Here is a 55,712-nt window from a genome sequence, read left to right as displayed (position 1 = left end):
GACCGTTGCGACATCCCGTCGGTGCGCAAGATCTGCCAGGAAGCAGAGGTTCAACTGATCGAAACCTCGCTCTCCTAGATGGGACCGTTGATGGTGCCGTTGCGGCAACTCCCGCTGTTTATATTTCGTTTGACATTCGTTCCTATTTCGAAATAATCCCGACACGGTTTCGTAAAAACCTAAAAATGCTGCAATGCGAAATCCGGGAGGACTTTTTGTGAGCGCATCCCCGATCCATGACATCTTCGTCATCGGTGGCGGTATCAACGGCTGCGGCATTGCCCGCGATGCGGTTGGGCGCGGCTTCTCGGTGTTTCTTGCCGAGATGAACGATCTGGCCAGCGGCACGTCCTCGGGCTCGACCAAACTGATCCATGGCGGCTTGCGCTATCTGGAGTTCTATGAGTTCCGCCTGGTGCGCGAGGCGCTGATGGAGCGCGAGATCCTCTGGAAGAACGCGCCGCACATCATCTGGCCGATGCGCTTCGTGCTGCCCTATGCCAAGGGCCTGCGCCCGGCCTGGCTGATCAGGCTCGGCCTTTTCCTCTACGACCACATTGGCGGGCGCAAATTGCTGCCGGCGACCAAGACGCTGGACATGGCAAACGACCCAGCCGGCAAGCCGCTGAAGCCGTTGTTTCGCAGGGCCTTCGAATATTCCGACGGCTGGGTCAACGATGCGCGGCTGGTGGCGTTGAACGCCCGCGACGCCGCCGATCGCGGCGCAACGATACGAACCCGCACGAAAGTCGTCGGCGCACGCCGTGAAGGCGAGTTCTGGACGGTCAGGCTGCAAAACACGCAGACCGGCGACACCGAGGAGGTCAAGGCGCGGCTTTTGGTCAACGCCGCCGGCCCATGGGTCGACCACGTGCTGTCGGCTACCGTCGGCTTGAACGACGTGCACAATGTCCGGCTGGTACAGGGCAGCCATATCGTCATCAGCAAGAAATTCGACGATCCGCGCGCCTATTTCTTTCAGAACAAGGATGGCCGCATCATCTTTGCCATCCCCTATGAAGAAGAGTTCACGCTGATCGGCACCACCGACCAGGACTTTTCCGGCGACCCGCACGACGTGAAGATCAGCGACGCCGAGATCGATTATCTCTGTGCTGCGGCGAGCGAATATTTCGCGCAACCGGTCAAGCGTTCGGACATCGTCTGGACCTATTCCGCCGTGCGCCCGCTTTATGACGACGGCGCCTCGAAGGCGCAGGAAGCGACCCGCGATTATGTGCTGAAGACCGACGGCGGCGAAGGCACGGCGCCGATCGTCAACACCTTCGGCGGCAAGATCACCACCTATCGCCGGCTGTCGGAATCGATGCTCGAGAAAATCGAGGGTTTTCTCGGCAAGCGCGGCAAGCCGTGGACGGCAAACGCGCCGCTGCCGGGCGGCGATTTCCCGGCGAGCGGCTTCGACGCCGAAGTGGCGAAACTGAAAACGGCCTATCCGTTCCTCGATGCGCGTCTGGCGCGCCGCCTGACCCGGCTTTACGGGACTCGCGCAAGGATGCTGCTGGGCCTCGCCAGGTCGAATGCCGACCTTGGCCGCAACTTTGGCGCCGATCTCTACGAGGCCGAGGTACGCTACCTCGTTCAAAATGAATGGGCGATGACGGCCGAAGATGTATTGTGGCGCAGGACCAAGCGCGGCCTGCAACTGAGCCGCGAGCAGGCGGCAGCGCTCGACGAATTCATGCGCGGGATAAGCCGGCGCCATGTCGCGGCTGCCGAATAGTCATGCAGAAAGCCTGGGAGGAGGCATCATGCTGGAACTGAAAAACGTGTCGAAGACGGTCGGCGCGGCGGAGCACATACGCGACGTGTCGCTGACGCTTCAGCACGGCTCGCTCAACGTCCTGCTCGGGCCGACGCTTTCCGGCAAGACCAGTCTGATGCGGCTGATGGCCGGCCTTGACGTGCCGACATCCGGCTCGGTCTGGTTCGATGGCAAGGATGTCACCGGCATCCCGGTGCAGAAGCGCAACGTCGCCATGGTCTACCAGCAGTTCATCAACTATCCGGCTATGACCGTTTACGAGAATATCGCCTCGCCGCTGAGGGTGGCCGGTGCCGAGCGGGCAAAGATCGACAAGGAGGTACGCAATGCCGCAGCCCTTCTCAAGCTGACGCCCTTTCTCGACCGCACGCCGCTCAGCCTGTCCGGCGGCCAGCAGCAGCGCACCGCGCTGGCGCGCGCCATCGTCAAGAACGCCAGCCTCGTGCTGCTCGACGAGCCGCTCGCCAACCTCGACTACAAGCTGCGCGAGGAGTTGCGCGCGGAATTGCCGAAGATTTTTGCGGCAACCGGCACCATCTTCGTCTACGCCACGACCGAGCCGCACGAAGCCTTGCTGCTCGGCGGCAACACGGCGACGCTTTCCGAAGGCCGCATCACCCAATTCGGCCCGACGATCGACGTCTTCCGCAGGCCGAACGACCTCGTCACGGCCAGGACGTTCGCCGATCCGCCGCTCAACACGATCGTGCTGAAGAAGAGCGGTTCGAGCTTCCTTCTTGAAGGTGGGGTGAGCCTCCCGGTGCCGGCTGAACTCGTCGGTATTGCCGATACGAGTTACACGATCGGCTTCCAGCCCCACCATCTCTCCCTTGCCCGGCCGAGCCCGTCGGCGGTGGCGGTGAGAGCCAAGGTCTCGGTCACCGAGATCACCGGTTCTGAAAGTTTCGTGCATCTCGACTTCGCCGATGTCCGCTGGGTCATGCTTGAGCACGGCATCCTGGTGTTCGAGCCGGACCAGACCATCGAGGTGTTCATCGACCCGCGGCACATCATGGTGTTCGACGCGAACGGCCGCTCGGCCGCGCCGCCGCAGATGCTGGCGGCTTGAGGAGGAGGGCACATGGCGCGCATCGACTGCAATCACATCCGCCACGCCTACGGGCCGCATCCGAAGTCGGACAAGGACTATGCGCTGAAGGAGGTGCATCACGCCTTCGAGGACGGCGGCGCCTATGCGCTGCTGGGGCCGTCGGGCTGCGGCAAGACCACGCTGCTCAACATCATTTCCGGCCTGTTGTATCCGTCGCACGGCGAGCTTCTGTTCGACGGCAAGGACGTCACCAATCTGTCGACGCAGGAGCGCAACATAGCTCAGGTGTTCCAGTTCCCGGTCATCTACGACACCATGACCGTCTACGACAATCTGGCCTTCCCGCTGCGCAACCGCGGCGTTGCGGAACCCGACGTCGACCGCAAGGTGCGTGAAACCCTTGACATGACCGGTCTGGCCGACATGGCCAAGCGAAAGGCGAGGGGCCTGACCGCCGACCAGAAGCAGAAGATCTCGCTCGGACGCGGGCTGGTGCGCTCCGATGTCAACGCGATCCTGTTCGACGAGCCGCTGACCGTCATCGACCCGCATATGAAATGGGTGCTGCGTTCGCAGTTGAAGCAGTTGCACAGGCGCTTCGGCTTCACCATGGTCTATGTCACGCACGACCAGACCGAGGCGCTCACCTTCGCCGAAAACGTCGTCGTCATGTATGAGGGCGAGATCGTTCAGATCGGCTCGCCAGCCGAACTGTTCGAGCGCCCCAAGCATACATTCGTCGGCTATTTCATCGGCTCGCCGGGCATGAACGTCATGCCGGTCGCGGTCGAAGGCAGGAGCGCGCGGCTCGGCAGCCAGACGATCGAATTGCCGGGCGCGCCCAAGGCCGGGATCACCGGTGCGATCGAACTCGGCATCCGCCCCGAATATGTCAGGCTTGGCGCCAGCGGCATGCCGGTTTCAATCCGCAAGGTCGAGGATATCGGCCGCCACAAGGTGGTGCGCGCCAGTTTCGAAGGCCGCGACATCGCGGCGATTATCGGCGAGGACGAGGACATTCCCGCCGATCCGAAGATCGCTTTCGACCCGGCCGGCATCAACATCTATGCCGATTCCTGGCGCGTCGAGATGGGAGGCTGAGCATGGGAAGGACCTGGAACAACAAGGCCTGGTTCATGGTGCTGCCGGTGCTGTTGCTGGTGGCATTCTCGGCGATCATCCCGCTGATGACGGTCGTGAATTATTCGGTGCAGGACACTTTCGGCAACAACGTCTTCTTCTGGGCGGGCGCGGAATGGTTCGAGGAAATCCTGCATTCCGACCGGTTTTGGGAAGCGATGGGCCGCAACCTGGTCTTCTCGGCCATCATCCTGGTCATCGAGATTCCGCTCGGCATCTTCATTGCGCTCAACATGCCGAAGAAGGGCTGGGGCGTTCCGGTCTGCCTGGTGCTGATGGCGCTGCCGCTGCTCATCCCGTGGAACGTAGTCGGCACGATCTGGCAGGTGTTCGGCCGCGTCGATATCGGCCTGCTCGGATATACGCTGCGCGCGCTCGGCTTCGACTACAACTATGTCAACGACCCGTTCGACGCCTGGATCACCGTCATTGTCATGGACGTCTGGCACTGGACGAGCCTCGTCGTCCTGCTCTGCTACGCAGGATTGGTCTCGATCCCCGACGCCTATTACCAGGCGGCCAAGATCGACGGGGCGTCGCGCTGGGCGATCTTCCGCTACATCCAGCTGCCGAAGATGAACCGCGTGCTGCTGATCGCGGTTCTGCTGCGCTTCATGGACAGTTTCATGATCTATACCGAACCGTTCGTCGTGACCGGCGGCGGGCCCGGCAACACCACCACTTTCCTGTCGATCGATCTGGTGAAGCTGGCCATCGGCGAGTTCAACCTCGGTGAGGCGGCGGCCATGTCGATCATCTATTTCCTGATTGTCATGCTCCTGTCCTGGGTGTTCTACACCGTCATGACAGCCTACGATGCGGAGCGGTGAGATGGCGCGCCTCGACGAAACCACGGCCAACGAACGAACGCTGATGCGGCAGACCCCCGCTACAGCGGAAGCGCAGACGGCGAACGCCGCGCTGGCCCGCAAGATGCGGCGACGCGGCGAGGAGTCACGGTTCTGGTGGCTGGTGCCGACGATCTACATCATCTTCCTGATGCTGCCGATCTACTGGCTGGTCAATATGAGCTTCAAGACCAACCAGGAGATACTCGGCGCCTTCTCGCTTTGGCCGAGAAACCCGACGCTTGCCAATTACGCGGTCATTTTCAATGATCCGTCGTGGTACAGGGGCTACATCAACTCGATCGTCTATGTGGTTATGAACACGGTGATTTCCGTCGCCGTGGCGCTTCCGGCAGCCTATGCCTTCTCGCGCTACCGCTTCCTCGGTGACAAGCACCTGTTTTTCTGGCTGCTGACCAACCGCATGGCGCCGCCGGCGGTGTTCGCGCTGCCGTTCTTCCAGCTCTATTCGGCTTTCGGCCTGATCGACACCCATATCGCGGTGGCGCTGGCGCACTGCCTGTTCAACGTGCCGCTGGCGGTCTGGATCCTTGAAGGCTTCATGTCGGGCGTGCCGAAGGAAATCGACGAGACCGCCTATATCGACGGCTATTCCTTCCCGCGCTTCTTCCTCAGGATATTCATGCCGCTGATCGCGAGTGGTGTCGGCGTGGCCTGCTTCTTCTGCTTCATGTTCTCGTGGGTGGAGCTGCTGATCGCGCGGACGCTGACCACGACCGCGGCAAAACCGATAGCCGCGATCATGACGCGGACGGTTTCGGCCTCGGGCCTCGACTGGGGCGTGCTGGCCGCAGCCGGCGTGCTCACCATCATACCGGGTGCGCTCGTCATCTGGTTCGTGCGAAATTATATCGCGAAGGGCTTTGCCCTGGGGAGGGTGTGATCATGAGCTTCTCCTGGATGGCCTGGACCTGGCCGACCGCCGCCTTCTTCGGCACCATCTTCCTGCTGCTCTGCGGCATGGCGGTCTGGGAATACGCCTCGCCGGGCGGCAATCCGCGCATCGGCGTCTTACGCTTCGAGACGACGCGCGGCGACCGTCTCTTCCTATCGCTGCTTGGCAGCGCCTTTATCCATCTCGCTTGGCTGGGCCTTGTAGGACCCAACCTGTGGTGGGCTCTCGCTCTCTCCGTGGTCTACGCCATCGGCGTGTTCCGCTACGTATAGAGGGGGAAACTGTTGGAGCATGCCCGGGGGCTGCTCCAGATAGCACTTGGAACTGAACAGTGGAGGAAACACATGCGAAGGCAATTTCTGACGTCAACGACTGCTCTGGTCCTGCTCCTCGGAGCCGGCCAGGCCTATGCTGGAATGGACGAAGCCAAGGCGTTTCTCGACGCCGAGATCAAGGACATGTCGACGCTCGACCGCGCCGCCCAGGAAGCCGAGATGCAGTGGTTCATCGATGCTGCAAAACCCTTTGCGGGCATGGACATCAAGGTGGTCTCGGAAACCATCACGACGCACTCTTATGAATCGACGACGCTGGCCAAGGCGTTCGCCGACATCACCGGCATCAAAGTCACCCATGATCTGATCGGCGAAGGCGATGTTGTCGAAAAGCTGCAGACGCAAATGCAGTCGGGCGAAAACATCTACGACGCCTATGTCAACGACTCCGACCTGATCGGCACCCATTGGCGCTACCAGCAGGCACGCAGCCTGACCGACTGGATGGCGAACGAGGGCAAGGACGTCACCAACCCGAACCTCGACCTCGCCGACTTCATCGGCACCAAGTTCACGACGGCTCCGGACGGCGACCTTTACCAACTGCCCGACCAGCAGTTCGCCAACCTCTACTGGTTCCGCTACGACTGGTTCAACGACGAGAAGAACAAGGCGGACTTCAAGGCGAAGTACGGCTACGACCTCGGCGTTCCCGTCAACTGGTCGGCCTATGAGGACATCGCCGAATTCTTCACCGGCCGCGAGATCGACGGCAAGAAGGTCTACGGCCATATGGACTACGGCAAGAAGGACCCGTCGCTCGGCTGGCGCTTCACCGATGCCTGGCTTTCGATGGCCGGCAATGGTGACAAGGGGCTGCCGAATGGTCTTCCGGTTGACGAATGGGGCATTAAGGTCGACGAGAAGTCGCGGCCCGTCGGCTCCTGCGTGGCTCGCGGCGGCGACACCAACGGTCCGGCGTCGGTCTATGCCATCCAGAAATATCTCGACTGGATGAAGGCTTACGCTCCGGCCGCGGCCCAGGGCATGACCTTCTCGGAATCCGGACCGGTTCCGGCGCAGGGCGAAATTGCCCAGCAGATGTTCATGTACACGGCCTTCACCGCCAACATGGTGGAGGACGGCCTTCCCGTCGTGAACGAGGACGGTACGCCGAAATGGCGCTTCGCTCCGTCGCCGCATGGCGTCTACTGGAAGGACGGCATGAAGCTCGGCTACCAGGACGTGGGTTCCTGGACGCTGCTCAAGTCGACGCCTGACGACCGCGCCAAGGCAGCCTGGCTTTACGCGCAGTTCGTCACCTCGAAGACAGTCGACGTTAAGAAAGCCCATGTCGGCCTGACGCTGATCCGCGAGAGCACGATCCAGCACAAGAGCTTCACGGACCGCGCCCCGAAGCTCGGCGGCCTGATCGAGTTCTACCGCTCGCCGGCCCGCGTCCAGTGGTCGCCGACGGGTACGAACGTCCCTGACTATCCGAAGCTGGCACAGCTTTGGTGGCAGGCGATCGGCGACGCCTCGTCGGGTGCCAAAACTCCGCAGGAGGCGATGGACTCGCTCTGTGCCGAGCAGGAAGAGGTGCTTGAGCGCCTCGAGCGCGCCGGCGTGCAGGGCGACATCGGACCGAAACTCGCCGAGGAAAAGACCCTGGAGGAGTGGAACGCCGATGCCGTCGCCAAGGGCAATCTTGCGCCGCAGCTGAAGATCGAGCCGGAGAAGGACAAGCCGCAGACCATCAACTACGACGAGCTGGTCAAGAGCTGGAGCAACTGAGCATCGGTCCGGGCGTCCGCGCCCGCATCGCACCAATCGGGGGAGGCGGCAAATTGCCGTCTCCCCTGTTTGCGCCGAGGGAGTGGTGCCGAGGGAGTGAGAATGAGTGGCTTTATCCTAGCAATCGACCAGGGGACGACATCGAGCCGGGCGATCCTGTTCGACGGTGACATGATGGTCGTGGGCAGCGGCCAGAAGGAATTTACCCAGCATTATCCGGCCTCCGGCTGGGTAGAGCATGATCCGGAGGAAATCTGGTCGAGTGTCGTGGCGACGGCGAAGGCTGCGCTGAAGAGCGCCGGCCGCGATGCGTCGGATGTCGCGGCCATCGGAATCACCAACCAGCGCGAGACCGTCGTCATCTGGGACAGGGCGACCGGCAGGCCGATCCATAACGCGATCGTCTGGCAGGACCGCCGCACCGCGCCGCTGTGCCAGAAATTGAAGAAGCAGGGGTTGGAGAAGAAGTTCACCAGGAAGACCGGCCTGCTGCTCGATCCCTATTTCTCCGGCACCAAGATCGCCTGGATGCTGGACAAGGTGAAGGGCGCCAGAAAACGCGCCGAGAACGGCGAATTGCTGGCCGGCACCATCGACAGCTTTCTGATCTGGCGGCTGACCGGCGGCAAGGTTCACGCCACCGATGCCACCAACGCCTCGCGCACGCTGGTCTACAACATCGAAAAGAATGGATGGGACGACGAGCTCCTAGCCATTCTTGGTATACCGGCAAGAATGCTGCCGCAGGTGAGGGATTGCGCCGACGACTATGGAATCACAGAGAAAAGCCTGTTCGGCGCAGAGATAAAGATCCTCGGTGTGGCTGGCGACCAGCACGCGGCGACCATCGGCCAGGCCTGTTTCGAGCCGGGCATGATGAAATCGACCTATGGCACCGGCTGCTTCGCGCTGCTCAACACCGGCAGCGATCTGGTGCGCTCGAAGAACCGTCTGTTGACGACCATTGCCTACAGGCTGAACGGCAAGACCACCTATGCGCTGGAAGGGTCGATCTTCATCGCAGGTGCTGCCGTGCAATGGCTGCGCGACGGTATCAAGGTGATCGGCAAGGCCGAGCAGAGCGGCGTGCTGGCGGCAAGCGCCGACCCGACCCAACAAGTCTACCTGGTGCCGGCTTTCGTCGGGCTTGGCGCGCCGCACTGGGACGCCGAGGCGCGCGGCGCCATCTTCGGGCTGACCCGCAATTCGGGCCCGGCGGAATTTGCCCGTGCCGCACTCGAATCCGTCGCGTTCCAGACGCGCGACCTGCTCGATTCGATGCGCAGGGACTGGAAGAGCGCGTCAGCGAAGACCGTTCTCAGGGTCGACGGCGGCATGGTGGCGTCGGACTGGACGATGCAGCGGCTTGCCGACATCCTCGATGCGCCGGTCGACCGCCCGACCATCCTGGAGACGACGGCGCTCGGCGCGGCATGGCTGGCCGGCTCGAAGGCCGGCGTCTGGCCGAAGACAAGGGAATTCGCCAGGAGCTGGGCGCTGGAGCGACGGTTTCGACCGGACATGGATGCATCGGTCCGTTCCGCAAAGCTGGCGGGTTGGCGCCATGCTGTGCGACGAACACTGAGCACGCTGTAGATTCGCGCTCCGAAAAGAAAAGCCTGCGCCGTTGCCGGCGCAGGCTTTTCAACAAGCTTTATTCAACTCTGCCCCTGGCTTATCAATAGGGCGAGATGCACTGCCGGCGGGGGCCGTAGTAAGGCTTAAACGTGTTGTCGTAGGCCCGGTAAGATCTGTAGCGGCTGTAGCACCACTCCACGTGGGCATCGCCGCGATAGATGCGGCGGCTCTGGTTGTTGATGATCGCGCCGGTGATCAGCGCGCCGGTAGCGAAGGCCGCCAGCGGGAACCAGTAGTCGTTGTAGCGACGATAGCCAGGACGATAATAGCGATAGCCGCGATAGCCGCGATAGTACCTGAAATCGTCGTTACCGGCGAAACGACGAAAATCGCGGCGGGAGAAATCGCGACGGAACTCGCGGCGAGAAAAATCGCGAGGGAAATCACGGCGAGAGAAATCGCGACGGAAATCGCGACGCGAGAAATCCCGGTTCCTCCACCTCCACCGTTCATCCTGAACTGTCTGGACATCCGACGAGACGTTCTGACCCAGCGGCACGTAGATGGGCTGGGCGTTGACGGGCACGATCTGCGCTACAGCGAATGATGCTGACAGCACGGTCGCCAGCAAGCCCGACATGATCCTGTTCATGGCCTTCTCCTTGATAGCGTCGTCCCTTGTAGCGATAAAAACGGGCAGGTTGCGCAATTGTTCCGCGAAGAATAGCAAGCTGCTGATTCGTAATGCGTCTCGGCTTTTGTGCGAGACAGCCACTCCGGTCTTGTCGAGACGGTTTGCGAGGCGTCAGCAGACCGCGAAAAGTCCGGCTCGCGAGGCCTCTTTTTCCGGTTGACCGTTCGAGACACTCTCCCTATGTTCCGCGCAATTTCGAGGGCGGCATCCTGAGCCCGCGGGAGCGCGTAGCTCAGCCGGTAGAGCAACTGACTTTTAATCAGTAGGTCCAGGGTTCGAATCCCTGCGCGCTCACCATTTTTTCCCTGAAATCAACAGGTTAGCGTTCCTGTTCCCGGTCTAAAGCGAGATGCTTCATGACGCCTTGGGTTTTCCAGCGGCGTCGAGCCAAGTTCTCTCAAGAATCGTCTCGATCACACCAGCGAGACATTGCCGCCGGCGTGGCGCTCCAGCCGGCCGGCTAAGTCGAGTTCCAGCAGCACCATGAAAACCTGGGCGGGATGCAGGCCGGTGTGGCGGATGATTTCGTCGATCGCCACCGGCGTTGGGCCGAGCGCTTCGATGACGCGGGCGCGGTCGTCTTCGCCGGGTGGCGGTGTTGCCGAAAAGTCGGGCGGCTCTTCGAGCAGCGGCGTTCTTGGCGCCAGTTTGCCGACCAGCGGCGCGATCGCACCGGTAATGTCCGCTGCTTCGGTGACCAGGGTGGCGCCGTCCTTGAGCAAGGCGTTGGCGCCGGCGGCGCGCGGATCGAGCGGCGAGCCGGGGACGGCGAAGACCAGCCGGCCCATCTCGCCGGCAAGCCTGGCGCTGATCAGCGAGCCGGAGCGCAGCGCCGCCTCGACCACGACCAGCCCCAATGCCGCACCGGCGACAAGGCGGTTGCGGCGTGGAAAATCCTGGGCGCGCGGCTGCCAGCCGAACGGCATCTCCGAAATGATGGCACCGCCGCGCTCGGCAATCTCGTTGCACAATGCGGCATTCTCGGGCGGGTAGGGCAGGTCGAGGCCGCCGGCCAGCACACCGATCGTGCCTGACGCAAGGCTGCCCTGATGGGCTGCCGTGTCGATGCCGCGCGCCAGGCCGGAGACGATGCCGAAGCCGTCGCGGCCGAGTTCGGCGGCGAGCGTCCGCGCCATCTTGATGCCGGCCAGCGAGGCGTTTCGGGCGCCGACTATGGCGACCGCCGGCAGCCGGAACACCGCGCCTTCGCCCTTGACCGCGAGCAGCGGCGGCGGATGGTCCATGCTTTTCATCAGCGGCGGATAGTCGGCCTCGCCAATGCCGACGAAGCGGGCGCCGGCGCGCCGTGCGGTCTCCAGTTCCGCCTCGGCCTCGGCCACCGTCGGGATGCGGACGGCCTTTCTGGCGCCGCCCGAAACCATCAGCTCGGGCAGCATCTCGAGCGCCGTCTCGGCCGAGCCAAAACGGTTGATCAGGTCGCGAAAGGTGGCCGCACCGACATTCGGCGTGCGGATCAAACGAAGCCAGCTCAACCGCTGCCGGTCGCTGAGCCGCGTCCCGGCGGCGCGCTGGCTCACTCCCTGGCTCCGATCTTGTTCTCGGTGCCGGCCAGCAGCCGGGTAATGTTGGCCCGGTGTTTTATGATGACGATCAGGCTCATCAGCGCGAACAGCCCGGCAATGTCGGGCGTGCCGAGGACATAGAGCGCGATCGGCACGACGATTGCTGCCGTCAGCGCCGCCAGCGAGGAATAGCGGAACAGGAAAGCCATGGCCAGCCAGACGACGGCAAAGATCAGCGCCACCTGCCAGGCAAGAGCGATCAGCACGCCGAGATAGGTGGCGACCCCCTTGCCGCCCTTGAAACCGAGCCAGACCGGGAAGAGATGGCCGAAGAAGGCGCCTAAGCCGGCCCAGAGCCCGAGCTCCGGGGCAAAGTAACCGGCGATCAGCACTGCCGCCGTGCCTTTCAGCGCGTCGAGCAGCAGCGTGGCGGCAGCCAGGCCCTTGTTGCCGGTGCGCAGCACATTGGTGGCGCCGATATTGCCAGAGCCGATGTTGCGGACGTCGCCAAGGCCGGCGGCACGGGTGATCAGGAGGCCGAACGGGATCGAGCCGAGCAGATAGCCGAACCCCAGCGCCAAGACGATGCCGTAAGCCATTGTTCCCCCGGATATGCCCTAAAGCGCGTCGCGTTCGACCGGCCTTATGCGACGCGCTTTAGGTTGCTGTTTTATGCATGTCGTTATCGCAAAACCGCTGCGCACCCTCGGGTCAGGCCCGAGGGCATGCTTTTGCGCGACATGCATTAGGCCGAAAACACTGTGCGGCCCGCCACCATCGTTTGCAAGACCTTGCCCTGCAGCCGCGCGCCTTCGAAACAGGTGTTTTTCGAGCGCGAACGGATGCCGCTTTCGCTGACGATCCATGGCTCGTCGAGATCGACCAGCGCAAGGTCGGCGACCGCACCCGGCTTCAGCGTGCCGCCGGGCAGGCCGAACAGTCTTGCCGGCGCAGTGGACAACGTCTCAACCAACCTGAGCAGCGTCATATCGCCATTGTGGTAGAGCCGCAGCGCCGCGCCGAGCAGCGTTTCCAGTCCGATGGCACCGGCCGCGGCGTCGGCGAAAGGCAGCCGCTTGGTGTCGACGTCCTGCGGGTCGTGCGAGGATACGATGATGTCGATCGTGCCGTCCTTGACCGCCTCGATCATCGCCAGCCGGTCCTCCTCGGCGCGCAGCGGCGGCGTCAGCCGGAAGAAGGTGCGGTATTCGCCGACATCGTTCTCGTTGAGCGACAGATTGTGGATCGAGACGCCTGCTGTGACTTTGGCGCCGTCGGCCTTGGCCCTCGTTACCGCGTTTGCCGCCATCGCAGTCGAAATCTTGGCCGCGTGATAGGCGCCGCCAGTCAGCCGCGCCAGCGCAAGATCGCGCTCCAGCGGAATGGACTCGGCCTCGCGCGGAATGCCGGCAAGGCCGAGCCAGCTGGCATAGAGGCCTTCGTTCATGACGCCTGACGAAGCGAGGTCGGCGTCCTGGGTTTCATGCGCGATCACGCCGCCGAAATCGCGCGCATAGGTCAGCGCACGGCGCATCACCAGTGCGCTTGATATGGTGTGCCGGCCGTCAGTGAAGGCGATCGCGCCGGCCTCGCGCAGCAGGCCGAGTTCGGTCATCTCGCGGCCTTCGAGCCCCTTGGTGATCGCCGCCGCCGGAAAGATATTGACGACGGCAGTGTCCTTGGCGGTGCGCAGCACGAATTCGACCAGCGCGACATTGTCGATCACCGGGTCGGTGTCGGGCATCATGACGATGGAAGTCACGCCGCCGGCCGCCGCCGCCACGCTGGCCGAAGCGATGGTCTCACGGTGCTCGCCGCCCGGTTCGCCGATGAAGACGCGCGCATCGATCAGGCCGGGAATAATTGCCTTGCCGGCGCAGTCGATGACGTTAGCATCTTGCGCAGCGCCCTGGTTCAAGGCCGCCTTGCCGGCAGCGACGATCTTGCGGCCCTCGACAATGACGGTGCCGACCTCGTCAATGCCGCGCGACGGATCGATGATGCGGGCCCGGCTGAACACCGTTGTGCTCATGCGCCGCGGCCTTCATAATTGCGGCGGGGATCGAGCAGCGCTTCCATCACCGCCATGCGAACGGCAACACCCATCTCCACCTGTTCCTGGATGACGCTCTGCGGACCGTCGGCGATTTCCGAGGCGATCTCGACGCCGCGGTTCATCGGGCCGGGGTGCATGACCAGAGCGCCGTCCTTGGCCGCCTTCAGCTTCTCGGCGTCGAGGCCGAAATAGTGGAAATACTCACGCACCGAAGGCACGAAGGCGCCTTCCATGCGCTCGCGCTGCAGCCGCAGCATCATCACCACATCCGCGTCCTTGAGCCCTTCGGCCATCGAACGGGTGACGATCACGCCCATTTTCTCGATGCCGGCGGGCAAAAGCGTCGACGGCGCCACGACGCGCACCTGCGCGCCGAGCGCATTGAGCAGCATGATGTTGGAACGCGCCACGCGCGAATGCAGGATGTCGCCGCAGATCGCCACGATCAGCTTCGACAGCGGGCCCCTGGCGCGGCGGATGGTCAGCGCGTCGAGCAGCGCCTGCGTCGGGTGCTCATGGGCGCCGTCGCCGGCATTGATCACCGAGCAACCCACCTTTTGCGCCAGCAGCGCGGCGGCACCCGCCGACTGATGGCGGATGATCAGGATGTCGGGATGCATGGCGTTCAGCGTCATCGCCGTGTCGATCAGCGTCTCGCCCTTCTTCACCGAAGAACTGGCCACCGACATGTTCATGACGTCGGCGCCGAGCCGTTTTCCGGCCAGTTCGAACGACGATTGCGTACGGGTCGAAGCTTCGTAGAACAGGTTTATCTGGGTGCGGCCACGCAGCGTCGAGGCTTTCTTCTCCGACTGCCGCGAGATCGCGACCGACCGGTCCGCCCTGTCCAGCAAAAGCTCGATGTCGGCGGGGGAAAGATCGCGGATGCCCAGAAGATGGCGGTGGGGGTAGAGTGGCAGGGACGAAGCGTCGGTCATCTCAAGGCGCTGCTATAGGGTGGAGGACCTTTGGCTGCAAGCACCAGCTTTGGATTGCGGCCTTTCTCCCCGGTATTTTCGTCGCGCTCGTTGCGCGGCTTGGGCTATATCTAGCTGATGGCTTCGGATTCGTGGCCTTGTGATGATAAGGACAGTGTGTGACCGACGACGTGACGAACCAGCCGCCGCCGCTGGCCGGCGGCAACGCCTGGCGAGGCGATCCGTTGCTGATCCAGCTTGCCGAGCGTTTTTCCGATCCGGTGCGCAAGGATATCGATGGGCTTGGCCGTTTCGTGCTGACGCAGGAGGCGCAGGAACTGGCCCGCCTCGCCAATGTCGAGACGCCGAAGCTCAGGACCCATGACCGCCAGGGCAGGCGCATCGATCTGGTCGAGTTCCATCCAGCCTATCATGCGCTGATGCGCCGGTCGGTGGCGAACGGGCTGCATTCGTCGGTCTGGGAAAATGGCGATGCCGAGATCGGCCGCCGCCATCAGGTGCGCGCCGCCCGTTTCTACCTGACGGCGCAGCTCGAAACCGGGCATCTCTGTCCTATCACCATGACCAGCGCCTCGCTGGCAGCGCTGATGGCAAGCCCGAAACTGTTTCGCGAATGGGCGCCGCGGGTGACGACACGCAAATACGACCAGAGCCAGAAGCCGCCGGTCGAAAAAGCCGGGCTGACGCTCGGCATGGGCATGACCGAGAAGCAGGGCGGCACCGACGTCCGCGCCAACGTCACCAGGGCCGAGCGCGCCGGCAGCAGCTTTTATCGGCTGACCGGCCACAAATGGTTCATGTCGGCGCCGATGTCGGATGCGTTCCTGGTGCTTGGACAGGCGCCGGAAGGACTGTCGTGCTTTCTCGTTCCCCGCATCCTCGGCGATGGCTCGGGCAACGGCTTCCGCTTCCAGCGGCTGAAGGACAAGCTTGGCAACCGCTCCAACGCCTCGTCCGAAGTCGAGTTCGTCAATGCCATCGGCGAGATCGTCGGCGAACCCGGGGCAGGCGTCAAGACGATCATGGATATGGTGACGCTGACCCGGCTCGACTGCGCGATCGCCTCGTCGGCGATCATGCGAGCCGGGCTGGCCGAAGCCGTCCACCACACCCGTCATCGCCAGGTGTTTGGAACCAATCTGATCGAGCAGCCGCTGATGCAGCGCGTGCTGGCCGACATGGCGCTCGACGTCGCCGCCGCCACCGCGCTGTCATTCCGACTGGCGCGCTCTTTCGACGAGGCGGCCGGCGACCGCGGCGAGGCGGCTTTTGCGCGCGCCATGACGCCGGTCGTCAAATACTGGGTCTGCAAGATCGCACCGCCGCTGCTCTATGAGGCGATGGAGTGCCTCGGCGGCAATGGCTATGTCGAAGAGGCGCCGCTCGCCCGCTACTATCGCGAAGCTCCGGTCAACGCGATCTGGGAGGGATCCGGCAACGTCATGGCGCTCGACGTGCTGCGCGTGCTGGGGCGTGCACCCGGCCTGTTCGAGGAGGTGCTGGCCGGCATCGATCGCGATCTCGGCGCCGGCGGGCGCGGCACCGTCGGTGTGCTCAAGGCAGCAATGCAGGTCGCGGCAACCGATGAGGGCTCGGCGCGTCTGCTCACCGAGCAACTGGCGCTGTCGGCGGCGGCGGCGGAGCTTCGCAGGCTGGGGGCAGGGCGGATCGCCGACGCCTTCGTCGAGACGCGCCTCGCCGGCCAGTGGCGCAACACCTATGGCATGCTCGATTCACGCCATGACGCGCGCATGATCATCGACACGCTGTACCCACCGGTCACCTGAAGCGACTTCGGCAAGGTTTCTCGTCGTTTGTCGCGCCGCTAGATGATTGCGAGAGCACAGGGGCGCCGTTGATCGATGGTACGACTTCGAGCAAAAAACCACGGAAGAAGCGTTGAAGACCTGGTGCGCGGATAACGACATCAAGGTCAGCAGCTGAAGTTGAGGTATCAAGCGTCTGGTGGTGTCAGGATCGTTCCGATGACTGGCCCAGGGCCTATTGGGGAGCGGGCGAAATCCACGTCCAAGCCACGGTATCAGGCGAGATAACGCTCACCGCCGCTGTGGATGACCGTTAACCTTAACAAATGGTTTCCATTGCAGCGGCAGGCCGCAAAGCCCACTGTCCTGTCTACGGAAGCAGGAACGCTATGCGGCATATATTGAGCTCCTCGATGGCGAAGGCGGCGGCGCACAACTCGGCGCTCTCGCGCATTTCAGGCAGCCTGGACGCGACCTTGTGGCCGGACACGAACTTGAGGGACCGCTGATGCGCACCTTGTTCGCGCTATGGGCGACGCCGCTCGCCTTATTCTGGGGCTGGTTCTTCCTGTCGCTCAACGACATCAATTTCGGCTACGTCATGCTGAGCCGCCAATTGCATGACCTCGTCTTCCAGCTCTATGGCGAGATGCTTGGCATCGATCCGGCGCTCATTCCGGGCATGGTGGCAAAGGCCTGCATCCTCGACAGCCTGCTGCTCATGGCGTTTTGGGCGTTTCGCCGACGCCGGGTGATCGGTGGCTGGATCAGGATAATGCGCGACCGCTATTTCGACCAGGCGTCGACGCCGAGCGTCTGAAGCCGGTCGAGCGCGCCCTGCAGAATGAAGGCCGCCGCGGCCGAATCGATCTTGCCGGCGCGTTTGCGGCGCGAAAAATCCATCTCGATCAGCGTCCGCTCGGCCGCCACCGTCGACAGCCGCTCGTCCCACAAAACGAAGGGCAGGTCGGTCACACCAGCCATGTTACGGGCGAAGGCGCGGGATTTCTGGGCGCGCGGGCCTTCCGACCCGTCCATGTTGACCGGCAGGCCGAGCACCACGGCCCCGACATTCTCTTTCTCCAGCAAGGCGAGCAGCACTGCGGCATCCAGCGAGAATTTCCTGCGCATGATGACGGGACGCGGGTGGGCGAAGGCAAAGCCCCGGTCGGAAACCGCCACGCCAATCGTCTTGTCGCCAAGGTCGAGCCCGGCCAGCGTCTTGCCGCCGCCGAGCCGCGCCGGCAACTCCTCGATGGTGATGATGCTCAACGGCTTTCCTCGGACCATACGCCGCAAAGGACGCTGTGGGACTTTAATTTCACTGCCGGCGTTCTATCCTTTGGCGAAGCAAAAATCGAGGAAGGCATTCATGAAACTGACCTGGTACGGACATTCCGCGTTTCGCGTCGAAACCGCCGAGGCGAAAATCCTCATCGATCCCTACCTGATCGGCAATCCGTCATGGACGGGCGGCTGGGAAGAGCCGGCGGAAGGGGTCACGCATGTTCTGTTGACCCACGGCCACAGCGACCACATCAGCGGTGCGCTCGAAGTGCTCGGGAAAAGCGGCGCCATGCTGGTCGCCAATTTCGAGGTCTGCATGTACCTGGTCGGCAAGGGCGTCAGCGACAAGAAGATCAATCCGGGCAATATCGGCGGCACGATCGATTGCGGCGGCTTCACCACCACCTTCGTCCAGGCGCTGCATTCCTCGTCGTTCCCGGGCGATGAAGGCCAGAACACCTATCTCGGCAATCCCGGGGGCCTCGTGCTGCATTTCCAGGAAGACAAGACGCTCTATCATATGGGCGACACCGACATCTTTTCCGACATGGCGCTGATCAACGAACTGCACGAGCCGAAGATCGGCATCGTGCCGATCGGCGACCGCTTCACCATGGGCGGCGCGGTGGCAGCCCTTGCCTGTCGGCGCTTCTTTCAGTTCGAGACGGTCATTCCCAGTCACTTCGGCACGTTTCCGATCATCGACCAGACCGCCGACAAGTTTGTCGCGGGGCTGGAGGGTTCCGGCGTGAAGGTGGCGTTGCCGGAGATCGGCGGGACGATTAGCTTGTAGAAGACGCTAGGTATAAGGCGCCAAAATGGAGTGAAAACATGGTTTTGAGGGGCTTTCTTTTCATTTCTGTTCTTTCTGTGGCCTCCCCGGCTCCCGCCGCGGAGCACTTCATCAAAGGCGTGTATCTCCAGTCCGAGGAGCTTTGTACGCAGGCCAAGAAGTACACACTGGAGGCGCTGATCGACGCCGGCAACATCGTGCTCTCGGCGCGTGGCCTGCAAAGCGTCGAATACGATTGCGAGTTCCTTCAGATCAGCAAGGCGACGCTATCCCCGAGTTGGGCGTGACAGCCATATGTCAGGAGCCGGGACATGTCTTTCCGGACGTTCTCTCCGTAACGCAATTGAGCCCGAAGCAGATCGATCTGGTTTCGGTCCGACCTGCGGAAGACGAAAGCGAGGCGAGCGGCAACAGCGGCAGCTTTTTCCTCTGCGACGGTGTGGCCCTGCCATAGACCTTCTGGCTGAGTTCTCGGCACGATGCATGTTGCGCGGCACGCGCCGCGCCGCTATAGCGCGGACTGGTTTTCCCGAGGCACAAGCAAATATGTCCGTTGATCTGCAGACAGTGAAGCGCGTCGCGCGTCTCGCCCGCATTGCGGTGAGCGAGGCGGATGCCGAGCGCATGACCGGCGAGTTGAACACCATTCTCGGCTTTGTCGAGCAGTTGAACGAGGTCGACGTCGCCGGCGTCGAGCCGATGACGTCGGTCATTCCGATGGAGATGAAGAAGCGCCCGGACGTCGTCACCGACGGCAGCAAGGCGGCCGACATCGTCGCCAACGCACCGGCGACCGAAGAGAATTTCTTCCTCGTTCCGAAGGTCGTGGAGTAGCGGGCCGATGGCAATCGAGATCGCCATCGAAACGCCGCTGCAGGACGACGTGCGCGGGCTGGTCAAGGAGCTCAACGACACGCTGCTGGAACTGACGCCGCCGGAGCACTGCTCCCACATGACCGTCGAGCAGATGGCCGACAACGACACGACTGTCTTCATCGCTCGTGACAACGGCCTCGCCATCGGCTGCGGCGCGCTGAAACGCCATGACGGCGCCGTCGGCGAGGTCAAGCGCATGTTCACGCGGCCTTCGCATCGCGGGCAGAAGATCGGCGCCGGGATCGTCGAGCGAATCGAGGCGCTGGCGCGCAATGAAGGACTGAAGCGTCTGGTGCTGGAAACCGGCGACCGCCATCCGGCTGCGTGGACCGTCTATGAACGCGCCGGATTTTCGCGCTGCGGCCCGGTGCTGGACTATCCCGATTCCGGGTGGTCGGTGTTTTACGAAAAGAGCCTTGCCTGATGAGCGACCTGACCCACCTGACGATTTCGCAGGCCCGCGCCAAGCTGCGCGCCCGGGAAATCACCGCAACCGAGATCACCGAAGCCTATCTCCAGGCAATCGAGCGGGCCAATCCGGCGCTCAATGCCTATGTCGTCGTTACCGATGACAAGGCGCGCGACATGGCCAGGGCCGCGGACGCAAAGCTTGCGAAGGGCGAGGGCGGGTCGCTCGAAGGCATTCCGCTCGGCGTCAAGGACCTGTTCGGCACCGAAGGCATCCACACCCAAGCCTGCAGCCATGTGCTGGACGGCTTCAAGCCGCACTACGAATCGACCGTCACTGCCAATCTGTGGGCCGACGGCGCCGTCATGCTCGGCAAGCTCAACATGGACGAGTTCGCCATGGGCTCGTCCAATGAGAGCTCCTACTACGGCCCGGTCGTCAATCCATGGCGGCGTTCGCGCGTCGACACGATGGTGATGCCGACCACGCATCAGGGCGATGGCGGTTTTGTCTCGGCCGGCGGCACCAGGACCGCGCGTACGCTGGATAACGCCCAGCTCGTGCCGGGCGGCTCGTCGGGTGGCTCGGCCTCCGCCGTTTCGGCGTTCCTGTGTGCCGGCGCCACCGCCACCGACACCGGCGGCTCGATCCGCCAGCCCGCCGCCTTCACCGGCACGGTCGGCATCAAGCCGACCTACGGCCGCTGCTCGCGCTGGGGCATCGTCGCCTTCGCTTCGTCGCTCGACCAGGCCGGTCCGATCGCCCGCGACGTGCGTGACGCCGCGATTCTCTTGAAATCCATGGCCTCGGTCGATCCGAAGGACACCACCTCGGTCGACCGCCCGGTGCCGGATTACGAGGCGGCGATCGGCAAGCCGATCAAGGGGATGAAGGTCGGCATCCCGAGGGAATACCGCGTCGACGGCATGCCCGACGAGATCGAGGCGCTGTGGCAGAAGGGCATTGCCTGGCTGAAAGATGCCGGCGCCGAGATCGTCGACATTTCGCTTCCGCATACCAAGTATGCGCTGCCGGCCTATTATATCGTCGCGCCCGCCGAAGCCTCGTCGAACCTAGCCCGCTATGACGGCGTCCGCTACGGGTTGCGCGTGCCGGGCAAGGACATCGTCGACATGTACGAGAAGACCCGCGCCGCCGGCTTCGGCCGCGAGGTCAAGCGCCGCATCATGATCGGCACCTATGTGCTCTCCGCCGGCTACTACGACGCCTACTATCTGCAGGCGCAGAAGGTGCGCAACCTCATCAAGCGGGATTTCGAAAATGCATTCACTGCCGGCGTCGACGTCATCCTGACGCCGGCGACGCCGTCGGCGGCCTTCGGCATCGCCGACGAGGACATGGCCGCCGACCCGGTCAAGATGTACCTCAACGACATCTTCACGGTGACCGTGAACATGGCCGGACTGCCGGGCATCGCCGTGCCCGCAGGGCTCGACGCCAAGGGCCTGCCGCTCGGCCTGCAGCTCATCGGCCGGCCGTTCGACGAGGAAACCTTGTGCCAGACCGCCCATGTCATCGAACAGGCTGCGGGTACGTTCCAGCCGGAAAAGTGGTGGTAGTGTCGTCTCCCACCTGAAGGGGTGAGGGATGTTCTAACATCTTTCCAAGGTCTTCTGGCTCCTCGTCCAGCCGTTGAATCTGGCGATCCGCACCTCCGGCAAGGAAGGCATCGGCCTGTCTCGCGACGATCCCTTCGTTTCGCTGCAGCTACCAGCACGGCGGTCCGCGAATGGACCGGGCTCGTCGCCTACCGGCTGTCGGGCCGCATCGATCGGCTTTTTCCCGGACCGGGTGTCGGCTCGGGCGGCTGACCAATCACGGCTTGCCGCGCCGCCGAGAAGAACTGGCGACGCACCAGAACCGCCAGCAACAGCAGCGTCGACAGCACGAATACTTTTGGGTCGACGAACCAGCCGAGATAGCCGATCGAGAAGAACACGCCGCGCATGCCGGAATTGAAATGTTTTCCGGCCAGCATGTTCATGCGCGCCGCCCGCCATACCGCCGTCTCGCTGACCGGGTTGCGTGAAGCCTCGCCGTGCGGGATCGGCACCGCACCGATCAGAATCGAGCAATAGTTGAACAGCCGGTAGGCCCAGCCGAACTTGAAAAAGGAATAGGCAAGGATCAGCACCAATCCGAACACCTTCATCTGAAAGGCGGAGCGGGACGACGTCGCGCCGAGCGGCAGGTCGCTCAGCACCGAAACAACCTGATCGGAGGCGCCGAGCAGGGCAAAACAGCCGCCGATCGCAATCAGCGAACTGGAGGCGAAGAAGGCGGTTCCCTGTTGAAGGCCGGCCATGATGGCGGTGTCGACAATGCGGACCTCGCGTTCGGCCATGTTCCGCATCCAGGCTTGACGCTGGACGTTCATCGCCGTCGTCAGCGACATGCGCCTGACCAGCTTTCCGTCGGAGGCGAGCGTATGCAGCACCCACACGAAAACGAAGAAGGCAAGCGCAACGAGGTCTGCCGTCGACAAATGGAAGGAATCGCCCATGCAACCCTCTTACCACAAGCGGTGGCGGCGCTTCGATGGCGGAACGCAACGATGTCGCTGCCGGAGCAAACAAGGTCGGCAGGTGCAGCGCCGCAATCTTCGAAAGAGCGGAAACATCACAGGAATTCCTATATATAGATTCCAACAGGAGAGAGCGGCGCGTGTTCCTTTCGGTTTTCGACCTGTTCAAGATCGGCATTGGACCATCGAGTTCGCACACGATGGGACCGATGACGGCTGCGCGGCGTTTTCTCGACGAGGTCGCGGGAGATGACTGGCCACGCCCGGTCGGCGCCAAGGTCGACCGCATCGCCGCCAGCCTGCACGGCTCGCTTGCCTATACCGGCATCGGCCATGGTTCAGATCGCGCCGTCGTGCTCGGGCTTGCCGGCCAGACGCCGCAGACGGTAGACCCCGATCAGGCGGACGGCATCGTCGACCGCATCGCCGCCGAGAAGCGGATTTCGCCGCCCGGCCATCCGTCCTATCGCTTCGACCCGGCGACGGATCTGGTGCTGGATCGCAAGACGCCGCTTTCCGGCCACGCCAACGGCATGGCTTTCTCTGCCTATGATGCCGACGACCGCCTGCTGCTCAAGCGCATCTACTATTCGATCGGCGGCGGCTTCGTGGTTTCCGAAGAAGAGCTGCAGCGGATGAAGGCGAAGGGCTCGGTGACGACGGAAGGCAAAAACGTTCCATACCCCTTCAAGAACGCTGTCGAGATGCTGTCGATGGCCGCGAAAAGCGGTCTTTCCATCGCCGACATGAAGCGCGTCAACGAAGAGACGCAGATGTCGCGCGAAGAGCTCGACGCCGGCCTCGACGGCATCTGGAGCGCGATGAAGAGCTGCATCGAGCGCGGCCTGTCGCAGGACGGCATCATGCCGGGCGGCCTGAAGGTGCGCCGACGCGCGCGACAATTGCATGACAAGCTGCAGGAGCAGTGGCGGCAGAACCGGCCCAATCCGCTGCTCGCCAACGACTGGCTGTCGATCTATGCCATGGCGGTGAACGAGGAGAACGCCGCCGGCGGGCGCGTCGTCACCGCGCCGACCAATGGTGCTGCAGGCACGCTGCCGGCGGTGCTGCGCTACTGGCTGCATTTCCATCCCGAGGCCGACCAGCCGAGCATCCGCGATTTCCTGCTGACCGCAGCAGCGGTCGGCGGCATCATCAAGACCAACGCTTCGATCTCGGGCGCCGAGGTCGGCTGCCAGGGCGAGGTCGGTTCGGCCTCGGCGATGGCGGCAGCGGGGCTGTGCGCCGTGATGGGCGGCACGCCTGAGCAGGTCGAGAACGCCGCCGAGATCGCGCTTGAGCATCATCTCGGCATGACCTGCGATCCGGTCGGCGGGCTGGTGCAGGTGCCTTGCATCGAGCGCAACGCGCTCGGCGCCGTCAAGGCGGTGACTGCCGCGTCGCTGGCCATCAAGGGCGACGGCGTTCATTTCGTGCCGCTCGATGCCGCGATCGAGACCATGCGCCAGACCGGCCTCGACATGAACGAGAAATACAAGGAAACCAGCCTCGGCGGACTGGCCGTCAATATCGTGGAATGCTGAGCCAAACCTTGCACTGTGGATTGGCGCCGTGGAGAACAGCGGCACTGTGGAGAAAGTCGGCACTGTGGAGAAAGTCGATTGGGCCAGTTGACGCCTTCGCGCGCCGGACTAAACCTTGATCCATGTCCCTCAATCTCATAAAGCTCTGCGTTGGCTGCGACAGCGTCGAAGATCTCGAAGAGTGGATCGCGTTCCGCCTCGACGAACGGCGGCGCGCCGGTGAACCGGTCGAGCACTACCACACCACCCGCATGACGCCGACGCGCAGCGCCGAGGTCACCGATGGCGGTTCCCTCTACTGGGTAATCAAGGGCAACGTGCAGTGCCGCCAGTTGATCACCGAAATCCGTCCTTTCACCGATGACGAGGGTATCGGCCGCTGTCACCTGATCCTCGATCCCGCGGTCGTGCCGACTGAATGGCAGCCGCGCCGCGCCTTTCAAGGCTGGCGCTATTTGAAACCGTCGGACGCACCGGCCAATCTCTCCAAGGGCAAAGCGGGATTGGTCGAAATGCCGCCGAAACTCAGGCGCGAGCTTGCCGATCTCGGCCTTCTCTAGGAAGGCCCCAAAATTCAAAGCTGCGGTGATCGCCGGCCCTCCAGATAGCCTCATGCTGGGCTTGCAAGCTGTGCGACAACGCCACATCTTGAATGTCATGAGCGACAAGAAGCAGCCCGTGCCCGCAAAGGCCAATCCTGCGCCGGTCGAATCCCAATCGAGCACCGGCGAGATCGACGCGTTTATCCGTCAGGCAAGGACGCTGGCTGCGTCCGCGACCGGTACTGGCAGGCTGATCCTTTCCCTCGACGCGACCATGAGCCGCCAGCCGACCTGGGATCTCGCCTGTGCGCTGCAGGGCGAGATGTTCGACGCCGTCGGCAAGGCCGGGGCGCTCAAGGTCCAACTGGTCTATTTTCGCGGTTTTGGCGAGTGCCGCTCATCCGCATTCGTCACCGATACGAACGCGCTGAAGCAGCTGATGACGCGGATCGAATGCCGCAGCGGCCACACCCAGATCGGCAAGGTGCTCGCCCATGCGCTGAAACAGACGGCGGCGGCCAAGGTCAACGCCCTGGTCTATATCGGCGACGCGATGGAGGAAAATATCGACGATCTGGCGGAAAAGGCCGGCAGCCTCGGCCTGCACGGCGTTCCTGTCTTCGTGTTTCAGGAGGGCCATGATGCCGGCGCGGAAAAGGCGTTCAAGGATATTGCGCGGCTGTCCAAAGGCGCCTGGTTCCGATTTGATCGGCGGGCCGCCGCAACCTTGGCCAGCCTGCTATCGGCGGTTGCGGTGTTTGCGACGGGCGGGCTGAAGGCTCTGGAGGCCAGGGGCAGGCCGGAAGACCGGCTGCTGATCGAGCATCTGCGGAGCGGCAGGAAATGATGGGCGCGACTATCGCATTCGTGGCGTTGCTTTTGGTGCTGCTCGGCGTGGCCATGGTGTTTCTGCGCTCCGACCCCGCGAAACTCGCAAGCTGGATGAGGACGCTTGGGCCTGTCCTGCTGGCGCTGATCGGCGTCGCCGCGCTTCTGGTTGGACGCGCAGGCATCGGCGGCTTGATCCTGTCGACGGCGCTCGCCTGGTATGGCTCGATGCGGATGAAGCGGCCGACGGCGAAACTGGAGCCGGGCAAGTATTCGACGGTGCGCACCGCGGCCCTCGAAATGGAGCTTGATCACGATACCGGCAATCTGGAGGGGCTCGTGCTCGCCGGCCGCCATGAAGGCAAGATGCTAGGCACGATGAGCCTTGCGGAATTGCAGCAGCTTTATCGCGAACTCCCCGGCGACCCGGAGAGCCGCCAGCTGCTAGAGACGTATCTTGACGGCAGATTTCCCATCTGGCGCAAAGACGCGGAGGCGAATGGTGGCGACGGGCTGGGTGTTTCGCCAGGTTCGGGCGCCATGACTAAGGAGGAGGCCTACAAGATCCTTGGTCTTGAAGCGGGGGCCGCCGCGGCGGATGTCCGCAAGGCGCACCGCCGCCTGATGCAGCGCCTGCACCCCGATCTCGGCGGCACTTCGTTTCTGGCGGCGCGGATCAACGAAGCCAAGGACGTCTTGCTCTCCAATCACAACTAGTCTCCTTCGACGCAGAATTCTTCCGGGAGATGTTTCGACGCCGCCTACTGGTGGACGGCGTAGCACTCGATTTTCTTTTTCTTCAGGGCGTTGCAGGCTTTCGAGGCGGCAGTCTTCGAGCCAAAGCCGAACCGGGCGCGGTAGTAGGTGACGCCGCCCTTCTCGAAGGCGACGGTGAAGCCCACAGCATCGGCCAGGACCGAAGGCGCCTGTTTGCTCGTCTCGTCCAGGAGAGCCTGGGCTTCGGACTGTTTTGGCGAAGAGGCGACCTGGACTGCCCAGCCGGACGGCACCGATGCCGTGTTGACGGGATCGACCGTTGCCGGTTCGCCATAGGCTGCTGCGACCCGTGCGGTCGCCACATCGTCCGCCGTAGCGGCGGCCACTGTTTCGACCTTCCTGGTCTGGGAGACGGGCCTGGTCTCAACGACGGGGGTGGCTTCTTCAACGACGGGCTCGGTTTCCTCCACCAGGGAGGCAATGGCATCGCCGTCCGGGGCCTCGTTGTACGCCGCATCGTCGTCCGGCCTGCTGTCCGGCGTCGGCGCGTCGCGCTTGGGCAGGAATACTTTCGCCAGCGCGGTGATCGGGTTGCCACCACTGGCCTTGGCGATCAGCATGCCGCTGCCGCGCGACGACGCCTTCGGCAGGTAGGTTTTGATCAATGCGGCCATCTGGTTGTCGCGGCTGCCGCCGGATTTCCCGCCTATGACCACCGCGACGATGCGGCGATCGCCGTCGTCGACCGAGGAAACGAGATTGTAGCCGGAGGCGCGGGTGTAACCAGTCTTGATGCCATCGACGCCCTTGATGCGTCCAAGCAGGCGGTTGTGGCCGTTGATGCGCCTGCGGCCGTAGAGAAAGGAACGCTGCGAGAAATAGCTGTAATACTGGGGAAAATGCTCCCGCAGCGCGATGCCGAGCACCGCCATGTCGCGCGCGGTGGTGAACTGACCGGGATTTGGCAAGCCGTGGGCGTTGCGGAAAACAGTCCCCTTCATGCCCAGGGCCCGCGCCTTGGCCGTCATCATGTGGGCGAAATTGGCTTCATTGCCGCCGAGAAGTTCGCCGATTGCGGTTGCCGAGTCGTTTGCCGACTTGGTCACCATCGACAGGATCGCGGTCTCGACCGTGATCGCGCCGCCCCGTTTGACGCCGAGTTTGGTCGGCGGTTCGGCAGCGGCATTGGCCGAGAAGACGACCCGGGAGTTCTTGCCGATCTTGCCGTTCGCCATGGCCTCGAAGGCCAGGTAAAGCGTCATCATTTTGGTGAGCGAGGCGGGATAGCGTCGGCCATCGGCATTCGAAGAGTAAAGCACCTTGCCGGTCTTGGCGTCGATGACGATGGCCGCCGACCTCGCCGCCATGGACGAAGCAGCTCCGGCAACGACGAATGTCATCGCCAAAGCGAGGATCATGATCGTTTTCAAGGAAGACGCGGATTTGGAGAGAATGCCCGACAACGCCTGACGCACCGATGGTTCCTTTGAATTTTTGTTGCGGTGGAGGCGGCAAAGGGGTCCTGCCTCACTTCAAGCCAAGCTATCGCGGCCAGCGTTACCAATCCGTTTATGGTAACCGCGGCGTTCACCATTTTCTTCGAGCTTGAGCTTTTCTTTATTCGAATCTTAGCCATTTCCCGACGGTTGCGCCGATCTGCTGGCCGGATGGCACTTGGTGAAACCCAGAGTCGGTGAAACCTTGACTTTTGTGCAGTGCACAATATATTACTTGCATTGCACAACGCGGCCCCGAGAAAAGGCCGCGTCCACCGCTCAAGGACAACTGGCAAGGGATTGCGTGAATGACCCAGACCTATGAAGATTTCAGCAAATACGGCAAGGAGTTTGCGGATAGCGGCTTGAAGAGCTTCGCATCCCTTTCCAAGGGCGCGCAGGCCATCGCCACCGAGGCGGGCGAGTACACCAAGAAAAGCTTCGAGGCCGGCAGCGCAGCAGCCGAGAAACTTTTGTCGGCCAAGTCGCTGGAGAAGGCGATCGAGATCCAGTCCGATTTTGCCAGGCAGTCGTACGAAGCCTTCGTCACCGAAGCCACCAAGATCGGTGACCTCTATGCCGAACTCGCCAAGGAAGCCTACAAGCCGTTCGAATCGATCGTCGCAAAGGCGAAATAATCTCGCTACAAGATGTGAACACGGCCCTTGGGCCAGCAAGACGGACCCGGTCGCGAACGTGCGGCCGGGTTTTTTCATGGCAATTAAGTTTCCAGCCGATCGACGCTGATCTAAACAGCTATGAGCCAGCGTGTCGGAGGGCGAATGATGCATGGGTCGATAAATGATGCCGGCGCTCCGCTAACGCTGGAACACATCAGCCGATGCTTCGGCGACACCCAGGCGCTGGATGACGTTTCGCTGTCGATTGCGCCTGGAGAGATCGTCTGCCTGGTCGGCCAGTCCGGTTGCGGCAAATCCTCGCTTTTGCGGATCATTGCAGGCGTCGATACTGCGGACAGCGGAAGAATTCTGCTCAATGGCATTGAGATCGCGGGCGCGAACAGCTTTGTCGAGCCCGAAGACCGCAACATCGGATTCATGTTCCAGGATTATGCCCTGTTCCCGCACCTGACCGTCGAGGAGAACGTGGCCTTCGGCCTCAAGCGGCTGTCGCGGCGCGAGGCGAGCGCCCGTGCGGCCGAGGTGATCGCCCGAATCGGCATCCAGGCGCTTTCCGGCCGTTACCCACACACGCTTTCAGGTGGCGAGCAGCAGCGAGTCGCACTGGCGCGGGCGCTTGCCCCAAAACCCGTCATCCTGCTGATGGACGAGCCTTTCTCGAACCTTGATCGTGGCCTGCGGGAGCGGGTGCGCGAGGAGACCATTTCGACGTTGAGAGCCTTGGGGACGACGGCGATCCTCGTCACGCACGACCCGGAGGAGGCCCTTTCCGTCGGTGACCGGGTTGTGCTGATGCAGGAGGGGCGGGTTGTGCAGGTCGGGACGGGCTACGATATCTATGATCATCCCAACTCACTCTACGCCGCCGAATTCTTGTGCCCGTGTAACAGGGTAGAGGGCATCTACCGCGATGGCCGGGTCGAAACGGTGCTGGGCACCTTTCCAGCCCGGCTCGATCTTCCGGAAGGCGGCAAGGCGTTTGCCTGCATCCGCCCGCAGGCTGTCTGCCTTTCAGGTTCCAACGAAGGTCTGCCGGCGCTTGTCGTCAACCGCTCTTTTCTGGGTGAGATCGAACAATTGCTGGTCAGGATCGAGGGCGTTGCTGACCTCTTGCGTTTGCGCACCACCAGCCGGATCGATGTAAAGCCGGGTGAGCCGATCCATCTGACCATAGATCCAGGCGGCGTGCTGATATTCGCTGCGGCATAAGTCGCAAGCGCTTTGGTCGCAAAGTAACTTGACTAAATTACTCACATATGATCGAGCAATTCCCGGGCTGTCAACCAATGCCGGCCGCACCAATCAATTAATGGAGGACCGCTTCATGAAGAGCCTTTCCACATTGCGACTCGCCCTGGTGGGCGGCGTCTTCGCCCTCGCTGGCGGGGCCAGCGCCATGGCGGCCGAACTGAACATCTACACCACGCGTGAGCCTGGGCTGATCCAGCCGCTGCTTGACGCCTTCACCGCCTCGAGCGGCGTCAAGGTCAATACAGTCTTCATGAAAGATGGTCTGGCGGAGCGTGTGGCCTCGGAAGGGGAAAGCTCACCTGCCGATATTCTCATGACGGTCGATGTCGGCAACCTAGCTGACCTGGCCGAAAAAGGCCTGACGCAGCCGGTCGAGTCCGATGTTCTGAAAGCCGCGGTCCCGGAGAACCTGCGTGACCCGGCCAACAACTGGTTTGCTCTGTCGATGCGGGCCCGCGTACTCTACGCGGCCAAGGATCTCGATCTTGCCGCGTTCAACTACGAGGACCTGTCCGATCCAAAATGGAAGGGCAAGGTCTGCATCCGGTCCGGCCAGCATCCCTACAACACCGCTCTTTTTGCCGATTACATCGCACATAACGGCGCCGAGGCGACGGAAGCATGGCTTGCCGCCGTCAAGGGGAATCTCGCCCGCAAGGCGGGCGGCGGCGACCGCGATGTGGCCAAGGACATCCTCGGCGGCATTTGCCAGATAGGCATCGCCAATTCCTACTACGTCGGACTGATGCGCTCCGGCAAGGGCGGTGAGGAGCAGGTCGCCTGGGGCGACGCGATCAAGGTCGTCCTGACAACGTTCAAGGATGGCGGCACGCAGGTCAACGTCAGCGGCGCGGCCGTCGCAAAGCATGCGCCGAACAAGGGTGAGGCGGTCAAGCTGCTGGAATATCTGGTTTCCGACGACGCCCAGACACTCTATGCCAAGGCAAATTTCGAATACCCGGTCAAGGCCGGCGCTCCGATCGACCCGATCATCGCCTCGTTCGGCGCGTTGAAAGTCGATCCAGTGCCGATGACGGAAATCGTCAAGCATCGCAAGCAGGCAAGCGAACTGGCCGAGAAGGTCGGCTTCGACAACTGATGGGCGATCCGGGCGTGGGCAGTGCTGCGCCCGGTGATCTCCCGATGTCGGATGTCGACCTGCGAAGAGCCTCCACTGTGAAGGTCGCCCGGTACTGGTCCGGGCGACTGTGGTTCATGGCGACCGTGCTTGTCGCTGTGCTGGTGGCGACTCCGGTTCTCGCCCTTATCTGGCAGGCGCTGCGGGGATCGAGCGGGCTCTGGCCGCATCTCCTCGCCTATGTGCTGCCACAGGCCTTCCAGCAGACCACGGCGCTACTCATCGGCGTCGGTGTCCTCGTCACGCTTCTTGGCACCTCGACGGCCTGGCTTGTCACCGCCTATGACTTTCCCGGCCGCAGGTTTCTCGAATGGGCGCTGCTCCTCCCGCTCGCGGTGCCGACCTACATAATCGCCTACGTCTATCTCGATCTTCTCCATCCGATCGGCTTGGTCCAGGGTGCGCTCAGAGTGGCACTTGGCTTCACCAGCCCACACGAATTCCGCCTTCCCGACATCCGGTCGATGGCCGGCTGCATCGTGCTGCTCGGCTTCGTGCTCTATCCCTATGTGTACCTGACGACGCGGGCGATGTTTCTCACCCAGGCGGCCAATCTAGTCGAGGTGTCGCGCACGCTTGGAAGTGGCAAAGGCGGCGTCTTCTGGCGCGTTGCGCTGCCGCTGGCACGTCCGGCGATCGCCGTCGGCGTCAGCCTCGCGCTGATGGAGGCGCTGAACGACATCGGTGCCTCGGAGTTCCTGGGCGTGAAGACACTGACGGTCTCGGTCTACACGACATGGGTGACGCGGTCCGACCTGCCGGGCGCGGCGCAGATTGCGCTCGCCATGCTGTCATTGGTGGTCGCGCTCGTCACCATCGAGCGTTGGGCGCGCCGTCGTCAGCGTTATTGGTCGAGCGCACAAAAGGCGCGGAGTTTCACACCGCATCGTCTCGGCACCGTTTCGGGTCTGGTGGTTTTTGCGCTCGGCCTTCTGCCGGTGTTCATCGGGTTCATCGCCCCGGCGAGCTATCTTGTCGTCGAGGCGTGGAAGCGCGTCCGTTTCGCAGGGCTGTCGCCCCGGCTCTTGTCGGAAACGCTCAACACCGTCACCCTGTCGGCCATGGCCACGCTCGCAATCCTGCTCTTCGGCGTGATCATCGCCTATACGGCGCGCTCGCTTCCCGGCCGCGTCACGGCGGCTTTGCAGGGGGTTTCCACGGTCGGCTATGCGATGCCTGGCACCGTGGTGGCCATCGGAATATTGTTGCCCGTCGCGGCCCTCGATCAGATGATCGACCGAACCGCGCTAGCATGGCTGGGCGCGCCAACCGGCCTGCTGCTGATCGGGTCAGGAGCAGCGCTCGGCTACGCCTATGTCGCACGCTTCCTGGCGATTGCGGTCGGTTCGGTCGAGGCGGGCTTCAGCCGCATTCCGCGCTCGTTCGATCACGCCGCGCGCAGCCTCGGCCAGAATGTGACTGGCACATTCCGGCATATTCTTCTGCCGCTTTCGAAACCGTCGCTCGTCGCTGCGGGCTTGCTCGTGTTTGTCGATTGCATGAAGGAGTTGCCGGCGACGCTTCTGTTGAGGCCGCTTAATTTCGAGACCCTGGCGACGCATCTCTACGGCGAGGCGGCGCGCGGGACCTACGAGGAAGCCTCGATCGCGGCACTTGCCATAGTCCTCGTCGGCACCTTGCCTGTCGCTGTTCTCGCTCGTGTTGGACGATGGAAATCCTAAGTGTGTCCGGCCTAAACAGACTCGCTGGCACCTAAAGCGCGTCTGAAGGGATCATGCGACTCCAGGTTCGTTATTCAGATGCATGTTGTTTCGTTAGCTGACGCATCTACGATAAATCGTAAGTGCTCCACGCCTATCGGATCGTGCCGCCAAAGCGACGGGTCGGAAAACCGCTCAACCTATCGACCGAAGCAGTGGGCAGCATGACAGAGTTCAGGCTTCGTTTTCCCTTGCCGTTGACTAGCGTACTTTCGATGCGATGCCCTCAATTTGAAATCAGGGGCTCTGCTGCCTTCACGATTTCGAAAAATCGGTCAAGTTTGGCCACCTAGCCATATTGTCAGCTAAACAGAAGGGCTTAAAATCATTCATCGAACACCTACATGTCGAACGCGCATGGGGATTCGAAAAGGCAGGGTTACGTGACGACAGGTTTGACTGCCACAACAGATGTGGTGCGGATGCAAAACGGCAGCGACGGCAACGAGACCGGTCGCGGCACGGCCGTCATCACGCGCACCAAAACCAAGACCAAGAAGCCTAGCTTATATCGGGTCCTCATTCTCAACGACGACTACACGCCCATGGAATTCGTGGTTCACGTGCTGGAGCGTTTTTTCCAGAAGGACCGTGAAGCCGCCACACGCATCATGCTTCATGTTCACAATCATGGAGTGGGCGAGTGCGGGGTCTATACATTCGAGGTGGCCGAGACCAAAGTGTCTCAGGTCATGGATTTCGCCCGACAGAATCAGCATCCGCTGCAATGCGTGATGGAGAAGAAGTGAGGTAACATGCCGGCTTTCTCCCAAGGCCTGGAAAAGGCGCTTCACCAGGCGCTGACGCTCGCCAATGAGCGGCACCACGAATACGCAACCCTTGAACACTTGCTGCTCGCGCTCATCGACGACACCGAGGCGGCCGCGGTCATGCGCGCCTGCAACGTCGATCTTGACGAGTTGAAGCATACGGTTCTCACCTACATCGATACCGAGCTCGACAATCTCGTTACCGGCTATGACGAGGATTCCAAGCCTACGGCCGGTTTCCAGCGGGTCATCCAGCGTGCGGTGATCCATGTGCAGTCGTCCGGCCGCGAGGAAGTCTCCGGCGCCAACGTGCTCGTTGCCATCTTCGCCGAGCGCGAGAGCCATGCCGCCTATTTCCTGCAAGAGCAGCAGATGACCCGCTACGACGCGGTCAACTACATCTCGCATGGCATCGCCAAGCGGCCCGGCGCATCCGAGACGCGGTCGCCGCGTGGCGCCGATGACGAGCAGGGCCAGAGCGGCGCCGAGCCGCAAGAGGACAGCGGCAAGAAAAAGCAGCAGCAGGACGCGCTGACCGCCTATTGCGTCAATCTGAACAACAAGGCCAAGGCCGGCAAGATCGATCCGCTGATCGGCCGCGAGTCCGAGATCAACCGCACCATCCAGGTGCTGTGCCGCCGCTCCAAGAACAATCCGCTCTATGTCGGCGACCCCGGCGTCGGCAAGACGGCGATCGCCGAGGGCCTCGCCAAGCGCATCGTCGAGGGCGACGTGCCGGAAGTGCTGCACAACGCCACCATCTTCGCGCTCGACATGGGAACATTGCTGGCCGGCACCCGCTATCGCGGTGATTTCGAGGAGCGGCTGAAGCAGGTCGTCAAGGAGCTCGAGGATTATCCGGGCGCGGTTCTGTTCATCGACGAGATCCACACCGTGATCGGGGCAGGAGCGACGTCTGGCGGCGCCATGGATGCGTCGAACCTGTTGAAGCCGGCGCTGTCGTCCGGAACGATCCGCTGCATCGGCTCAACCACCTACAAGGAGTTCCGCCAGTTCTTCGAGAAGGACCGCGCCTTGGTGCGGCGCTTCCAGAAGATCGACGTCAACGAACCGACCATCGAGGACGCCATCGAGATCATGAAGGGTCTCAAGCCGTATTTCGAGGAGTTCCACAAGGTTCGCTACACGGCTGAGGCGATCAAGGCTTCGGTCGAACTGTCGGCGCGCTACATCAACGACCGCAAGCTGCCGGACAAGGCGATCGACGTGATCGACGAGACCGGCGCCTCGCAAATGCTGGTGCCGGAGGCCAAGCGTAAGAAGACCATCGGCATCAAGGAGATCGAAGCGACGATCGCCACCATCGCCCGCATTCCGCCGAAGACGGTTTCCGCCGACGACGAGAAGGTGCTGGCCGGTCTCGACATTGAGCTGAAGCGCGTCGTCTACGGTCAGGACACCGCGATCACGGCTTTGACCTCGGCGATCAAGCTGGCGCGGGCCGGCCTGCGCGAACCGGAGAAGCCGATTGGCTCCTACCTGTTCTCGGGACCGACCGGCGTTGGCAAGACCGAAGTGGCAAAGCAGCTCGCGGCCTCGCTCGGTGTCGAGCTGATCCGCTTCGACATGTCCGAATATATGGAACGCCACACAGTCTCACGGCTGATCGGCGCGCCTCCCGGCTATGTCGGCTTCGACCAGGGCGGCCTGTTGACCGACGGCGTCGACCAGCATCCGCATTGCGTGCTGTTGCTGGACGAGGTCGAGAAGGCGCATCCGGATCTGTTCAACATCCTGTTGCAGGTCATGGACCATGGCAAGCTGACCGACCACAACGGCAAGCAGATCGACTTCCGCAATGTTATCCTGATCATGACCACCAATGCGGGCGCCTCGGATGCGCAGCGCGCGGCGATCGGTTTCGGCTCGACCAAGCGCGAAGGCGACGATGTCGAAGCGATCAACCGGCTGTTCACGCCGGAGTTCCGCAACCGTCTCGATGCGATCATCCCGTTCGGCTCGCTGCCGGTGCCGGTCATCCACCAGGTGGTGCAGAAGTTCGTCATGCAGCTCGAGGCCCAGCTCTCCGAGCGTGGCGTCACCTTCGACCTGTCGCAGGAGGCGATCGCCTGGCTGGCCGAGAAGGGCTATGACGAGCGCATGGGAGCACGGCCGCTCGGCCGCGTCATCCAGGAGCACATCAAGAAGCCGCTGGCCGACGAGGTGCTGTTCGGCAAGCTCAAGAAGGGCGGCACCGTGCGTGTCACCGTCGACCAGAAAGAGACCGGCGAAACCGGGCTGAAGCTCGAGTCGCTCGCCGACGAGGCGCCGGTCAAGCCGAAGAAGGAAGAACCGGACGACACGCCGAAGCCCAGGAAAGCTGCCGGCAAGAAGCCGACCGCGAAAAAGGCGGTCGCGCAGAAGGCGGAGCCCAAGGGCAAGGATGGCAGCAAGCGCAGCCTGGTGCCGCAACTGCCCCGCAAGGGATGATGGCCTGAAAACTAAAAAAGCCCCGGAAACGGGGCTTTTTTTGCTGGATGAAGAGCTGGCGGGTGGCCGAACACGGGCGCCCGGCGTCAGTTTGCCAGCGCCGTCCGTATCTTGCCAGCGTTCTCAGCCAACACTTCCGGCTTCTCCATCTGCCCACTATGCGGCTTCAAAGGGATGCCCTCGAAGCGTGGAATGACGTGGACATGGAGGTGGTAGACGGTCTGGCCCGAAGCGGGCTCGTTGAACTGCAGGATGGTGACGCCATCGGCGCCGAAGGCCTTCTTCACCGCCACCGCCACCTTTTGCACGACGGCGAAGAGTGGGCCGAATGTTGCCGGATCCGCGTCAAGCAGGTTGCGCGACGGCGCCGTCGGCACAACCAGCGTATGACCCGGACCTTGCGGCATCACATCCATGAAGGCGACAACCGCGTCATCTTCATAGACGCGATGCGACGGGATTTCACCGCGCAGGATTTTCGCGAAGATATTGTTGCTGTCGTAGGTGGTTTTTTCGGCCATGGCGTGGGCTCCGGATTGTGCCTTGCTCCTACCGCATCGACCCGACAATCGGAATCGATTTTCGGAAAGTACGATGCTTTCGAGCGTGCTTTGTGCGTCCAATTGGACGCATGTCGCTCTAATCGTCCGCCAGATCCTTGCGGAACGGGGTGTGCTCTTCGAGATAGCCGGCCATCCGCTCCACTTCGCGGCGCTCGCGCCTTAGATAGTCGGCGACCGCGTTACGCAAGCCGGGATGCGCGATGTAATGCGCCGAATGCGTGGTCACCGGCCTGTAGCCGCGCGCCAGCTTGTGCTCGCCTTGCGCGCCGGCTTCGACCACTTTCAGCTTACGGTCGATGGCGAAGTCGATCGCCTGGTGATAGCAGACCTCGAAATGCAGGAAGGGGTGGTCCTCGATGCAGCCCCAGTTGCGCCCGTAGAGCGCATCGGAACCGATGAAATTGATGGCGCCGGCAATGTAGCGTCCATTGCGCTTGGCCATCACCAGCAGGATGTCGTCGGCCATGCGCTGGCCGATCATCGAGAAAAACGCGCGGCTGAGATAGGGCCGCCCCCATTTCCTGCTGCCGGTATCCATGTAGAAGGCAAAGAAGTCGTCCCAGACCCTTTCGGTCAGGTCCTTGCCGGTCAGCCAGTCGATCGAGATGCCGTGACCGAGCGCCTCGCGCCGCTCCTTCTTCATCGCCTTGCGCTTGCGCGATGCCAGAGTGGCGAGAAAATCGTCGTAGGACGAATAAGCTTCATTGAAGAAGTGGAACTGCTGGTCGGTGCGGTGCAAAAAACCCGCCGCTTCCAGCGCTTCGACATCCCTCAGCTGCGCGAAAGTCACATGCGCGGAGGAAACGCCGAGTTTTTCCGTCACCGCCTTCAGGCCGGCTGCCAGGCCGGCCTTCACGGCGCGACTGTCCTCGCCCTTGTTGACCAGCAGGCGAGGGCCGGTGACCGGCGTGAACGGCACGGCGCATTGCAGTTTAGGATAGTAACGCCCCCCGGCGCGCTCGAACGCGTCCGACCAGCCGTGATCGAAAACATATTCGCCCTGGCTGTGCGATTTCAGGTAGCAGGGAACGGCACCGAGCAGCTTTCCCTGCGCTGTCTCGAGCCTGAGATGATGGCCCTGCCAGCCGGTGCGCCGCACGGCGCAGCCGGAATCCTCAAGTGAGCTCAGAAAAGCCCATGAAACGAGTGGGTTGTATCCGTTTTCTGTATCGCCGCGTGAGGTCCCGCCGAGGCCATCCCATTCGGCGCAGGTGAAGGCTCCGATGCCGGAGGCAACCCGGATCGCATACTCTCCATTCGCCGTTTGCCCGTCGCCTTCATCGCCTTGATCCATGAGGCCTATTTAAGCTCCGTGCCGGTCCATGCAAGCTCAGTTCAAGCGACCTGCACAAGATCCGGCTCAAATCCTTCGAACGTCATCTGGTCGGCATATCTGAAGGTCAGGTCGACCGCCGGTTGGTCGAGCACGGTCCAGGTGATGACCGGCATTTTGAGCCTTTCGCGCACGAAACTGACAAACTGGTTCGGCAGGTCGCCGGCGGCGTAGGAGGCGAAGGCGATGTCGTGCGCCAGCATGGCGAAATGCGCCTCGATCAGCTTGACTTCGTTGCCATAAGCGGTCAGCCCGCCCGGAATGCCGGGCGCGTGTTTTGGGAAGTCGCGGATCAGCCAGTGGTCGAACGACATGATCGCCGCCTTGCCCTTGTAGTTTTTGAGCATCTTGCCGACGCTTTCGACCAAGCCTTCGTCACGGCCGGGAACGCCTTTCAGCTCGACGACCACCGGCACGCGACCATCGACCAGGTCGAGGGCCTGCTGCAGCGTCGGCAGACGATCCAATGTGCCGCCGATCTTGAGGGCCGTCATTTCTGCTGCCGTTCGCTGCCAGACGAAACCGTCCTGGCCGGTCAGCCGCTTCAGATCGCTATCGTGGATGATCACCGGGATGCGGTCTGACGACAGATGCACATCGCATTCGATCGCATAGCCGCGTTCAGCCGCAGCGGCAAAGGCGGAAAGCGTGTTCTCCCAGCGCGTCTTGTTCATGTCGTGGAGGCCGCGATGGGCAATGGGTCGGGCGGTCAGCCATGAAAGGTCGGTCATGCCGGGCTCATTCGACTTCGAAGATGGCTTCGATTTCCACTGCGGCATTAAGCGGCAGGGAGGCGGCACCGACGGCGGCGCGAGCATGCTTGCCGGGATCGCCGAGCACTGCAACCAGTAGATCCGAGGCGCCGTTGGCAACCAGGTGCTGCTCGAAAAAATCCGGCGCCGAGGCGACGAAGACGGTGATCTTCACCACGCGGCGGATTTTCTCGAGATCGCCAAGTGCTGCCTTGGCCTGCGCCAATATGTTGGTCGCGCAGTATTTTGCCGCTTCCTGGCCGGTTGCGATGTCGACATCACGGCCGAGCAGGCCGCTCGCCTGCAGCTTGCCCTGCTTGAGCGGCAGCTGTCCGGCGATGAACAGCAGATTGCCTGATCTGCAACAGGGCACGTAGTTGGCGGCGGGCGCGGCAGCGACCGGAAGCGTCACGCCGAGATCGCTTAGCCGCTTTTCGATTGTTTCACTCATGGTATTTCCCTATTGCTTGATGACGCTGCGCAGGCCGGGCCGAAATTGCAATTTTTGCCTCGCTTCCGCCACGACTTTTTTTAAGCTGGACCCTCTTTCCTGCGGCCTGCCATCAGGCGCGATGATCGGAGCCCCTCATGCGCGCAACACGCCTCGCATTCCACGCTGTCCTGCTGCCAGCGGTGTTCTCGATGGCGCCGGCTTTTGCCGTACCGGCGCTGCAGGCGCATCGCGCGGTTTACGATCTGACCCTGGACAAGGCCTCCGACCGCTCCGGCATCACCGGCATTTCCGGCCGCATGGTCTATGAGTTCAACGGCTCGCCTTGCGAAGGCTATACGGTGAAGTTCCGTTTCGTCACCCAGATCGTCACCAACGAGAATACAAGGCTGACCGACCAGCAGACGACCACTTTCGAGGACGCCGAAGGCAAGACCTTCTCGTTCGTGACAAAATCCTTTGTCGACCAGACTCTCGACAAGGAGGTCAAGGGCACCGCGACGAAGGAGACAAACGGCCTCAAGGTCGACATCGACAAGCCGGAGAAGAGCAGCGTCGAACTGCCGGCCACACAGTTTCCGACGCAGCATCTGGCCGAACTGATCGACAAGGCCGAAAAGGGCGAAAATTTCTACGAAACCAACCTGTTCGACGGTTCGGAAGATGCCAACAAGGTGATGACCACCACCGTCGTCGTCGGCAAGAAGGCCGATGCCGACAAGACCGATCCGGAAGTGCCGGCACTGGCAAAACTCGCCACCGACAAATACTGGCCAGTCGACATCGCCTATTTCGACAGCACCGACAAGTCAGGCGAGGAGGTGCCGGAATACCGGATCAGCTTCAAGCTGCATGAGAACGGCATCACGCGCGACCTGCTCATGGACTACAACGACTTCTCGATGACCGGCAAGCTGGTCAATCTTTCGCTGTTCGATCAGACGAAACCCTGTCCGCCGAAATAGAGCCTTGGGTTAGCCACGCCCGCAAGGCGGCGGCGAATGACTTGAACACGCCGCAATTGCATTTCAACCTCTACGCCGAGGGATCGATCGGGGGGTGGGTTGAGCAAAATCGATGTGTTCGTGGCGCCGACGCCCAATCCGGCGCTGATCAGGATCATGACTGTCGTCAACCGGGTCGTCATGCTGCGTGGCATTCCCGGGTTTCGCGACCTGTTGCCGTTCAACCGCGTGGCCGGATTGCGCGGTGTCGCCAATGTCCGCCATACCGACTTTCCCGACGACGACCGGCAGCGGCTGAAGGCCTGTTGCGGCGCAGGCAAGGCAACGTTCATCACGCCCAACCATCCGGAATTCTTCACCGACTGGATGATCGACAAGGAGATCGTCTCGAGGGTCAGTCCGCTCGCGGCATCCTGGGCCACGCATGGCGTCGTCAACGGCCTCGGCCGGATCATGCAGAAATTCTGGCTGGCCAACAATCTGATCGCCCAGATACCCGGCAACAGCGGCGCTGCCAAGGAACACTCGATCGCCTGGGCGCTGAAAGGGCATGGCGTTCTCTTGCATCCCGAAGGCGGCGTCGGCTGGCATGGCAATGTCGTCGCTCCGCTTCTTCCGGGGGCGGTCGAGATGGGGTTCGAAGCGCTCAAGCGCGGTCGCGTCACGGATCAGGATTTCAAAGTCTGGATCGCGCCGGTTGTCTGGAAGCTCGCCTTCACCAAAAATGTCGAGCCGGCGCTGGCGCAGGAATGCGCATATGTCGAGAAGAGCCTGAAGATTGAGCGTCGTGCCGCCGATACGCTGCCGGAGCGCGTCCACCATATCTATGCGACGCTGCTGTCGCGCGATGAGATTGCCTGCGGCATGGCGCCCGACGAACGGGCTACGTATGCTACGCGGCACAAGCAATTGCTGCTCGAATTGAGCCGGCGCCTGGGGGAGGGTATTTCGGTCGATCCCGGCGCCAGCGAGATCGCCGAGCTTTTGCGCCGGGCGCGCCGCTGGCTGCGGGAAGGCGCCGGCGACGCCGAGCGACAAAAACAGATCCGCTCGCTGGCGGACACGATCCAGCGTCTCCAACGCGTCGGACCGTGGGCCTCAGCCAATCCGCGCATTGCGCAAGAGGAGATCGCAGAGCATCTGAAGCGTATCCGCAACGATTATTGCAAGGGCACGCTGCGCGACACGGTCAATTGCTTCGTACCGCAACCGGCCGGGCCGCGCTGCGCGCATATCCGGGTGCCGGAGCCGTTGGGATTGCACGCCTTTCCGGGCTCTATCGACGATGCTCTCGCCGAACTGCACCGGCGCATGCAGGAGACCATCACCACGACCGTGGCCGAACTCGAAGCCGCCGGCAGCTTCATTTTCTATCCGAATCCCTTCTATCATCGCTAGGATTGGCATCTCTAGCATTGGCATCGCTGACGTTGGATCTCGGCTGCGGGTGAGCTGCGGCTCCGCTGGTCGGCGCAAGATGAAGGAGTGCGGCAAGCCTCATGGCGGTCTATGTCGACGCGGCGATCTGGAAATGGGTCGGCCACCGCTGGTGTCACCTGCTGGCCGACGACACCGACGAGCTGCATCGTTTTGCAGCACAGCTCGGCGTCAAGCGCTCGTCCTATCAGGGGCCGCCGAAGACATCGGCGCCGCATTATGACATAACCGGCTTCGAGCGCGACCGCGCGGTGCGGCTAGGCGCCGTCGAATGCAGCCGCGAGGAGATCGTTGCTGTTTTCCGGCGGGTCCGGGTGCCGAAGGGGAAGATACGACCATGACGTTGACGGCATTTCTGGCTTACTGCGCTGCGATCACATTCGCCGCCGCCACGCCTGGCCCGGCGGTATTCACGGTCATTGCCAACGGCGTTTCGCGCGGGTTCGTTCGCGCGTTCCTGGCTGGCCTCGGTATCGCCGCCGGCGACGCGGTGCTGGTGACTTTGGCGCTGCTCGGTCTGGTGGCACTGGCACAGACCTTCGAATGGGTTTTTCTCATCCTGAAATATGCGGGTGCAGCCTATCTGATGTTTCTTGGCGTCAGGATGTGGAGATCGGCTTCCGCGCGATCGAATGGACTGGAGGTTACGCAGGCAAGACTGTCTCGATCGTTTTACCTGGGCATCTCCATCGCATTGGGCAATCCCAAGGCGATCCTGTTCCACGCCTCCATCATGCCGTTGATCCTCGATCTCAATGCAATGAACTTCGCTGAGGGGCTGCTCATGGTTACGGTCGTGATCGGCGTCAACATTATCACTATGGGCGTCTATGCGGTGCTTGCCGGGCAGGCTTCGGGCTGGTTCAAGACGCCAAGGCGGATGCGCTTGATGAACAGGTTTGCCGGCGGCGCCATGATCGGCACCGGTGCGCTGATCGCCGCACGCTGAGCTGCAAGACACCGCAGCGCTTGCGTTTGCCGCGCATCCCCTCTATATGCGCGCTCATTCCACACACGGACTTTGGTGTCTGCCCGGGAGAAATCCGGCTGAAACCTCCGGTGGCGTTCGAGGACAAAGTCCAGAAATGCCTGTGTCCGTGGAGGCTAACCGGAAAAGGACATAACAATGGCTCTGCCTGATTTCAGCATGCGCCAGCTTTTGGAAGCTGGCATTCACTTCGGCCACCAGACCCACCGCTGGAACCCGAAGATGGCGCCCTATATCTATGGCGCCCGCAACAATATCCACATCATCGACCTCTCGCAGACGGTGCCGCTGCTGCACCAGGCGCTGAAGCAGGTTTCCGACACCGTCGCCAAGGGTGGCCGCGTGCTGTTCGTCGGCACCAAGCGCCAGGCGTCCGACATCGTCGCTGACGCCGCACAGCGCTCGGCCCAGTATTATGTCAACTCCCGCTGGCTCGGCGGCATGATGACCAACTGGAAGACGATCTCGAACTCCATCCAGCGCCTGCGCAAGCTTGACGAGATGCTGGCTGGCGAGGCCCAGGGGCTCACCAAGAAGGAGCGCCTCAACCTCGACCGCGAGCGCGAGAAGCTCGACAAGGCGCTGGGCGGCATCAAGGACATGGGCTCGACGCCAGACCTGATGTTCGTGATCGACACCAACAAGGAAGCGATCGCCATCCTCGAGGCCAAGCGTCTCGGCATCCCGGTCGTCGCCATCATCGATTCCAACTGCGACCCGGACAAGATCGATTTCCCGATTCCGGGCAATGACGACGCGGCCCGCGCCATCCAACTCTATTGTGATCTGATCGCCAAGGCTGCAATCGACGGCATTGCTCGCCAGCAGGGCGCGCTTGGTGTCGACGTCGGCGCGTTGGCCGAGGCTCCGATCGAGCCGGCACTCGAGCCGACGCCGGCCGCCGAGACACCGGCCGCCCAGACACCGGAAGCGTAACAGCGAAGGCCGGTTTCGGCCTTCATCTTTCTCATATTTTGGCGCGCTGAGCGCTGGCGCCAGGCGCATCATCGAGGACCGGTGGTGCGTCGGTGCATTTTAAACAAAGAGGCGACAATGAGCATTTCGGCTGCACAGGTCAAAGAACTCCGCGACTTGACCGGCGCGGGCATGATGGACTGCAAGATGGCGTTGAACGAGACCAACGGCAACATGGAAGAGGCCGTCGACTGGCTGCGCAAGAAGGGCATCTCCAAGGCCGACAAGAAGGCCGGCCGTACCGCGGCCGAAGGCCTCATCGGCGTCGATTCCGGCGTGCGTGAGGCGGCGGTCGTCGAGGTCAATTCCGAGACCGACTTCGTTGCCCGCAACGCTGCCTTCCAGGAGATCGTCGCCAATGTCGCCAAGGTGGCGCTCGCCTATGGCGGCAAGACCGAGGCCGTTGCAGCCGCCCCGTATCCGGGTTCCGACAAGTCGGTTGCCGACACCATCAAGGACGCTGTCGGCACCATTGGCGAGAATCTTGGCTTCCGCCGTTCGGCCAAGCTCACCGTCGAGCAGGGCGCCGTCGCAACCTACGTCCACAACGCGGTTGCCGACGGCCTTGGCAAGCTCGGCGTGCTGGTCGCCATCGAGACATCTGGCAACGCCCAGGCCGCCAACGCCTTTGCGCGTCAGGTCGCCATGCATGTCGCCGCCACCAACCCGATGGCGCTGACCACGGAAGAACTCGATCCGGCGGCGGTCGAGCGCGAGAAGGCGATCTTCGCCGACCAGGCGCGCCAGTCCGGCAAGCCGGAAGCGATTATCGAGAAGATGGTCGAGGGCCGCCTGCGCAAGTTCTATGAGGAGGTCGTGCTGCTCAAGCAGGCTTTCGTGCTCAATCCCGAGATCACCGTCGAGAAGGCGCTGCAGGATGCCGAGAAGGAAATCGGCGCACCGGCCAAGATCACTGCCTATCTGCGCTTCGCGCTCGGCGAGGGCATCGAGAAGGACGAGACCGATTTTGCGGCGGAAGTCGCGGCGGCGGTCAAGAAGTAAAACGCACTCTATCTTTCTGAAAGACTTTACGGCCGGGTGTCCGCGAGGATGCCCGGCCGATTTCTTGCGCGGTATCGATGAAGGCCAGGCGTCGGCGACAGGCCGGCTGGCTATCTGCTCATGCCCGGATCTGCTCATGCAAGGATCTACACGCACAAGTTGCATTTGCCGGTGTAAGCCAATGGCTGGAAGAGCGTTTGCCGGTTCCGGCGCCGCGTGACATCGCAGCGCCCTTCGTGTATCGGAACGCCAAATGTTTCGGGGCAGCGCCTGCGCGGGAAGCCGCCCCGGCGCGTCACACGCATAATGATGAGGACCAGATGACGGTGAAGCCCCTCTACCGACGTGTCTTGCTGAAAGCGTCGGGCGAAGCGCTGATGGGTGAGCAGCATTTCGGCATCGACGTGTCGGTGGTCGATCGCATCGCCGCCGACATCGCCGAGGCCCGCACCCTTGGCATCGAGGTTGGGGTTGTCATTGGCGGCGGCAACATCTTTCGCGGCGTGGCCGTTGCCTCCAAGGGCGGCGATCGCGTCACCGGCGACCATATGGGCATGCTCGCCACCGTCATCAACTCGCTGGCGCTGCGCACCTCGCTGAACAAGATCGGCGTCGACGCGGTGGTGCTGTCTGCAATCGCCATGCCTGAGCTTTGCGAGAGCTTTTCGCAGCGCCAGGCGACCGCCTACATGAACCAGGGCAAGGTCGTCATCTTTGCCGGCGGCACCGGCAATCCGTTCTTCACCACCGATTCGGCCGCGGCGCTGCGCGCGGCGGAAATCGGCGCCGACGCGCTGTTCAAGGGCACCCAGGTCGATGGCGTCTATTCCGCCGATCCCAAGAAGGACCCGCATGCGACCCGCTTCGAGCGCATCAGCCATGGCGAAGTCATAAAACGCGGTCTTTCGATCATGGATACGGCCGCGATTGCACTTGCGCGCGAAAACAACATCCCGATAATCGTCTATTCGATCCACGAGAAGGGTGGTTTCGGTGATATTCTGAGGGGCGGCGGACGTTGCACGGTCGTCACGGACGACTGATCGGGAGCCCGATGCCGAACCGAAGGTTTTCCGTAGGCGAAAAACGGGAACCGGTTTTCGGATCGAGGCTTGAATACGGTTACCCTGAAGTGAATCCGGCTAACGGGTCGAGGAGACGATGATGAGTGGCGAATACGATGATCTCAAACGGCGCATGGACGGGGCGATCGCTGCGTTCAAGCACGATCTGGCTTCGCTGCGGACCGGCCGCGCGTCGAGCAACCTGCTCGATGCGATCCAGGTGCAGGCCTACGGCACCACCATGCCGATCAACCAGGTGGCAAACGTGTCGGTGCCGGAGCCGCGCATGATTTCGGTTTCGGTCTGGGACAAGTCGATGGTCGGTGCGGTCGATCGCGCCATCCGTGAATCCAATCTCGGCTTCAATCCGATCGTCGACGGCACCAATCTCAGGATTCCGCTGCCCGAGCTCAACGAACAGCGCCGCAAGGAGTTGGTCAAGATCTCGCATGGTTATGCCGAGAATGCGCGCATCGCCGTACGCCACGTGCGCCGGGACGGCATGGAATTCCTCAAAAAGGCGGAAAAGGACGGCGATATCAGCGAGGACGATCATCGCAAGCGGTCCGACCAGGTCCAGAAGCTCACCGACGAGATGATCGGCACCATCGACCATCTGCTTTCCGATAAGGAAGCTGAAATCATGCAGGTTTAGGGTCTGGCCACTGCTGGCTCGAAAGCGAGAACATGACAAGCCCCGCGCATGTCGCAATCATCATGGACGGAAACGGACGCTGGGCCAAGGCGCGTGGCTTGCCACGGCTTGCTGGGCATCGTGCCGGCGTCGAGGCGCTGCGCAACACGGTGCGCGCCGCTCCTGGCCTTGGCGTCTCGTTCCTCACCGTCTACGCCTTCTCGTCGGAAAACTGGTCGCGGCCGAAGTCCGAAGTCAGCGACCTGATGGGCCTGTTGAAAATCTTCATCCGCCGCGACCTCGCCGAACTGCACCAAAATGGCGTGCGGGTCAGGATCATCGGCGACAGGGCAGGGCTGCAACCTGACATCAGGAGCCTGCTTGAAGAGGCCGAAACGCTGACCGTCCGCAACGAAGCGCTGACCCTGGTCATCGCTTTCAACTATGGCGGACGCGACGAGATCGTGCGCACCGCGCGCAAGCTTGCCTCGGCGGTGGCGCGCGGCGAGCTCGACAGCGAGGCGATTACGGCCGAATCCTTTGCCGGCTCTCTCGACACCCAGGGTATTCCGGATCCGGAACTGGTCATCCGCACCAGCGGTGAGCTCAGGCTGTCGAATTTCCTTCTATGGCAAGCGGCTTACAGCGAACTTGTCTTCCTGCCTTGCTACTGGCCCGATTTCAGCCGCGAGCATTTGGCTGACGCATTGCGCGACTTTGCCGGTCGCGAGCGCCGTTTCGGCGGGCTTAGCGCTGAAGGCGTCGCCGTGACAGCCAAGGGATGAGCAACCTCCAGCTTCGCGTTATTTCTGCCGTCGTGCTTGCGATCGTCACGCTCGGCCTGACCTGGCTAGGCGGACTGCCCTTCCGAATGCTTTGCGCCGCCATGACGATCCTGATCTTCTACGAATGGACGCGAATGTGCCGCCCGGTCGCCGCCACGGGTCTTGGTCTTCTGCCGGAAGCACTGCTTCTGGTTTTCGTCGGCGCCTTGGTCGCCGGCCTGCCGGCGTTCTGGCTGCTGCTTCTTGTGGCGGTGATGGTCATTGTCACCGTGGTCGTGGCTTCGATGCACCAGACTTCGATGCATCAAACGGGACAGTGGGACGCGTCCGGCCTTGCCTATGCCGCCATTTCCGGACTGTCACTTGCTCTTTTGCGCGACGGCGACCATCCCGGCCTCGTCGCCATTCTCTTCCTGTTCGCGGTGGTTTGGGCGACCGACATAGCAGCTTATTTTGTCGGCCGCGCTGTCGGCGGGCCGAAGCTGGCGCCGTCGATCTCGCCGGGCAAGACGCAGAGCGGGGCACTCGGTGGCGCCGTCGGCGGCGTGGTTGCCGGGCTGCTTCTGGCCGCGGCGGCCGGAGCCGGCAATCTGGCAGTGCTCGGCGTCGCCGCGCTGGTGCTTTCGCTCGTCTCCCAGGCTGGCGACCTTTTCGAATCATGGGTGAAGCGGCGCCACAACCGCAAGGATTCGGGCGCGCTGATACCGGGCCACGGCGGCGTCATGGACCGGGTCGACGGGCTTGTCGCGGCGGCGTTCGCCCTGTACGTCATCGGCTGGATTTCGGCGACCGCCGACCATCCGGCACAGGGGCTGTTTCCAGCTTGATCGGCATCGATTCCGGGCCTGGTTTCTTGACCTGCGCAGGATGCGCCATGGATTCGCCTGGATTGATGCCACAGTCGCGGTACCACCGTGCTGCGGACGAATTATGAGGACATGAGTTGAACGAGATTCTTCACGCGGTTTTCAGCACGGAGGGCTTTGTCCTCGGCACGCTGGTGCCTTTCCTGTTCGTGCTGACCGTCGTCGTGTTCGTTCACGAGATGGGCCATTATCTCGTCGGCCGCTGGTGCGGCATCGGCGTGAAGGTCTTTTCGATCGGCTTCGGCCCGGAACTCTTCGGCTTTAATGACAGCCATGGCACGCGCTGGAAACTCTGCGCCATTCCACTCGGCGGCTACGTCAAATTCGTCGGCGACATGAATGCCACCTCGAGCCAGCCCAGTTCGGAGGAGATCGAAACGCTGACGACTGCCGAGCGCAAGGTCGCTTTTCACACGCAGCCGGTCTGGAAGCGCGCGGCAACTGTTGTGGCTGGCCCGCTGTTCAATTTTCTGCTGACGATCGCCGTCTTTGCGGTGCTGTTTTCCGCCTATGGCCGGCCCGTGCTGGAGCCAATGGTGGCTGAAGTTACAGCGGGCAGCCCAGCGGCCAGGGCCGGCATCCTGCCCGGCGACCGATTCGTCAGCGTCGACGGCAGCAAGGTCCAGACCTTCGCCGACGTCCAGCGCCGGGTCTCGGGCCGCGGTGGCGATCCCATCACCTTCGTCATGCTGCGCGACGGCAAGGAGATCACCGTTACGGCGACGCCGGAATTGATGGAGCAGCAAGACGGGCTGGGCAACAAGGTCAAGGTGGCGGTGATCGGCGTCGTCAACAACCAGGAATTCGGCCAGCCCAGGCTGATCACTTACAGCCCGGTCGGAGCGGTAGGGGCGGCGGTCGAGGAGACGGGATACATCATTCAGCGCACCGGTCAGTTCCTGCAGCGTTTCGTTGTCGGTCGCGAAGACAAATGCCAGTTGGGCGGCCCAATCAAGATCGCAAAGATGTCGGGGCAGGCGGCAAAACTCGGCTTCGACTGGCTTGTGCAACTTGTCGCCCTGCTGTCGGTCGGGATCGGTATTCTGAACCTTCTGCCGATCCCTCCGCTCGACGGCGGCCATCTCCTGTTCTACGGCGTGGAGGCCATCATTCGGCGACCGGTGTCGGAACGGATGATGGAGTTGGGCTACAGGGCTGGCCTGCTTCTCGTCTTGGGCTTCATGGGGTTTGTTTTCTGGAACGACCTGTTTGGATGCTGAAATCATGAAGAAATTTGGCTTCAGCACAGCCCATGTTGAGACGCCGTTTACCATGCGTGGGGATATGCGTGACGCGAAAGCCACGCAATTGGGTTAAGTAAATACAAATTAACCAGGAGCCTTGCGTGTAGGGAAAATCCGGTTAATACGGTAGGAGAAATTACCGCACGTCCGGTTTTCTCGCCGTGGGGACTTCGAGAAAAGGTACAAAAGCCCGATGAAGGCAGCATCCAAGTTTCTGAGCGCCGCGTCCGCGGTGGCCCTGTCCGCCGCCCTGGTCTTACCAGGTGCGCTCGCAGTGCAGTTCGTTGCCACATCGGCGGCCGAGGCCGCTGTTGTTTCAAGAGTTGAAGTCAGCGGCAATCAGCGTGTCGACGCCGAGACGATCCGCAACTACGTCACGATCAAGCCCGGCAAGCCGTTTTCCAGCGCCGATATCGACGAGGCGGTCAAGGCGCTGTTCGGTACCGGACTGTTCTCGGACGTCCAGATCAACCAGGTCGGTTCGTCGCTGATCATCAAGGTTTCCGAATATCAGGTCGTGAACCAGGTGCTGTTCCAGGGCAACAAGAAGCTCAAGGACAACGCGCTGGCGGCCGCGGTCCAGTTGAAGCCGCGTGGAACGTTCTCGCAGCAGGCGCTCGATGCCGATGTCGAGGCGGTCAAGGCTGCCTACAGGCGTATCGGCCGCGACGACGCCGCCGTGACCACCCAGATCATGGATCTCGGCGACAACCGCGTGAACGTGGTGTTCAACATCAACGAAGGCGGCCGCACGCAGATCGCCGCGATCAATTTCGTCGGCAACAGCGCCTACTCGAGCCGTCGCCTGTCCGATGTCATTTCGACCAAGCGCTCGACCATCCTTTCGTACGTGCTGCGCGACGACGTGTATGACGAAGACAAGCTCAACGCCGACCAGGAGTTGCTGCGCCGTTTTTATTACAATCACGGCTATGCCGACTTCCAGGTGACTTCCGCGGTCGGCGAGCTCGACGAAACCACCAATAAATACACGGTGACCATCACCGTGCAGGAGGGCGAGCGCTACACCTTCGGCGACATCAGCGTCGAGAGCACGATTCCCGAAGTCGACGGCGCATCGCTGCAGTCGGTGGTCGAAACCCACAAGGGCGATGTCTACAACGCCGAGAACGTCGAAGACACCATCATTGCATTGACCGAGAGGGTCGCCGGTTCCGGCTATCCCTTCGCCCAGGTGACGCCGCGCGGCGACCGCAATTTCGAGAACCACACCATTTCAGTGGTCTATACGATCGACCAGGGCACCAAGGCCTATGTCGAGCGCATCGAGATTCGCGGCAACGACCGGACGCGCGACTATGTCATTCGCCGAGAATTCGACGTGAGTGAGGGCGATGCCTTCAACCAGGTTCTCATCCAGCGCGCCAAGAAACGGCTAGAAGCGCTCGATTTCTTTGAGAAAGTCGAGGTTTCGACCGTGCCCGGCTCTGAGCCGGACCAGGTGGTGCTGGTGGTCGACGTGGTCGAAAAGTCGACCGGCGAGTTCTCGGTCGGCGCCGGCTATTCGAGCGGTGGCGACACCGAAGGCCCGACCATCGAAGGATCGATCAGCGAACGCAACTTCCTCGGACGCGGCCAGTTCATCAGGCTGTCGGCGGGCGGCGGCAAGAATTCGCGCGACTACAGCTTCTCCTTCACCGAGCCCTATTTCCTCGGGCGGCGCATTGCCGCCGGTTTCGATGTCTTCAACCGGACCAGGGAATACGACGACTACAAGAGCGAGACGCTAGGCGCGACAGTGCGTTTCGGCCTGCCGATCACCGACGACATCTCGACGCAGCTGGCGTATAATATCTCGCAGGAGAAGTACAAGCTCGACGATGATTGCGATCTCCCTGGCTGCACCGTCTCTACGGCTATCCTAAATGGCATAGCGGAAAGCCCGTGGCTCAAGTCGTCGGTCAGTCTCGGCCTGGTCTACAACACCATCGACGACATGAAGAACCCGCATGAAGGCATCTTCGCCAATGTCACCACGGAATTCGCCGGCCTCGGCGGCGACGCCAAATTCGTCAAGGTGACAACGCGCGGCAGCGTCTATCAGACGTTGTCGGAGCAGCTTGATCTGGTTGGTTTGATTTCGGGCGGGGCTGGCCATATCCAGGGCTTCGGCAACGACGACCTGCGCATCTTCGATCATTTCCAGAGCAGCGACCGCATGATCCGCGGCTTCGCCTATGGCGGCATCGGTCCTGTCGACAACCAGGGCTTTGACGACCATCTCGGCGGCACCACCTATTTCAACGCCTCGGCGGAAGCTCAGTTTCCGATGCCGATCATTCCGGAGAGCTTCGGCCTGCGCGGCGCGGTCTTTGCCGATGCGGCGACACTTTATGGCAACGATGTGGCGGGTGTTGATCCATCGACAACCAGCATGGAATGGCGTGCCTCGGCCGGCGTCGGCTTGATGTGGGCGTCGCCTTTTGGCCCGATCCGCATCGACTATGCGATCCCGGTCCTCAAGGAGGACACCGACGACGTGCAGGAATTCAACTTCGGCATATCGTCCCGGTTCTGATCGGCGGGCAACGATACGTCCGGGCCGTAGCGGTCCGGAAGAAAGTAATTCGACACTACGGCGCCGCGTGTCCTCCTGGACGCGCAAAGGACGCTGCAGGACTTTGATTTTGCGCATTATCCTTTCCGAAAATCGATTCCGATTTTCGGGGTCGTGCGCTAGCTGGATATAGCTTCTGGAATGACCGATCCGGTGTTCTTCGCGCCATCACGCCGGTTTACGGCTGGCGAAGTCGCGAATCTGACCGGCTCGGTGCTTGTCGATTCCGACCTCTCCGATAGATCGATCGAAGCCTTGGCGCCGGCAAGCGAAGGCGGCGAGCACGCTCTTGTCTTTGTCGATGGCAGACGCAACTTCGCGCTGATGCAATCGCTGCGAGCAGCGGCGGTTCTATGCCCGGCCGAATTTGCCGGCAAGGCGCCGGCGGGTATCGCGGTTCTGATCCATCCGCGCCCGCAACAGGCTTTCGCGATGGTCGGCCGCCTGCTTTTCCCGGCGGCTGCGACACCGGCGCCGATGACCGGCGAAACTGGTATCTCGCCGCATGCCCATATCGATCCATCGGCGCGCGTCGAGGCCGGCGCGATCGTCGAGGCCGGCGCGATCATCGGCCCTCGCGCTTCTATCGGCAGCGGAACCGTCATTGCTCCTCATGCCGTTATCGGTCCCTCCTGCCAGTTCGGCCGCGACGGCTATGTCGGCCCAGGCGCCAGCATCCAGTACGCGCTGATCGGCAACCGTGTCATCATTCATGGCGGCGCCCGCATCGGCCAGGACGGTTTTGGCTTCGTGGCCGGCGCCAAGGGCCCGGAGCGCGTGCCGCAAATCGGCCGGGTCGTCATCCAGGACGACGTCGAGATCGGCTCCAACACCACCGTCGATCGCGGCGCCATGTCCGACACGATTATCGGTCAAGGCACCAAGATCGACAATCTGGTCCAGATCGCTCATAACGTCCGCATCGGCCGCAATTGCATAATCGCCGGCCTTTCGGGTATTTCCGGTTCCGTAACGGTGGGCGACAACGTCACCATGGGTGGCGGTGTCGGTCTTGCGGATCACCTGACGGTAGGGACAGGGGCCAAGCTTGCTGCAAGAAGCGGGTTCATGAGCAACGTCCCCGCAGGCGAGATTTGGGGAGGGTACCCGGCGCAGCCGATGGCGGAAGCCATGCGGGAGATCGCGGCTCTGCGAAGACTGGCCAGGGCGCGCAAATCGGGCGACGGAGGGAAGAGCTGAGATGGTTGCGGCGACAACGCTCGAGGCGGTCGACATATTGGGGCTGATGAAGCTCCTGCCGCATCGCTATCCGTTCCTGATGATCGACCGCATCATCGATATCGATGGCGACGAGTCCGCCACCGGCATCAAGAACGTGACCATAAACGAGCCGCATTTCCAAGGTCATTTCCCGGATCAGCCGGTCATGCCCGGCGTGCTGATCGTCGAGGCGATGGCGCAGACGGCCGGCGCCATCTGCATCCGCAGCCTAGGCACCGAAAAACCGTCGCTGGTCTATTTCCTGACCATCGACAACGCCAAATTCCGTAAACCGGTCGTTCCCGGCGACCAGTTGAAGATCCATGTGAAGAAAATCAAGAAACGCGGCAACCTTCTCAAATTCGCCTGCGAGGCTCTCGTCGACGGCGTCAAGGCCGCGGAAGCCGAGATCTCGGCGATGATGGTCGCGAGCGACTGACGATCGAATGCTTATGAAAATCCAGACAGTCATCCATCCATCGTCGGTCATCGAGGCCGGCGCAAAAATCGGCGAAGGCGTCCGCATCGGGCCATTCTGCCACATCAGCGCCGACGCGGTGCTCGGCGACCGCGTCGAACTGGTCAGCCACATTTCGGTGATGGGCGCGACCACCATCGGTGCGACGACCAAGGTGTATCCGATGGCGACACTGGGCGCGCCGCCGCAGAACAACAAGCACAAGGGCGGCCGCACCACGCTGGTCGTCGGCGAGAACTGCACGATCCGCGAAGGCGTGACCATGCACGTCGGCACCGATTCCAGCCGCGGCGAGACGACGATCGGTGACAACGGCAACTTCCTTGCCTACGCCCACATCGCCCATGATTGCATCGTCGGCAAGAACGCCACCTTCGCCAATCAGGCGACGTTGGGCGGCCATTGCGAGATCGGCGACAACGTCTATATCGGTGGTCTCAGCGCCGTTCATCAGTTTGTCCGCGTCGGCGACAACGCCTTTCTCGGCGGTTGCTCGGCATTCGTCGGCGATGTCATTCCCTACGCCATCGCCGTCGGCAATCGCGCCAGCCTTCGCGGCCTCAACATCATCGGCCTGAAGCGCGCCGGCCTGCCGCGCTCCGAGATCCACACGCTGCGCAAGGCCTACAAGACGATCTTCGATCGCTCCCGAACCGTCGGCGAAAACATCGAGTTCGCCAAGGCGGAATTCGCCTCGTCACCGACCGCCATGAAGATCATCGATTTCATCGCCAGTCGCGGTAAGCGGCACTATGCCGTCCCGTCGCTCAAGGCTGGCGGCGGCGACGATGCAGATGACGAAGATTGAGGGCACCCGGACGGGCCTTGATCTCGCGCCAGACGCCAGGGTCGGCATCATCGCCGGCGGCGGCAGTTTGCCGGTCGAAGTCGCCAAGGCGCTTGCTGGGCAAGGCAAGTCTCCCTTCGTGGTAATAGTGGCGGGCGAGGTCGACCGGATAGCCGACTTCGACGCCTATGAGCAGGCGACGTTGAGGCTGGAGGATGTCGGCTCACTGCTGCCGACGCTCAAAAATAGTCATGTTACCCATTTGGTGACAGCGGGCCATATCACACGCCGCCCCAGGCTGAGCGCCATGCGCCTCAATCTCGGCCTGCTCGCCTGGGTGCCCAGCCTTCTTGTCGGCGTAACCCAAGGCGACGACACCGTGTTGAAACTGTTCGTGCGAAGGGTCGAGCGCAGCGGCATCAAGGTGGTCGGCGCCCATGAGATCGTGCCGGAACTGGTCGCCGCCGAAGGCGCGCTGACCAAGGCAGCGCCGCGGAAATCCGACTGGCGCGACATCAAAGCGGCCCACGCAGCGGCAATGGCCATCGGCGCGCTGGATATCGGCCAGGCGGCTGTTGCGATCGGCGGCCGCGCCATCGCGCTGGAAGGCATCGAGGGTACCGACGGATTGCTCGATCGAACACGGCAGTTGCGCGGCCATGGCAGGCTGGCCGGCAGAACGCGCGGCGTCCTGGTCAAATGCGCCAAGCCTGGCCAGGAGTTGCGCGCCGATCTGCCCTCCATCGGCCCGCAGACGATCGAGGCGGCGCATGCCGCCGGACTTGCCGGCATTGCCGTCGAAGCCGGCCGCTCGCTGGTTCTCGAAGGCCCGACAGTCGTCGCTCGCGCCAACGCGCTCGGCCTGTTCGTGATCGGCCTGCCTGCTGCGGAGCCGGTGCATGGCGACTGAGCGACCGCTGAAGATCGCCATCGTCGCCGGCGAGGAATCCGGCGACCTGCTTGGCGCCGACATCGTAGAGGCGCTCAAGCGCGTGACCGGCCGCGAGGTCCGGCTCGTCGGCATCGGCGGCCGGCATTTGCAGGCGCTCGGCCTCACGCCGCTGTTCGACGGCGGCGAGATCGCGCTGATGGGATTGAGCGCCATCCTGCGCGATCTGCCGCGCCTGATACGACGGATCAGCCAGACGGCCGGTGCGGTCGCCAATGAAAAGCCGGACTGCCTCATCACCATAGACAGCCCGGATTTTTCGCTGCGCGTGGCGAAAAAGGTGCGTGCCGCCGATCCGGCAATCCCGATCGTCCACTATGTCTGCCCGAGCGTCTGGGCATGGCGGCCGGGCAGGGCGGTGGCGATGAAACCGTATGTCGACCACATCCTCTGCATCCTGCCTTTCGAAGTGAGGGAACTCGCCCGCCTCGGCGGTCCGACCGGCACCTATGTCGGCCATCGCCTTACCCACGATCCGGGCGTGCTCGGCGCCGCCAAGGCGCAAAGCCTGCCGCGCGACCTGTCCGACGATCGTGTGAAGACACTGCTTGTGCTGCCCGGCTCGCGTCGCGGCGAGGTGCGACGGCTGGCCGGCCCGTTCGGCAAGACGATCTCGATCCTGCGTGCTCGCGGACACCGCTTGCGCCTGCTGTTGCCGACGGTGCCGCATGTCGCCGACCTGGTCAGGGCTTCGGTGGCAAGCTGGGACGAGAAGCCGGAGATCATCCTTGATCCCGAGCGCAAATGGCAGGCCTTCGGCAAGGCCGACGCAGCGCTGATCGCATCGGGAACGGTGTCGCTGGAACTGGCGCTGTCGGGTGTGCCGATGATCTCCTGCTACCGGCTCGATCCGGTCATGCGGATGGCCCAACGCCTGGTCACCGTATGGAGCGCCTCCTTGCCCAATCTCATCGCCGACCGCCCGATCGTGCCGGAAAGCTACAACGAATATGTGCGACCGCACTATCTGGCGCGGCAGTTGGAGGCGCTGTTTTCCGACACCGCCTATCGCGCATGGCAGAAGGACGGTTTTGCCGAGGTGGCCAGACGCATGGCCGTCGACAGACCGTCTGGCGACATCGCTGCAGGGGTCGTGATGAGGTGTATCAAGCGGTAAATGGTGAAGTGGTGAATAGTGAATGGTGAATGGTGAAAATCGTGCTTGACCATAGGCCACAAAGAGACCTGCTTCACTATTCACTATTCACTATTCACTATTCACTATTCACTATTCACTATTCACTATTCACTATTCACTATTCACTA

55 protein-coding genes, 1 tRNA gene and 1 pseudogene (1 of these 57 running past the window's edge) are annotated in these 55,712 nt (G+C 62.4%); 45 read left to right on the top strand and 12 right to left on the bottom strand.

The genetic code is table 11. From position 1 onward, the window contains the following. The 9 genes from AC0L2M_RS15500 to glpK all read left to right on the top strand — a co-directional run. Positions 1-78, top strand: the 3' portion of a protein-coding gene (locus AC0L2M_RS15500; RefSeq protein ID WP_473535297.1) for a DeoR/GlpR family DNA-binding transcription regulator. The gene continues 690 nt to the left of window position 1, outside the view; only the last 78 of its 768 coding nucleotides appear in the window; its start codon lies off the left edge, out of view; it ends in the stop codon at positions 76-78. Positions 79-217: 139 nt separating this feature from the next. Next, positions 218-1,744 carry a glycerol-3-phosphate dehydrogenase gene (gene glpD, locus AC0L2M_RS15495; protein ID WP_473535296.1) on the top strand — a complete coding sequence of 509 codons (1,527 nt, stop codon included), beginning with the start codon at positions 218-220 and terminating at the stop codon, positions 1,742-1,744. Positions 1,745-1,772: 28 nt separating this feature from the next. Further along, complete coding sequence (locus AC0L2M_RS15490; RefSeq protein ID WP_287306975.1) at positions 1,773-2,855, top strand: ABC transporter ATP-binding protein; 1,083 nt, start codon at positions 1,773-1,775, stop codon at positions 2,853-2,855. 12 nt (positions 2,856-2,867) lie between these two features. Continuing rightward, positions 2,868-3,938, top strand: a complete 1,071-nt coding sequence (locus AC0L2M_RS15485) for an ABC transporter ATP-binding protein (protein ID WP_023801184.1) — start codon at positions 2,868-2,870, stop codon at positions 3,936-3,938. Positions 3,939-3,940: 2 nt separating this feature from the next. After that, a complete protein-coding gene (locus tag AC0L2M_RS15480) occupies positions 3,941-4,807 on the top strand; it encodes a carbohydrate ABC transporter permease (protein ID WP_091593734.1) in 867 nt (288 codons plus the stop codon). A gap of 43 nt (positions 4,808-4,850) precedes the next feature. Further along, positions 4,851-5,729: a carbohydrate ABC transporter permease gene (locus AC0L2M_RS15475; protein WP_473535363.1), complete on the top strand. Its 879-nt coding sequence runs from the start codon at positions 4,851-4,853 to the stop codon at positions 5,727-5,729. Between the two features lie 2 nt (positions 5,730-5,731). Then, positions 5,732-6,013, top strand: coding sequence for a DUF2160 domain-containing protein (locus tag AC0L2M_RS15470; RefSeq protein ID WP_023801186.1), 282 nt, complete (start codon positions 5,732-5,734; stop codon positions 6,011-6,013). Between the two features lie 72 nt (positions 6,014-6,085). Continuing rightward, positions 6,086-7,810 carry an ABC transporter substrate-binding protein gene (locus AC0L2M_RS15465; protein WP_023801187.1) on the top strand — a complete coding sequence of 575 codons (1,725 nt, stop codon included), beginning with the start codon at positions 6,086-6,088 and terminating at the stop codon, positions 7,808-7,810. A gap of 102 nt (positions 7,811-7,912) precedes the next feature. After that, positions 7,913-9,406 (top strand): glycerol kinase GlpK, encoded by a 1,494-nt coding sequence (gene glpK / locus AC0L2M_RS15460; protein WP_473535295.1) that lies wholly within the window; start codon positions 7,913-7,915, stop codon positions 9,404-9,406. 82 nt (positions 9,407-9,488) lie between these two features. Here glpK and AC0L2M_RS15455 read toward each other — a convergent pair whose 3' ends face one another. Next, complete coding sequence (locus tag AC0L2M_RS15455; RefSeq protein WP_473535294.1) at positions 9,489-10,040, bottom strand: BA14K family protein; 552 nt, start codon at positions 10,038-10,040, stop codon at positions 9,489-9,491. 263 nt (positions 10,041-10,303) lie between these two features. On the opposite strand from AC0L2M_RS15455, the gene AC0L2M_RS15450 reads away from it, so the two are divergent. After that, positions 10,304-10,379: transfer RNA gene (locus AC0L2M_RS15450), tRNA-Lys, on the top strand. Positions 10,380-10,495: 116 nt separating this feature from the next. Here the strand turns inward: AC0L2M_RS15450 and dprA are convergent. The 4 genes from dprA to AC0L2M_RS15430 all read right to left on the bottom strand — a co-directional run bounded on the left by dprA (position 10,496) and on the right by AC0L2M_RS15430 (position 14,599). Further along, positions 10,496-11,620 carry a DNA-processing protein DprA gene (gene dprA / locus AC0L2M_RS15445; RefSeq protein ID WP_287258047.1) on the bottom strand — a complete coding sequence of 375 codons (1,125 nt, stop codon included), beginning with the start codon at positions 11,618-11,620 and terminating at the stop codon, positions 10,496-10,498. After that, the gene (gene plsY, locus AC0L2M_RS15440) at positions 11,617-12,204 is read right to left on the bottom strand and encodes a glycerol-3-phosphate 1-O-acyltransferase PlsY (protein WP_473535293.1); all 588 of its coding nucleotides are present in this window, start codon (positions 12,202-12,204) and stop codon (positions 11,617-11,619) included. The genes dprA and plsY overlap by 4 nt, the downstream gene beginning before the upstream one ends. Before the next feature lie 146 nt (positions 12,205-12,350). Continuing rightward, positions 12,351-13,637, bottom strand: a complete 1,287-nt coding sequence (locus AC0L2M_RS15435) for a dihydroorotase (RefSeq protein ID WP_473535292.1) — start codon at positions 13,635-13,637, stop codon at positions 12,351-12,353. Next, complete coding sequence (locus AC0L2M_RS15430) at positions 13,634-14,599, bottom strand: aspartate carbamoyltransferase catalytic subunit (protein ID WP_128168134.1); 966 nt, start codon at positions 14,597-14,599, stop codon at positions 13,634-13,636. Before AC0L2M_RS15430 ends, AC0L2M_RS15435 begins: the two co-directional genes overlap by 4 nt. Before the next feature lie 158 nt (positions 14,600-14,757). Between AC0L2M_RS15430 and AC0L2M_RS15425 the strand changes: the two genes are divergently transcribed. After that, a complete protein-coding gene (locus AC0L2M_RS15425) occupies positions 14,758-16,386 on the top strand; it encodes a DNA alkylation response protein (protein WP_128168135.1) in 1,629 nt (542 codons plus the stop codon). A 487-nt stretch (positions 16,387-16,873) separates the two neighbouring features. Further along, the gene (locus AC0L2M_RS15420; RefSeq protein WP_128168136.1) at positions 16,874-17,185 is read left to right on the top strand and encodes a DUF6105 family protein; all 312 of its coding nucleotides are present in this window, start codon (positions 16,874-16,876) and stop codon (positions 17,183-17,185) included. Here AC0L2M_RS15420 and ruvX read toward each other — a convergent pair. Continuing rightward, on the bottom strand, positions 17,152-17,637 hold the full coding sequence (gene ruvX, locus AC0L2M_RS15415; RefSeq protein WP_128168137.1) for a Holliday junction resolvase RuvX: 486 nt from the start codon (positions 17,635-17,637) through the stop codon (positions 17,152-17,154). The two genes, AC0L2M_RS15420 and ruvX, sit on opposite strands and share 34 nt — an antisense overlap. A gap of 100 nt (positions 17,638-17,737) precedes the next feature. On the opposite strand from ruvX, the gene AC0L2M_RS15410 reads away from it, so the two are divergent. From AC0L2M_RS15410 to AC0L2M_RS15390, 5 genes and pseudogenes are all read left to right on the top strand, one after another. Beyond that, a complete protein-coding gene (locus AC0L2M_RS15410; protein ID WP_128168138.1) occupies positions 17,738-18,445 on the top strand; it encodes a metal-dependent hydrolase in 708 nt (235 codons plus the stop codon). Between the two features lie 38 nt (positions 18,446-18,483). After that, a pseudogene (locus AC0L2M_RS15405) lies at positions 18,484-18,899 on the top strand (hypothetical protein). 92 nt (positions 18,900-18,991) lie between these two features. Beyond that, on the top strand, positions 18,992-19,279 hold the full coding sequence (gatC, locus tag AC0L2M_RS15400) for an Asp-tRNA(Asn)/Glu-tRNA(Gln) amidotransferase subunit GatC (protein WP_128172398.1): 288 nt from the start codon (positions 18,992-18,994) through the stop codon (positions 19,277-19,279). A gap of 7 nt (positions 19,280-19,286) precedes the next feature. Next, positions 19,287-19,745 carry a GNAT family N-acetyltransferase gene (locus AC0L2M_RS15395; RefSeq protein WP_473535291.1) on the top strand — a complete coding sequence of 153 codons (459 nt, stop codon included), beginning with the start codon at positions 19,287-19,289 and terminating at the stop codon, positions 19,743-19,745. Continuing rightward, the gene (locus AC0L2M_RS15390) at positions 19,745-21,310 is read left to right on the top strand and encodes an amidase family protein (RefSeq protein WP_473535290.1); all 1,566 of its coding nucleotides are present in this window, start codon (positions 19,745-19,747) and stop codon (positions 21,308-21,310) included. The genes AC0L2M_RS15395 and AC0L2M_RS15390 overlap by 1 nt, the downstream gene beginning before the upstream one ends. A gap of 188 nt (positions 21,311-21,498) precedes the next feature. Here the strand turns inward: AC0L2M_RS15390 and AC0L2M_RS15385 are convergent, their stop codons facing one another. After that, positions 21,499-22,254, bottom strand: coding sequence for a DUF599 domain-containing protein (locus AC0L2M_RS15385; protein ID WP_023801203.1), 756 nt, complete (start codon positions 22,252-22,254; stop codon positions 21,499-21,501). Between the two features lie 161 nt (positions 22,255-22,415). Between AC0L2M_RS15385 and AC0L2M_RS15380 the strand changes: the two genes are divergently transcribed. From AC0L2M_RS15380 to AC0L2M_RS15365, 4 genes are all read left to right on the top strand, one after another. Further along, complete coding sequence (locus AC0L2M_RS15380) at positions 22,416-23,819, top strand: L-serine ammonia-lyase (RefSeq protein WP_128168142.1); 1,404 nt, start codon at positions 22,416-22,418, stop codon at positions 23,817-23,819. A gap of 122 nt (positions 23,820-23,941) precedes the next feature. Further along, positions 23,942-24,379, top strand: coding sequence for a DUF1489 family protein (locus AC0L2M_RS15375; protein ID WP_473535289.1), 438 nt, complete (start codon positions 23,942-23,944; stop codon positions 24,377-24,379). Positions 24,380-24,476: 97 nt separating this feature from the next. Further along, a complete protein-coding gene (locus AC0L2M_RS15370; protein ID WP_287174278.1) occupies positions 24,477-25,208 on the top strand; it encodes a VWA domain-containing protein in 732 nt (243 codons plus the stop codon). Then, entirely contained in the window at positions 25,205-25,906 is a 702-nt protein-coding gene (locus tag AC0L2M_RS15365) for a DnaJ domain-containing protein (RefSeq protein WP_198032858.1), read from the top strand. Before AC0L2M_RS15370 ends, AC0L2M_RS15365 begins: the two co-directional genes overlap by 4 nt. A gap of 44 nt (positions 25,907-25,950) precedes the next feature. Here the strand turns inward: AC0L2M_RS15365 and AC0L2M_RS15360 are convergent, their stop codons facing one another. Continuing rightward, entirely contained in the window at positions 25,951-27,273 is a 1,323-nt protein-coding gene (locus tag AC0L2M_RS15360) for a D-alanyl-D-alanine carboxypeptidase (protein WP_287174276.1), read from the bottom strand. Between AC0L2M_RS15360 and AC0L2M_RS15355 the strand changes: the two genes are divergently transcribed. From AC0L2M_RS15355 to clpA, 7 genes are all read left to right on the top strand, one after another. After that, a complete protein-coding gene (locus tag AC0L2M_RS15355; protein ID WP_280809885.1) occupies positions 27,251-27,376 on the top strand; it encodes a hypothetical protein in 126 nt (41 codons plus the stop codon). The genes AC0L2M_RS15360 and AC0L2M_RS15355 overlap by 23 nt on opposite strands. 334 nt (positions 27,377-27,710) lie before the next feature. Next, positions 27,711-28,040, top strand: a complete 330-nt coding sequence (locus AC0L2M_RS15350) for a phasin family protein (RefSeq protein WP_023801209.1) — start codon at positions 27,711-27,713, stop codon at positions 28,038-28,040. A gap of 147 nt (positions 28,041-28,187) precedes the next feature. Then, positions 28,188-29,252, top strand: a complete 1,065-nt coding sequence (locus AC0L2M_RS15345; protein WP_473535288.1) for an ABC transporter ATP-binding protein — start codon at positions 28,188-28,190, stop codon at positions 29,250-29,252. 115 nt (positions 29,253-29,367) lie between these two features. Then, positions 29,368-30,393, top strand: a complete 1,026-nt coding sequence (locus AC0L2M_RS15340; RefSeq protein ID WP_128168145.1) for an extracellular solute-binding protein — start codon at positions 29,368-29,370, stop codon at positions 30,391-30,393. Beyond that, the gene (locus tag AC0L2M_RS15335; RefSeq protein ID WP_473535287.1) at positions 30,393-32,114 is read left to right on the top strand and encodes an ABC transporter permease; all 1,722 of its coding nucleotides are present in this window, start codon (positions 30,393-30,395) and stop codon (positions 32,112-32,114) included. Before AC0L2M_RS15340 ends, AC0L2M_RS15335 begins: the two co-directional genes overlap by 1 nt. A gap of 461 nt (positions 32,115-32,575) precedes the next feature. Continuing rightward, positions 32,576-32,902, top strand: coding sequence for an ATP-dependent Clp protease adapter ClpS (gene clpS, locus AC0L2M_RS15330; protein ID WP_023801212.1), 327 nt, complete (start codon positions 32,576-32,578; stop codon positions 32,900-32,902). A 6-nt stretch (positions 32,903-32,908) separates the two neighbouring features. Then, entirely contained in the window at positions 32,909-35,374 is a 2,466-nt protein-coding gene (clpA, locus tag AC0L2M_RS15325; protein ID WP_473535286.1) for an ATP-dependent Clp protease ATP-binding subunit ClpA, read from the top strand. Positions 35,375-35,460: 86 nt separating this feature from the next. On the opposite strand, the gene AC0L2M_RS15320 is transcribed toward clpA, so the two are convergent. From AC0L2M_RS15320 to AC0L2M_RS15305, 4 genes are all read right to left on the bottom strand, one after another. Next, positions 35,461-35,895 (bottom strand): HIT family protein, encoded by a 435-nt coding sequence (locus tag AC0L2M_RS15320; protein ID WP_473535285.1) that lies wholly within the window; start codon positions 35,893-35,895, stop codon positions 35,461-35,463. A gap of 118 nt (positions 35,896-36,013) precedes the next feature. After that, a complete protein-coding gene (locus AC0L2M_RS15315; RefSeq protein WP_473535284.1) occupies positions 36,014-37,231 on the bottom strand; it encodes a GNAT family N-acetyltransferase in 1,218 nt (405 codons plus the stop codon). Between the two features lie 41 nt (positions 37,232-37,272). After that, on the bottom strand, positions 37,273-38,001 hold the full coding sequence (locus tag AC0L2M_RS15310; RefSeq protein ID WP_473535283.1) for a glycerophosphodiester phosphodiesterase: 729 nt from the start codon (positions 37,999-38,001) through the stop codon (positions 37,273-37,275). 7 nt (positions 38,002-38,008) lie between these two features. After that, complete coding sequence (locus AC0L2M_RS15305) at positions 38,009-38,473, bottom strand: RidA family protein (RefSeq protein WP_473535282.1); 465 nt, start codon at positions 38,471-38,473, stop codon at positions 38,009-38,011. Positions 38,474-38,610: 137 nt separating this feature from the next. Here AC0L2M_RS15305 and AC0L2M_RS15300 point away from each other — a divergent pair, with 137 nt between their 5' ends. The 17 genes from AC0L2M_RS15300 (at position 38,611) to lpxB (ending at position 55,563) form a co-directional block, all read left to right on the top strand. Next, positions 38,611-39,438, top strand: a complete 828-nt coding sequence (locus AC0L2M_RS15300) for a cell envelope integrity EipB family protein (protein ID WP_023801218.1) — start codon at positions 38,611-38,613, stop codon at positions 39,436-39,438. A gap of 99 nt (positions 39,439-39,537) precedes the next feature. Then, the gene (locus tag AC0L2M_RS15295) at positions 39,538-40,836 is read left to right on the top strand and encodes a hypothetical protein (protein WP_473535281.1); all 1,299 of its coding nucleotides are present in this window, start codon (positions 39,538-39,540) and stop codon (positions 40,834-40,836) included. A gap of 101 nt (positions 40,837-40,937) precedes the next feature. Further along, a complete protein-coding gene (locus AC0L2M_RS15290) occupies positions 40,938-41,216 on the top strand; it encodes a DUF4031 domain-containing protein (RefSeq protein WP_027151900.1) in 279 nt (92 codons plus the stop codon). After that, complete coding sequence (locus AC0L2M_RS15285; RefSeq protein ID WP_128172407.1) at positions 41,213-41,824, top strand: LysE family translocator; 612 nt, start codon at positions 41,213-41,215, stop codon at positions 41,822-41,824. Before AC0L2M_RS15290 ends, AC0L2M_RS15285 begins: the two co-directional genes overlap by 4 nt. 177 nt (positions 41,825-42,001) lie before the next feature. After that, entirely contained in the window at positions 42,002-42,799 is a 798-nt protein-coding gene (gene rpsB / locus AC0L2M_RS15280) for a 30S ribosomal protein S2 (RefSeq protein ID WP_027151898.1), read from the top strand. A gap of 117 nt (positions 42,800-42,916) precedes the next feature. Continuing rightward, positions 42,917-43,840 carry a translation elongation factor Ts gene (gene tsf / locus AC0L2M_RS15275; RefSeq protein WP_473535280.1) on the top strand — a complete coding sequence of 308 codons (924 nt, stop codon included), beginning with the start codon at positions 42,917-42,919 and terminating at the stop codon, positions 43,838-43,840. A gap of 320 nt (positions 43,841-44,160) precedes the next feature. Further along, positions 44,161-44,883: a UMP kinase gene (gene pyrH / locus AC0L2M_RS15270; RefSeq protein ID WP_023801221.1), complete on the top strand. Its 723-nt coding sequence runs from the start codon at positions 44,161-44,163 to the stop codon at positions 44,881-44,883. Between the two features lie 121 nt (positions 44,884-45,004). Further along, a complete protein-coding gene (gene frr, locus AC0L2M_RS15265) occupies positions 45,005-45,559 on the top strand; it encodes a ribosome recycling factor (protein ID WP_077384157.1) in 555 nt (184 codons plus the stop codon). 32 nt (positions 45,560-45,591) lie between these two features. After that, positions 45,592-46,323: an isoprenyl transferase gene (locus tag AC0L2M_RS15260; RefSeq protein WP_128172408.1), complete on the top strand. Its 732-nt coding sequence runs from the start codon at positions 45,592-45,594 to the stop codon at positions 46,321-46,323. Continuing rightward, on the top strand, positions 46,320-47,150 hold the full coding sequence (locus tag AC0L2M_RS15255; protein ID WP_473535279.1) for a phosphatidate cytidylyltransferase: 831 nt from the start codon (positions 46,320-46,322) through the stop codon (positions 47,148-47,150). Before AC0L2M_RS15260 ends, AC0L2M_RS15255 begins: the two co-directional genes overlap by 4 nt. 116 nt (positions 47,151-47,266) lie before the next feature. After that, complete coding sequence (rseP, locus tag AC0L2M_RS15250) at positions 47,267-48,409, top strand: RIP metalloprotease RseP (protein ID WP_473535278.1); 1,143 nt, start codon at positions 47,267-47,269, stop codon at positions 48,407-48,409. Positions 48,410-48,626: 217 nt separating this feature from the next. Beyond that, the gene (bamA, locus tag AC0L2M_RS15245; protein ID WP_473535277.1) at positions 48,627-50,972 is read left to right on the top strand and encodes an outer membrane protein assembly factor BamA; all 2,346 of its coding nucleotides are present in this window, start codon (positions 48,627-48,629) and stop codon (positions 50,970-50,972) included. A gap of 180 nt (positions 50,973-51,152) precedes the next feature. Continuing rightward, entirely contained in the window at positions 51,153-52,211 is a 1,059-nt protein-coding gene (gene lpxD / locus AC0L2M_RS15240) for a UDP-3-O-(3-hydroxymyristoyl)glucosamine N-acyltransferase (protein WP_128172412.1), read from the top strand. A 1-nt stretch (position 52,212) separates the two neighbouring features. Continuing rightward, positions 52,213-52,671, top strand: a complete 459-nt coding sequence (gene fabZ, locus AC0L2M_RS15235; protein ID WP_023801228.1) for a 3-hydroxyacyl-ACP dehydratase FabZ — start codon at positions 52,213-52,215, stop codon at positions 52,669-52,671. A 13-nt stretch (positions 52,672-52,684) separates the two neighbouring features. Continuing rightward, positions 52,685-53,518: an acyl-ACP--UDP-N-acetylglucosamine O-acyltransferase gene (gene lpxA / locus AC0L2M_RS15230; protein ID WP_287342935.1), complete on the top strand. Its 834-nt coding sequence runs from the start codon at positions 52,685-52,687 to the stop codon at positions 53,516-53,518. Next, positions 53,505-54,407 carry an LpxI family protein gene (locus AC0L2M_RS15225; RefSeq protein WP_128244898.1) on the top strand — a complete coding sequence of 301 codons (903 nt, stop codon included), beginning with the start codon at positions 53,505-53,507 and terminating at the stop codon, positions 54,405-54,407. Before lpxA ends, AC0L2M_RS15225 begins: the two co-directional genes overlap by 14 nt. After that, entirely contained in the window at positions 54,397-55,563 is a 1,167-nt protein-coding gene (gene lpxB, locus AC0L2M_RS15220; RefSeq protein WP_128168157.1) for a lipid-A-disaccharide synthase, read from the top strand. Before AC0L2M_RS15225 ends, lpxB begins: the two co-directional genes overlap by 11 nt. The last annotated feature ends 149 nt before the right edge of the window (positions 55,564-55,712 follow it).

The sequence above is a fragment of the Mesorhizobium sp. WSM4806 genome, assembly GCF_055811635.1.
Note: the sequence above shows the minus strand (reverse complement) of the source record. Positions and strands in the feature narration are given on the sequence as shown.

Excerpts from the sequence above, each read along its gene's own strand:
- AC0L2M_RS15255 (WP_473535279.1), top strand. The coding sequence starts at position 46,320 with ATGAGCAACCTCCAGCTTCGCGTTATTTCTGCCGTCGTGCTTGCGATC.
- AC0L2M_RS15375 (WP_473535289.1), top strand. The coding sequence starts at position 23,942 with ATGTCCCTCAATCTCATAAAGCTCTGCGTTGGCTGCGACAGCGTCGAA.
- AC0L2M_RS15365 (WP_198032858.1), top strand. The coding sequence starts at position 25,205 with ATGATGGGCGCGACTATCGCATTCGTGGCGTTGCTTTTGGTGCTGCTC.
- AC0L2M_RS15310 (WP_473535283.1), bottom strand. The coding sequence starts at position 38,001 with ATGACCGACCTTTCATGGCTGACCGCCCGACCCATTGCCCATCGCGGC.
- plsY (WP_473535293.1), bottom strand. The coding sequence starts at position 12,204 with ATGGCTTACGGCATCGTCTTGGCGCTGGGGTTCGGCTATCTGCTCGGC.
- AC0L2M_RS15430 (WP_128168134.1), bottom strand. The coding sequence starts at position 14,599 with ATGACCGACGCTTCGTCCCTGCCACTCTACCCCCACCGCCATCTTCTG.
- AC0L2M_RS15470 (WP_023801186.1), top strand. The coding sequence starts at position 5,732 with ATGAGCTTCTCCTGGATGGCCTGGACCTGGCCGACCGCCGCCTTCTTC.
- AC0L2M_RS15395 (WP_473535291.1), top strand. The coding sequence starts at position 19,287 with ATGGCAATCGAGATCGCCATCGAAACGCCGCTGCAGGACGACGTGCGC.
- AC0L2M_RS15435 (WP_473535292.1), bottom strand. The coding sequence starts at position 13,637 with ATGAGCACAACGGTGTTCAGCCGGGCCCGCATCATCGATCCGTCGCGC.
- AC0L2M_RS15360 (WP_287174276.1), bottom strand. The coding sequence starts at position 27,273 with ATGGCGGCGAGGTCGGCGGCCATCGTCATCGACGCCAAGACCGGCAAG.
- frr (WP_077384157.1), top strand. The coding sequence starts at position 45,005 with ATGAGTGGCGAATACGATGATCTCAAACGGCGCATGGACGGGGCGATC.
- AC0L2M_RS15490 (WP_287306975.1), top strand. The coding sequence starts at position 1,773 with ATGCTGGAACTGAAAAACGTGTCGAAGACGGTCGGCGCGGCGGAGCAC.
- AC0L2M_RS15420 (WP_128168136.1), top strand. The coding sequence starts at position 16,874 with ATGCGCACCTTGTTCGCGCTATGGGCGACGCCGCTCGCCTTATTCTGG.
- AC0L2M_RS15335 (WP_473535287.1), top strand. The coding sequence starts at position 30,393 with ATGGGCGATCCGGGCGTGGGCAGTGCTGCGCCCGGTGATCTCCCGATG.
- AC0L2M_RS15345 (WP_473535288.1), top strand. The coding sequence starts at position 28,188 with ATGCATGGGTCGATAAATGATGCCGGCGCTCCGCTAACGCTGGAACAC.
- AC0L2M_RS15315 (WP_473535284.1), bottom strand. The coding sequence starts at position 37,231 with ATGGATCAAGGCGATGAAGGCGACGGGCAAACGGCGAATGGAGAGTAT.
- clpA (WP_473535286.1), top strand. The coding sequence starts at position 32,909 with ATGCCGGCTTTCTCCCAAGGCCTGGAAAAGGCGCTTCACCAGGCGCTG.
- lpxB (WP_128168157.1), top strand. The coding sequence starts at position 54,397 with ATGGCGACTGAGCGACCGCTGAAGATCGCCATCGTCGCCGGCGAGGAA.
- lpxA (WP_287342935.1), top strand. The coding sequence starts at position 52,685 with ATGAAAATCCAGACAGTCATCCATCCATCGTCGGTCATCGAGGCCGGC.
- lpxD (WP_128172412.1), top strand. The coding sequence starts at position 51,153 with ATGACCGATCCGGTGTTCTTCGCGCCATCACGCCGGTTTACGGCTGGC.
- AC0L2M_RS15350 (WP_023801209.1), top strand. The coding sequence starts at position 27,711 with ATGACCCAGACCTATGAAGATTTCAGCAAATACGGCAAGGAGTTTGCG.
- AC0L2M_RS15260 (WP_128172408.1), top strand. The coding sequence starts at position 45,592 with ATGACAAGCCCCGCGCATGTCGCAATCATCATGGACGGAAACGGACGC.
- AC0L2M_RS15370 (WP_287174278.1), top strand. The coding sequence starts at position 24,477 with ATGAGCGACAAGAAGCAGCCCGTGCCCGCAAAGGCCAATCCTGCGCCG.
- AC0L2M_RS15390 (WP_473535290.1), top strand. The coding sequence starts at position 19,745 with ATGAGCGACCTGACCCACCTGACGATTTCGCAGGCCCGCGCCAAGCTG.
- AC0L2M_RS15225 (WP_128244898.1), top strand. The coding sequence starts at position 53,505 with ATGACGAAGATTGAGGGCACCCGGACGGGCCTTGATCTCGCGCCAGAC.
- AC0L2M_RS15355 (WP_280809885.1), top strand. The coding sequence starts at position 27,251 with ATGGCCGCCGACCTCGCCGCCATGGACGAAGCAGCTCCGGCAACGACG.
- AC0L2M_RS15465 (WP_023801187.1), top strand. The coding sequence starts at position 6,086 with ATGCGAAGGCAATTTCTGACGTCAACGACTGCTCTGGTCCTGCTCCTC.
- AC0L2M_RS15290 (WP_027151900.1), top strand. The coding sequence starts at position 40,938 with ATGGCGGTCTATGTCGACGCGGCGATCTGGAAATGGGTCGGCCACCGC.
- AC0L2M_RS15410 (WP_128168138.1), top strand. The coding sequence starts at position 17,738 with ATGAAACTGACCTGGTACGGACATTCCGCGTTTCGCGTCGAAACCGCC.
- fabZ (WP_023801228.1), top strand. The coding sequence starts at position 52,213 with ATGGTTGCGGCGACAACGCTCGAGGCGGTCGACATATTGGGGCTGATG.
- AC0L2M_RS15455 (WP_473535294.1), bottom strand. The coding sequence starts at position 10,040 with ATGAACAGGATCATGTCGGGCTTGCTGGCGACCGTGCTGTCAGCATCA.
- AC0L2M_RS15480 (WP_091593734.1), top strand. The coding sequence starts at position 3,941 with ATGGGAAGGACCTGGAACAACAAGGCCTGGTTCATGGTGCTGCCGGTG.
- AC0L2M_RS15485 (WP_023801184.1), top strand. The coding sequence starts at position 2,868 with ATGGCGCGCATCGACTGCAATCACATCCGCCACGCCTACGGGCCGCAT.
- AC0L2M_RS15305 (WP_473535282.1), bottom strand. The coding sequence starts at position 38,473 with ATGAGTGAAACAATCGAAAAGCGGCTAAGCGATCTCGGCGTGACGCTT.
- AC0L2M_RS15285 (WP_128172407.1), top strand. The coding sequence starts at position 41,213 with ATGACGTTGACGGCATTTCTGGCTTACTGCGCTGCGATCACATTCGCC.
- rpsB (WP_027151898.1), top strand. The coding sequence starts at position 42,002 with ATGGCTCTGCCTGATTTCAGCATGCGCCAGCTTTTGGAAGCTGGCATT.
- glpK (WP_473535295.1), top strand. The coding sequence starts at position 7,913 with ATGAGTGGCTTTATCCTAGCAATCGACCAGGGGACGACATCGAGCCGG.
- bamA (WP_473535277.1), top strand. The coding sequence starts at position 48,627 with ATGAAGGCAGCATCCAAGTTTCTGAGCGCCGCGTCCGCGGTGGCCCTG.
- gatC (WP_128172398.1), top strand. The coding sequence starts at position 18,992 with ATGTCCGTTGATCTGCAGACAGTGAAGCGCGTCGCGCGTCTCGCCCGC.
- AC0L2M_RS15340 (WP_128168145.1), top strand. The coding sequence starts at position 29,368 with ATGAAGAGCCTTTCCACATTGCGACTCGCCCTGGTGGGCGGCGTCTTC.
- clpS (WP_023801212.1), top strand. The coding sequence starts at position 32,576 with ATGCAAAACGGCAGCGACGGCAACGAGACCGGTCGCGGCACGGCCGTC.
- AC0L2M_RS15475 (WP_473535363.1), top strand. The coding sequence starts at position 4,851 with ATGCGGCAGACCCCCGCTACAGCGGAAGCGCAGACGGCGAACGCCGCG.
- AC0L2M_RS15300 (WP_023801218.1), top strand. The coding sequence starts at position 38,611 with ATGCGCGCAACACGCCTCGCATTCCACGCTGTCCTGCTGCCAGCGGTG.
- tsf (WP_473535280.1), top strand. The coding sequence starts at position 42,917 with ATGAGCATTTCGGCTGCACAGGTCAAAGAACTCCGCGACTTGACCGGC.
- AC0L2M_RS15320 (WP_473535285.1), bottom strand. The coding sequence starts at position 35,895 with ATGGCCGAAAAAACCACCTACGACAGCAACAATATCTTCGCGAAAATC.
- pyrH (WP_023801221.1), top strand. The coding sequence starts at position 44,161 with ATGACGGTGAAGCCCCTCTACCGACGTGTCTTGCTGAAAGCGTCGGGC.
- AC0L2M_RS15385 (WP_023801203.1), bottom strand. The coding sequence starts at position 22,254 with ATGGGCGATTCCTTCCATTTGTCGACGGCAGACCTCGTTGCGCTTGCC.